A 49,890-nucleotide genomic window follows, 5' to 3' on the forward strand; every position below is an offset into this window, starting at 1 on the left:
AGCAACGCATGTGGTTCCTCTGGCAGATGGAACCGGACAGCCCGGCCTACAACGTCGGCGGCATGGCGCGCCTGCGCGGTGTGCTGGATGTGGGGCGTTTCGAGGCGGCGTTGCAAGCCCTGATCATGCGCCATGAAACCCTGCGCACCACCTTCCCGAGTGTCGATGGCGTGGCGTATCAGAAGGTCTCGCGCCAGACCGGCCTGCGCATGGACTGGCGGGATTTCTCTGCGCTTACTCCAGCCGATTGCCAGCAACGCCTGCAACACCTGGCCGAGCATGAAGCCCACACGCCCTTCAACCTGGAAACCGGGCCGTTGCTGCGTGCCTGCCTGGTCAAGGCCGGTGAGCAGGAACACTACCTGGTGCTGACCCTGCACCACATCGTCACCGAAGGCTGGGCCATGGACATCTTCGCCCGTGAACTCAGCGCGCTCTATGAAGCCTTCATCGACGAGCGCGATTCGCCGCTGGCGCCGTTGCCGGTGCAATACCTGGACTACAGCGTCTGGCAGCGCCAGTGGCTGGAGTCCGGTGAGCGCCAGCGTCAACTGGATTACTGGACGGCGCAACTGGGCCATGAGCACCCCTTGCTCGAACTGCCCGCCGACCGTCCACGGCCACCGGTGCAAAGCCACCAGGGCGAGTTGTACCGCTTCGACCTGAGCGATGCGTTGGCCGCCCGCGTGCGTGCCTTCAATGCCGAGCGCGGCCTGACCCTGTTCATGACCATGACCGCCACCCTGGCCGTGCTGCTTTACCGCTACAGCGGCCAGACCGACCTGCGCATCGGCGCGCCGGTGGCCAACCGTATCCGCCCGGAAAGCGAAGGGCTGATCGGTGCGTTCCTCAACACCCAAGTCTTGCGTTGCCAACTCGACGGGCAAATGCGTGTCGGCGAGTTGTTCGAGCAGGTGCGCCATACGGTGATCGAGGGCCAGTCCCATCAGGACCTGCCGTTCGACCATCTGGTGGAAGCCCTGCAACCTACGCGTAGCGCGGCGTACAACCCGTTGTTCCAGGTGATGTGCAACGTGCAGCGCTGGGAGTTCCAGCAAAGCCGCCAACTGGCCGGCATGACCGTCGAGTACCTGGCCAACGATGCCCGCGCCACCAAGTTTGACTTGAACCTGGAAGTCACCGACCTCGACCAGCGCCTGGGTTGCTGCCTGACCTACAGCACCGACCTGTTCGACGAGCCGCGTATCGCGCGCATGGCCGAGCATTGGCGCAACCTGCTGGAAGCCTTGATCGGCGATCCGCAACAACGCCTCAGCGAACTGCCGCTGCTCAGCGCTGCTGAGCAACGTGCATTGCAGCGCAGCCTGGGCGTTGCGGCGGGTGAACATCGTCTCGACCAGTGCCTGCACACGCTGTTCAGCCAGCAAGCGGCGAAGCGGGGCGATGCGCCCGCGTTGACCTTTGCCGGGGTGACCCTCAGCTACCGCGAACTGGACGAACGCGCCAATCGCCTGGCCTGGATGCTGCGCGAGCGCGGTGTCGGCCCACAGGTGCGCGTGGGCCTGGCGCTGCCGCGCTCGCTGGAAATGGTCATCGGCCTGCTGGCAATTCTCAAGGCCGGCGGCGCCTATGTGCCGCTGGACCCGGAATACCCGCTCGACCGTTTGCACTACATGATCGAAGACAGCGGCATTGGCCTGTTGCTCAGCGATGCGGCGATGTTCGAAGCCCTTGGCGAGTTGCCGGCCACGCTGGCGTGCTGGTGCCTGGAAGAGGATCTGTCGGTACTGGCCAACTATCCGGCGACCGAGCCGCCATTGCTCAACCTGCCACAGCATCAGGCGTACCTGATCTACACCTCCGGCTCCACCGGCAAACCCAAAGGCGTGGTGGTGTGCCATGGTGAAATCGCCATGCATTGCCGGGCGGTGATCGAGCGTTTCGGGATGCGCGCGGATGACTGTGAGCTGCACTTCTATTCGATCAACTTCGACGCCGCCACCGAGCGTCTGCTGGTGCCGCTGCTCAGCGGTGCACAGGTGGTGTTGCGCGCCCAGGGCCAGTGGGACGCCGAGGAAATCTGCGCGCTGATCCGCACCCATCGCATCAACATCCTGGGCTTCACGCCGAGTTACGGCAGCCAGTTGGCACAATGGCTGGCCACCCAACAGCAGACCTTGCCGGTGCGCATGTGCATCACCGGAGGCGAGGCGCTCACTGGCGAGCACTTGCAGCGCATTCGGGCGGCGTTCCAGCCGCAGGTGTTCTTCAACGCCTATGGCCCGACCGAAACCGTGGTGATGCCGCTGGCCAGCCTGGCGCCGCAGCAGTTGGAGGCGGGCGCCGGCAGTGTGCCGATCGGCAGCATCATCGGTGACCGCCTGGCGTACATTCTCGACGCCGACCTGGCCCTGGTGCCGCAAGGTGCGACGGGCGAGTTGTACGTCGGCGGTGCCGGCCTGGCCCTGGGGTACCACCAGCGCGCGGGCATGACGGCGGAGCGGTTTGTGGCCGATCCGTTTGCTGGTCGTGGTGGCCGCCTGTATCGCACGGGTGACCTGGTACGCCAACGCGCCGATGGCGAGGTGGAGTATCTGGGGCGTATCGACCATCAGGTCAAGGTGCGAGGCTTTCGTATCGAGCTGGGCGAGATCGAAACCCGCCTGCTGGAGCACGAGGCCGTGCGCGAAGCCGTGGTGCTGGCGCTGGATTCGCCGAGCGGCAAGCAACTGGTGGCGTATCTGGTCAGCGACGCCGAGCACGCCAGCTTGCGTGACGCGCTCAAGGCTCACCTCAAGGCGCAATTGCCGGACTACATGGTGCCCGCGCACCTGATCGTGCTCGACAGCATGCCGTTGACCGCCAATGGCAAGCTCGACCGTCGGGCCTTGCCGCAACCGGACCCCGAGGCCAACCGCCAACAGTATGTCGCGCCATGCAGCGAGTTGGAGCAAACCCTGGCGGCGATCTGGTGCGCGGTATTGAACGTGCAACAGGTCGGGCTGGACGATAACTTCTTCGAGCTGGGCGGCGATTCGATCCTGTCGATCCAGGTGGTCAGCCGTGCGCGGCAGGCGGGCATTCAGTTCAGCCCTCGCGACCTGTTCCAGCATCAGACGGTCCGCACCCTGGCCGCCATCGCCACGCGTTCGCAGCAGGTCAAGGCGGAGCAGGGCGTATTGACCGGCAGTTCCGGGCTCACGCCGATCCAGCACTGGTTCTTCGATACCGATATCCCCAATCGCCAGCACTGGAACCAGGCGTTGTTGCTTGCGCCGCAGCAATTGCTCGATCCGCACCGCCTGGAGCAAGCGCTGTTGGCAGTACTGGAACACCACGATGCCCTGCGCCTGAGCTTCACCGCGCGCGATGCCCAATGGCACGCCGAGCACTTGGCGGTGCCCGAAGGCGGCGTACTGATGCAGGCGCACGTGCGTGATATGGACCAATGCACGGCGCTGTTCACCGACACCCAGCGCAGCCTCGACCTGGCCCATGGGCCGCTGCTGCGTGCCTTGCTGGTGGATGGTCCGCAAGGTCAACAGCGCCTGCTGATCGCGATTCACCACCTGGTGGTGGATGGTGTGTCGTGGCGCGTCGTGCTTGAAGACCTGCAAACGGTCTATCGCCAACTGAGCGATGGCCAGTCCGTCGGCCTGCCGGCCAAGACCAGTGCGCTAAGGGATTGGGCGGCACGCCTGCAAGCGTATGCCGGCAGCGAATCGTTGCGTGAAGAACTGGGCACTTGGCAGGCCCGGCTGGCAGGCCCGGAGGTGGCGTTGCCGGTGGATCGAGCACACGGCTCGCTGCGTAATCGCGATGCCGATACCGTCAGTGTGCGCCTGAATGCCGAGCACACGCTTCAATTGCTGCAACAGGCCCCGAGCGCCTACCGCACCCAGGTCAACGACCTGTTGCTGACCGCCCTGGCCCGCGTGCTGTGCCGCTGGAGCGGCCACGCCTCGGCGCTGATCCAACTGGAGGGCCACGGCCGCGAAAGCCTGTTCGATGAGATCGACCTGACCCGCAGTGTCGGTTGGTTCACCAGTGCCTATCCGTTGCGCCTGACGCCACTTGAAGAGCCGGGTGCTTCGATCAAGGCCATCAAAGAGCAACTGCGCGGCGTGCCGCACAAAGGTCTGGGTTACGGCGTGCTGCGCTACCTGGCGGACGACCTGTGCAAGCAGGCCATGGCTGCGCTGCCGAGCGCCGAGATCACCTTCAACTACCTCGGCCAGTTCGACCAGAGTTTTGGTGTCGATGCACTGTTCCACCCGCTGGACGAGTCGGCAGGTGTTGCCCATGACCCGGATGCGCCGCTGCCCAACCTGTTGAGCGTCGACAGCCAGGTGTATGGCGGGGAACTGGTGCTGCGCTGGACCTTCAGCCGCGAGCGTCACGACCGCCAGACCATCCGCGAATTGGCCGAGGGCTACCTGGCCGAGTTGCAAAGTCTGATCGCGCACTGCCTCAAGGACGATGCCGGCGGCCTCACGCCGTCCGACTTCCCCCTGGCACACCTGACCCAGGCGCAACTGGATGGCTTGCCGGTGCCGGTCAACGCCATCGAGGATGTCTACCCGCTGACGCCGATGCAGGAGGGCCTGTTGCTGCACACCCTGCTGGAGCCGGGCACCGGCCTCTACTACATGCAGGACCGCTACCGTATCAACAGCGCGCTGGACCCGCAGCGTTTTGCCCAGGCCTGGCAGGCGGTGATCGCCCGTCACGAAGCCTTGCGTGCGTCGTTCTGTTGGAACGTCGGCGAAGACATGCTGCAAGTGATCCACAAGCCGGGCAGCACACCGTTTGAATACCTGGACTGGAGCCACGATGCCGAAGAGCAACAGGAGCCGCGCCTGCAAGCCTTGCTCAAGGCCGAACGCGAAGCCGGTTTCGATCTGCTCAACCAGGCGCCATTCCACCTGCGCCTGATCCGTGTGGGTGAAGCGCGCTACTGGTTCATGATGAGCAACCACCACATCCTCATCGATGCCTGGTGCCGTTCGTTGTTGATGAATGACTTCTTCGAGATCTACATGGCCTTGGGCGAGCACCGTGACGCGCAACTGGCGACGCCACCGCGCTACCGCGACTACATTGCCTGGCTGCAACGCCAGAATCTCAACCAGGCGCGCCAGTGGTGGCAACAGAACCTGCAGGGGTTCGAACGCACCACGCCGATCCCCAGCGACCGCCCCTTCCTGCGTGAACACGCGGGCCATAGCGGCGGCATGGTGGTCGGCGATTGCTACACGCGCCTGGAGGCTCGTGATGGCGCGCAATTGCGCGAACTGGCCCAGGCCCACCAACTCACCGTCAATACCTTCGCCCAGGCGGCATGGGCCTTGGTGTTGCGGCGTCTGAGCGGCGAGCGTGACGTGCTGTTCGGCGTCACCGTGGCCGGCCGCCCGGTGGCAATGCCCGAGATGCAACGCACCGTCGGCCTGTTCATCAACAGCATTGCGTTGCGCGTGAAACTGCCCGAGGACGACCAGCCTTGCAGCGTGCGTCAGTGGTTGACCGGCTTGCTCGACAGCAACATGCAACTGCGTGAGTACGAGTACTTGCCGCTGGTGACGATCCAGGAACACAGCGAGCTGCCCAAGGGCCAGCCGCTGTTCGACAGCCTGTTCGTGTTCGAAAACGCTCCGGTGGAGGTCTCGGTGCTGGACCATGCGCAAAGCCTGAACGCCACGTCGGACTCCGGTCGCACCCACACCAACTTCCCGCTGACCGCCGTGTGCTACCCCGGCGATGACCTCGGTCTGCACCTGTCCTATGACCAGCGTTATTTCGATGAAACCACCGTGCAAGGCATGCTTGGCGAGTTCAAGCGCCTGCTGCTGGCGCTGGTGCAGGGCTTCCATGGCGACATGGCCGAGCTGCCCCTGATCGGCGCGCAAGAGCGCGAGTTCCTGGTGGAAGGCTGCAACCAGAGCGAGCAGGCTTACCCGCTGGAGCGCAGCTATATCGAACTGTTTGAAGAACAGGTGGCTGCTTATCCCCAACGCATTGTCGCCAGTTGCCTGGCGCAGCGCTGGACTTATGCCGAGTTGAACCGTCGCGGCAATGGCTTGGGGCACGCGCTGATCGCGGCGGGTGTCGGCCTGGATCAACCGGTGGCGTTGCTGGCCGAACGCAGCCTCGACCTGCTGGGCATGATCATCGGCAGCTTCAAGGCCGGTGCCGGTTACCTGCCGCTGGACCCCGGGCTGCCGGGCCAGCGTCTGCGCAGCATTATCGACTTGAGCCGCACACCGCTGCTGGTGTGCACCGAGGCGTGTCGCGAACTGGCCATCGAACTGCTGGAGGGCACCGATTGCGCGTTGCTGGTATGGGAGGACGTTCCGGGCCGTGGAGAAAACCCAGGTGTCTACAGCGGCCCGGACAACCTCGCGTATGTGATCTACACCTCAGGTTCCACCGGCCTGCCCAAAGGCGTGATGGTCGAACAGCGCGGCATGCTCAATAACCAGTTGAGCAAGGTGCCGTACCTGCAACTGAGTGAGGCGGACGTGATCGCCCAGACTGCCTCGCAAAGCTTTGACATTTCCGTGTGGCAATTCCTCACCGCGCCGCTGTTTGGCGCACGGGTGGACATCGTGCCGAACACGCTGGCCCATGATCCGCAAGGTTTGCTGGAGCATGTCCAGGCGCAAGGCATCACGGTGCTGGAGAGCGTGCCGTCACTGATCCAGGGCATGCTCGCCCAGGATCGCATCAGCCTCGACGGCCTGCGCTGGATGCTGCCGACCGGCGAAGCGATGCCACCGGAGCTCGCGCACCAGTGGTTGCAGCGTTATCCCGAGATTGCGCTGGTGAACGCCTATGGCCCGGCGGAATGTTCGGATGACGTAGCGTTTTTCCGCGTCGACCTGGCGTCGACCCGTGGCACCTATCTACCGATAGGCACGCCGACCGACAACAATCGTTTGTACGTGCTGGATGGTGCGCTGGAGTTGGTGCCGCAGGGCGCGGTCGGTGAGTTGTGCGTGGCGGGTACGGGGGTCGGGCGTGGGTATGTCGGCGATCCGCTGCGCACGGCCCCGGTATTTGTGCCGAACCCGTTCGGCGCACCGGGCGAGCGGCTGTACCGCACCGGCGACCTGGCGCGCCGTCGCAGTGACGGCGTGCTGGAGTACGTCGGGCGTATCGACCATCAAGTGAAAATTCGCGGCTACCGCATCGAACTGGGTGAAATCGAAGCCCGCCTGCATGAGCAACCCGAAGTGCGCGACGCGGCCGTCGGCGTGCAGGAAGGGGTCAACGGCAAGCATCTGGTCGGCTATCTGGTGGCGGCTGACGAAAGCCTCAACCCCAGCGAGCGCTTGGACCGCATCAAGCAGCGCCTGCGCGCCGAACTGCCGGAATACATGGTGCCGCTGCACTGGCTCTGGCTCGACCGCCTGCCGCTCAACGCCAACGGCAAACTCGACCGCAAGGCCCTGCCGGCGCTGGACATCGGCCAACTGCACAGCCAGGACTACCTGGCACCGCGCAACGCACTTGAAACGACCCTGGCCGGGATTTGGGCCGAGGTCCTCAAGGTTGAGCGGGTGGGGGTGCAGGACAACTTCTTCGAACTGGGCGGGCATTCATTGCTGGCCACGCAGATTGCCTCGCGGGTGCAGAAGACCTTGCAGCGCGATGTACCGCTGCGGGCGATGTTCGAGTGCAGCACGGTGGCGGAGTTGGCTGAGTATATCGACGGGTTGGCGGCCAATGAGATCAGTGCCGAGAAGGTGGATCGGTTGAGTGATTTGATGGCGGAATTGGAGGGATTGTGAGGCGGCCGTTGGTCGGATATAGCGTGACGTTGTGTCGGAACTGTCAATTCTGACAGTAGGCAGGCGGATGTCGAAAGGGCTCACTTGAGGAAACCCCTCGGTCTCTGACTTGAGGGGATTTCCCATGGAACACGGAGTTCTTGTCATGACAAAAGAAAAAACAACGCACGAAGTCCCTTCAGATCCGGTCGTTGTGAAAACGTCAAAATCGGTCAAACCCAAGGCTCTGGAAGTGGATGCCCCACTCATTTCCAGTGAGGTGGATAGCACCGTTACGCCCCCCAATATGCCGGGTTCATATCTGACCGTTGATTCGCGAATGGACAGTTCGACTATCACCGTCAAGTTCCGCGCAAAGGAGGCGCCTGAGTTGGTGCTGGAGGGTCTTGTAGATTCAAGCGGTGAGGCGGGCGCCAGGAAGATAGACATCCCTCTAGATTACCTGACGACACTCATGGGGTTCACGGCTCTCATTTCCTATGAAGGGAAGTCGCAAGGGCAGGCGGCTACATCGTCGGTTAAAGAAGTAGGAATATCGTTTTACTCAGCCAGTGAAAGTGAGGCACTCGCTCCATATTTGCTACACGAAAAAAATGTAAATAACACGCCTACCTATGACATGCACGATCACCCAGACGATGAAACCGTCCTCGTGCCGGTGCCCCCTCTTGCCAAAGCGGGCGATAGAGTTTACTGCACCGCTGCCACCGAGCAGGACGCCCCCAAGCACGTTTTCTACACTGTGACTAATGGCCATGAATTGACTCCTGAAGAGGCAACTCCGGGCTACATACTCCAATTTCCCATAGCGCGTGGCTGGCTGGCACGACGTAAGCCATGGCGGTCGCTAACCCTCCAGTGTGGCTGGCTCACCAGTAAACTTGCGGCCAAGCCTCCTGCTCCTGTTCCTCCTCACTTGGAGACGCTCCTGCCCGAAAACGCTCTCGAAATCCAAAAGCGCCGAACTGCTGCTTTCATTGTGGATAATGTGCTTAAAAACTTGCCGCCTCCACATCTTCGGCAGTCGGTGCCCTACAACGAAGAATGGTGCCTTAACCCCGAACTCACCAAGGGGGGGGGTGATATAGACGCCGCTAACCTGGATACATATGCGCAGGATAAGGTTTGTTTCTATGCGAGTGGGGTCGGTTACGGACCGGAGCCGCTCGGCTGTGTCACGATTGATGAAGGTGGGGAGCTGGCGTCCGCCAAGTTGCCATCCTGTGTTGTCGCCTGTTTCTTCAACAAACCGATGACGCTGTCCTACACCATTCAGTTCCCCAATAGTGAGGCAGTACAATCATCACCTGAAAGGGTGGTCAACGTAATGGCCCCTCTGCTATCTGCGGCGGAGATTGAAGACGCAACCCTTGCCACGTTGGATCTGAATACCTTCGCGGGTGACGCGACAGCTTTTGTACCTGTCTGGGGCTACGCTGCATGCTCGGAATGCTGCTGGATGTGGATCACAGGTGAAGATGAAGACGGCAACGACCATCGTATCGACATACTGATGGGAGCGCCTGTCACGGATGATTGGAAGATGCATGGGGTTGATACACCCATCCTGAGGGCAGCGCTGCAAGAGCTGGCAGATTGCAGCGATTTTAAATTGCACTTTGCGGCGAGCTTTTGTGGTGTCACTGATCGCACACAGGCCATCGACGCGCCGACGACAACGTTCAATATTACTCAAGAGGACCTGCAATTAGGCAAGCCCAAAGTCGTGCAGGCGGTGGAGGATGACCTGGAACCCTACAATGGCCGCGAAGGTGTAGATGTCGTCGTCGATTTTCAGCGTATGAGCCACCGGCAGGAAATCAGCCTTTGCTGGTTGAAAAAGGATGGCAGCTGTTGGCCAGTAGTGCCCAAGCCGGGCACCAGACCGGGGCCTGTACACTTCCATTTACCGCGTGAAGCAGTTATTGAAGCTATCGGTACCACGGTCACAATCAATTACACGGTTAGCAGTGCCTGCAAGTTGGCCACTTCGGAAGATTTGCGGCTGAAAGTCGGTATTCCCCACCGGTTACCGACTCCCGTGGTACGACAGGCAGTACCCGTTGCGACTCAGGACGGCATCCTGAGCTTGGGTACGTTCGTCGGGAACGCAGATATTGAGGTAGAGAAATGGTGGTTCATTCTGCTTGGTCAAAAAGGCTGGATGCGCGGTGTCGGGACACGCCAAAATGGCAGTCCTTACGCTTTCAATGTGTATCTGGCAAAAGCAGTGACAAACGTCAGTGAGGGGATGAAAGATATAGTGCCAAGATCGCACTTGGCGGTCTTGAAGCACGGCTCTCGATTAACCTTCACGTTCAATAGCACTCCAGACGGTAGTGCGAGTGAAAGTAACACGGTAATTTTCCCGTCGTTGAGTTTGATATTCCAATCGTCGTACTACGATTTCACGCCGTTCAGCAACGGCCGCAATGGCTGGCTTGACGGGCCTGCGAGTCAAGGCGAAAACCAACTCTCCTACCAACTTGGTAAGTATTGCATAGCCAACGGCACACTCAGTTCAGGCAGTTCTGGCGTCGTTTTATATAAAAACTTCACTGGACTTGAGGTCGGGCGCAGTTACCGTTTCAGCATGCTCGGCTGTTCCTATAACGGGGCAGCGCCACTGCCAGTATTGGCACTGGTGGTTAATGGAAACTACCTTGCGTCAAGTACCTTCTCAATGTCTTGGAAAAAAATAGAGGGGACCTTTGTAGCCACTGGCTCATCAATGGTATTGCAAGTTCATACGTTGGTTGCCTCAGGGGCGGACGGTAACGACTTTGGTATGACGGAACTCAAGGTGGAGCACCTATAGGGCTGCGATCAAGTACTGAAGGAGAAAACGCTCCTGTCATTGGCAGGAGCGTTTTGCATTGGGGGGATGGGACGATTATTTGCTACCCAAAATCTTCCCCAACTTCTCCGGCGAAGGTGCCCCTTGCTGTTGCTGCAACCCGCCCTTGTCATCCAGATAAAAAATCGCCGGAGTGGCCGACAACTCCAACTCATCCATCAGCTTCATATTGGCATCCAGCTTGGCTTCGATCGCGGCCGGGATCTTGTCCAGTGCCTGCAACTTGCTACCCTTGCCGGCGGCTTCGTGTTCGGCCAGGGCTTTTTGCGGGTCCTGGGCGGCGAACAGCGCGGCGGATTTGCCGGGGCTGTCTTCGCGGATGATGCCGACCATGATGTGGCGCAGCTGCACCTTGCCGGCTTTTACCCACGGGCGGGCCTGTTCCCAGAACATGTTGCAGTAGGGGCAGTTGGGGTCGCTGAACAGGTAGACGATACGCGGCGCGTTTTTATCGCCGTCCTGAATCCAGTTGCTGTGTTCCATCTTGGCCCAGACTTCCTTGGCCATCGGCGCGTACACGAGTTTTTCCAGGGGCGCGCTGCTCAGGTCGTTGCCCTGGGCGTCGTACAGGTTGCCGGCGAGCACGCTTTTGCCGTCGGCGGTCAGGTACAGCGCCATGCCGCGGTTCTGGTATTGCGCGGCGTAGCCGGTGAGCCCGCTGGGGGCGTCGAACTTGCCGAGGATCTTGGCGCCCTTGGCTTCGATCTGTTTGATCGGCGCCGGCCAGTCTTCGGCCTGGGCCAGGGTAGCGGCCAGGGTCAATGGCAGCAGGGTCAGCAGGTGGCGGAGGCTTGGCATGTCGGTTTCCTTGTGGCGGCAGGGGCTGAGTCGAAGGGTTCCATGGCGCGGGCCAGGCTGGCCTGGGACAGCTCGCCCAGGTGGCTGTTGATCAGCCGCCCATCGGCTTGATAAAACAGGGTGGTCGGCAACGCCATGGAGCCCACGGCCTGGCCGAGGCGGCCACTGGCGTCAAACAACACGTTGTCGAGGGTCAGGCCCTGGGTGGCGAGGAAAGTGCTGACGCTTTGCATGCTTTCGGCCTGGTTGACGAACAGGAAGGTCACGTCGGGCCGTTGGTGTTGGGCGCGTTCCAGCACCGGCATTTCGCGGCGGCACGGCGGGCACCAGGTGGCCCATAGGTTGATCACCAGCGGGCCGCCTTTGTAATCAGCCAGTTGCACCACATCGCCATTGGCATTGCGCAAGGTGATGTCCGGCAACTGCGCGCCTTTGTCGTACAGGCTCAAGGACATACTGCCCATGCCCCAGAACACCAGCCCGGTGATAACCCCGGCGCTCAGTGGTTTACGCAGGGGCGGGCGACGCCAACCGTAGGCCAGCGCGCCGAGCACCAGCGCGATCACACCGGGCCAGGCGAGAAAGCCGCCATCGCGCAGGTCGACCATCTGCAACCAGTCGTTGCGGTACTCGTTCCAGTACATCAGCACAAAGCTGGCGCGTGCCACCAGCATGCCCAGCAGGAACAGGCTGAACAGCACGGATTCCGGGTTTTCCCCGCCACGCTTGGCCACGCGCCAACCCACCAAAGTGGCGAGAATCAGCGCGCTGATCAACAGGATGTGATTCAGGGCGATGGCGAAGGTGCCGATGGTCAGGGTCAGCATCAGAGCGCGTCCCGGGTGTGTGTCCAACGTTGCAGGAAGCCGGCGGCATCCACTTCGCCGGTGATGCGTTGGGCGCGGCGTTCTTCACCGTCCGGGCCGATCCACACGAAGCTGGGTGGCCCCGGCACCTGGTAGCGGCCGAGCAGGGCGCGGCTGGCCGCGTTATCGGCGGTGACGTCCAGGCGCAGCAGGCGTACGTCTTTCAGGGCATCCATGACTTCAGGTTTGCCGAACACCTGTTTTTCCATGATCTTGCACGACACGCACCAGTCGGCGTAGTAGTCCACCAGCACCCATTGGCCTTGAGCCTTGGCGGCGTCGAGCTGGCTTTGCAGCACGGCCGGGTCGTTAATGGTCATGAACGCATCATGGCCAGTCGTTGCGGCGGCGGCACGCGAGCCGCTATAGACCTTCAGCGGTTGCCACAGGTCATCGCTGCCACCGGCCGCGCCGACCACCAGCACCGCGCCCCACAGGCCCAGCACCAGCGAGCCTGCACCCAATACCTTGGCGGCCAGCCCGTATTCGCGGGCCAATATCCAGCCGCAGTAGGCCATGACCAGCGCCAGTGCGCCCCACAGGCCGAGCCACAGGCTTTCGTTGATGACCGGGCGTATCATCAGCACGGCGGTGCCCAGGAACAGGAAGCCGAAGATGCCCTTGAGTACATTCATCCAGGTGCCTGGCTTGGGCAGGAAGCGGTTGCCCACCGTCACCAGCAGCAACAGCGGCACGCCGATGCCGATGCCCATGGCGAACAGAATCAGGCCACCGTGCAGCGCATTGCCGCTCTGGGCGATATACAGCAGGGCGCCGGCCAGCGGCGCGGTCATGCACGGCCCCACCAGCAGGCCGGACAGCGCACCGAGCATGCCCGCGCCCACCAGGCTGCCACCGCTTTGCTGGCGGCTGACGTTGTCCAGGCGGTCACGCAGGAAGGCCGGCAGTTGCAGCTCGAAGAAACCGAACATCGGCAGGGCGAGGATCACAAACAGCGCGGCAAAACTGCCCAGGATCCACGGGGTTTGCAGCAACGCGGCAAGGTTGCCGCCAAGCAGCGCAGCCAACACGCCGAGCGCTGCATACACCAGGGCCATGCACACCACATAACTGCTGGCCAGGGCAAAACCCCGGCGCGGGCTGGCGCCGCTGCCGACGACCAGGCCGGCGAGGATCGGCAACATCGGCAACGAACACGGCGCGAACGCCAGCAGCAGGCCCAAGCCAAAGAACACCAGCAGGCTCCAGCCCAGACTGCGTTGTTGCAGGCCGCTGGCCAGGCTCTGGTCCTGGGCCTGGGTGGCGGCAACGGCAGGGTTACCGCCCAGATCCACGGTGATCGACTGCGGCGGATAGCACAGGCCGGCATCGGCACAGCCCTGCCAACCGAGTTTGACCTGGCCGGTGACACCCGCCGGGATCTTCACTTCCAGGCCTTGGCGATACACTTCCTGCTCGCCAAAAAACTCATCGCTATGGGCTTCACCCTGCGGCAGCGCGGGCTTGTCGGCCAGGCCGTCGAACTTCATGCGCTGCTTGTACAGGTAATAACCGTCGGCAATCTGCCAATATAGCTGGGTCTCGCCAGTTTCCAGGCGCTCGGAGGTAAACGTGAAGGCTTTGCCCACCGGGAGGAAGTCGGGTTTGGTCTCGAAAGGATTACTGCCCGGCGCAGCCTGGGCGAACCCCGCGAACAACACCAGCAAAAAGGTAAACAGATGCCGCATGGTCAAGCCTTAGTTCGATGCAAGTGAGGCACACAATGTGTGGCGTTGATTAACCGATGATTAACCGGCGCTATTCTAGAGTGTAGGGAAAGTCTGAGCGCGCCTCTTTTCACGGCATAATCTGCGCTTAATCCGCCCAGCCTTTAATCTCCCCATCTTTTATGAAGGGTTCAGCATGCACGTACTGGTCTGTGAAGACGACGAACTGATCGCCAGCGGTATCGTGGCCGGCCTGACCGCCCAGGGTTTCACCGTCGAGCGCGTCGCTTCGGCCGCGGCGGCGCGGGCGATGCTCAAGGCGGCGACGTTCGACATCATGGTGCTCGACCTCGGCCTGCCCGATGAAGACGGCCTCAAGCTGTTGCAGCAACAGCGCAGCCAGGGCCTGGAAATCCCGGTGCTGATCCTCACCGCGCGCGATTCGGTGACCAACCGCGTCGACGGCCTGCAAGCCGGCGCCGATGACTACCTGCTCAAGCCCTTCGACCTGCGCGAACTCGCCGCCCGCCTGCAAACCCTGCTGCGGCGTGTGGCGGGGCGCAGCGTCAACCTGATCGAACATGGCCGGCTGGCCTATGACCCGAGCAGTCGCGAGACTTTCCTGGGCGGCCAGCCGGTGGACCTGTCCCGTCGTGAACAGGCGCTGTTGCAAGCCTTGTTGCACAACAAGGGCCGCGTGCTCTCCAGCGAACAGCTCAAGGACAGCGTCTACGGCTTCAACGATGAACTGGAAAGCAACGCGTTGAACGTGCACATCCATCACCTGCGGCGCAAATTGGGTAACGGTATCGTCGAGACCGTGCGCGGCCTGGGCTATCGCCTGGGCACGGCGGATGACGGCCCGGCGGCGGGAGACAACGCTTCGTGATGAGCCTGCGCCTGCGCCTGACGTTCAAGCTGGGCGCCGCTTTTGTGTTGATCTGGGCCTTGGCGGCCGCCTGGATGCTCAACGATCTGCGCAACCAGATGATGTTCTCCCTCGACCAACGCCTGGTGGCATCGGCCCGCATGGTGGCGGGGCTGACCGAGCAGATGCCGGGCCTGGCCAGTGTGAGTGGCGGTGCACATTTGCGCACCGAACAACTGAATGTACCGGGCGGCATGGCCTGCCAGGTCAGCTCGTTGCGGGGCGAGATCCTCGCACGCAGCCATACCACCCCGGATGAAGGGCTGGAGTCGCGCCAGAGCGGCTTTCGCGACCAGGTCATCGACGGTGTGAGCTGGCGCAGTTTCACCCTGTCCCGTGGCGACCTGCTGATCACCACCGCCGACCGCCAGGTGGAGCGCGAGGCGTTGAACCTGTCGATCCTGCTGGCGGCGTCCGTGCCGGTCGGTGTGGCCTTGCTGGGTTGCCTGTGCCTGCTGTGGCTGGGCATCGGCCAGAGCCTGGTGCCGCTCAATCGCATGCGTGATGCCTTGATGCGCCGCAGTGTCGACTCCCTTGAACCGCTGCAGATCCACCCGTTGCCCAGCGAACTCAAGCCGCTGCTCGACACCCAGAACCAACTGCTGCAACGCATCGCCAAGACCATCGAGCGCGAACGCCGTCTGACCGGCGACGCCGCCCATGAGCTGCGCAGCCCGCTCACGGCGATCAAGACCCACCTGCAGGTGGCGCGCATGACCGAAGGCGCGGCCCGCGACCAGTCCCTGGCCCATGCCGAGGAAGGCGCTGACCGCCTGCACCGTACCCTGGAGCAACTGCTGCTGTTGGCGCGGGTGGAGGGCAACCTGTCGTTCGATGACGGCATGCACTCCAGTGCCGAGGAAGTCGCACGCCTGGCGATCCAGGACGCCAATGCGGGTGACAACCGGCGCATTGACCTGATCCTGCCCGACAACCTCTCGGCCACCCCGGTTGAAATGCCGGTGGGCCTGGCGGTCGCGGCGCTGCGCAACCTGCTGGACAACGCCCTGCGTCACACGCCTGCGGATACGCGGGTGGAGCTGAGCGTGCTGACCGCGACCGATAACGTGATCTTCCGGGTGCGTGACCATGGCAAACAGATTTCCAGCGAGGACCTGCAATACCTGACGCAACGTTTCTGGCGCAACGGCAACAGCGAGGGCTGCGGCCTGGGCCTGGCAATTGTGCAAGCCATCGTCCAGCGTTGTTCCTGCTCGTTGAAGTTCGACAGCCGGCCGGACGGCCTGCGCGTAGATTTGGGGATGCCATTGCGGCGCTGAGCCGATCTTTTTCAAGTGCCAAATAGTTACCGCCTGCCTGAGCTTGAGCGCTTCAGGATGGCGGTAATTTTTTTGTGCTCGAACGGGCTGAATGATTCGGCCTGTAGTGAAAAAGGACGGTCCTTATGTTGATCATCGATAGCAGTTTCCCTTCCAAGGATTTCAATGAACGTCACGGCGAGCCCGTGCAGCAGGTGGTGCTGCACTACACCGCGGCGCCGTTCGGCTCATCCCTGAATACGCTGACCCAGGGCGGTGTCAGCGCGCACTATTTGTTGCCCGACCCGAATGAGCCCGGCTATCGCGCCAGCGGTTATGACGAGTTGCGCGTATTTCGCCTGGTACCCGAAGACAAGCGCGCCTGGCATGCCGGTGCAAGCCACTGGGGAGGGCGGGACAATCTCAACAGCCGGGCGATTGGCATCGAGATCGTCAACCTGGCGCGCGATGACGGCGGCGTGTTTACTTTTCCGGCATACCCGGCGGCGCAGGTCGATATGTTGATTGCCTTGTTGAGCGACATTCTGGGGCGCTACCCACAGATCGGGCCGACCGACGTGCTGTGCCATTCGGATGTGGCGTATTGGCGCAAGCGTGACCCGGGGCCGCAACTGCCTTGGCGGTGCTTGTATGAAGCGGGGATCGGCGCCTGGTTCGATGAGGCGACGCGGGCGATGTACCAACGCCGGTTTTGCCTCGGGCTGCCGCCGGAGGTCGAGGTGGAGCGGGCTTTCCAGCGCTATGGCTATGCGCCGGCGAAGAATCGCCAGGCCTTTGAACAGCGCACCCGGGCATTTCAGATGCACTTTCGGTCGCGGGATTATCGCGGGGAGCTGGATGGGGAAACGTGTGCGGTGCTGTATGCGTTGAATGAGCGCTACCGGGGGATCTGATGGCCGGGACGGGCGTTACCGAAAAACGGATAAGCACTGCGTTCCCCTAAATCCCCCCGCCGCTGGTGCGTCTTCAGAACATGCCATCCGTAGACCCACGGATCACCCGTCTGCTCACCCCACCCGCGTATTGAGGGATCGAGAAATGTCCGTCGCCACCATTCGCACCGAAGACACCCAACTGCACGAAACCCTCTACCACTTCGAGGAAACGCCACTGCTGGCCCGCCAACGCCAACAGGAATCCAACGCCCGCAGTTACCCACGCCGTATCCCGCTGGCACTCAAGCGCGCCAAGGGCATCTATGTGGAGGACGTGGAGGGGCGGCGTTTCATCGATTGCCTGGCCGGTGCCGGTACCCTGGCACTGGGCCATAACCACCCGGTGGTGATCGAGGCCATTCAACAGGTACTCAGCGATGAACTGCCGCTGCACACCCTCGACCTGACCACCCCGGTCAAAGACCAATTCGTGCAGGACCTGTTCGGCCTGCTGCCGCCGGCGCTGGCGCGGGAAGCGAAAATCCAGTTCTGCGGGCCGACCGGCACGGATGCGGTGGAAGCCGCGCTGAAACTGGTACGCACCGCCACCGGCCGCAGTACGGTGTTGTCATTCCAGGGCGGTTATCACGGCATGAGCCAGGGCGCACTGAGCCTGATGGGCAGCCTGGGGCCGAAGAAACCGTTGAGCGCCTTGTTGGCCAATGGCGTGCAATTTCTGCCGTACCCCTACGATTACCGCTGCCCGTTCGGCCTGGGCGGTGCGCAAGGCGTGCGGGTCAACCTGCATTACCTGGAAAACCTGCTCAATGACCCGGAAGCCGGCGTAACGCTGCCGGCCGCGGTGATTGTCGAAGTGGTGCAGGGCGAAGGCGGGGTGATTCCCGCCGATCTCGACTGGCTGCGCGGCCTGCGGCGCATCACCGAACGGGCCGGGGTGGCCCTGATCGTCGATGAGATCCAGAGCGGCTTCGGCCGTACCGGCAAGATGTTCGCCTTCGAGCACGCCGGCATCATCCCGGACGTGGTGGTGATGTCCAAGGCCATCGGTGGCAGCCTGCCGTTGGCGGTGGTGGTGTATCGCGACTGGCTCGACACGTGGCTGCCGGGCGCCCATGCCGGGACCTTCCGTGGCAACCAGATGGCGATGGCGGCAGGTTCGGCAGTGATGCGCCATCTCAAGCAACACGACCTGGCCGGCCACGCCGCCGCCATGGGCGAACGCCTGGCTGAACACCTGCGCATCCTGCAACGGGATGTGCCGCAATTGGGTGACATTCGTGGGCGTGGGTTGATGCTCGGGGTGGAACTGGTGGACCCGAACGGCACACTCGATATCCAGGGCCATCCACCGGTACACCGTCAATTGGCACCGCTGGTACAACGCGAGTGCCTCAAGCGCGGTCTGATCCTGGAGCTGGGTGGCCGTCATGGCGGCGTGGTGCGTTTCCTGCCACCCCTGGTGATCACCGCTGCCGAGATCGACCGTGTGGCCGAGATCTTCGGGCGTGCCGTGGTGGCAGCGCTCGCCAGCCTCTAATTTTTCGTACACCTGGTACGTTTCTACAAATATCAGCGCTGCGCGTGGTGCGCAGCCAGCCTTTGAGCGATGGAGAACAGCAATGACCTCAGTATTCGACCGCGACGACATCCTCTTCCAGGTTGTGGTCAACCATGAAGAGCAGTACTCCATCTGGCCCGACTACAAGGCCGTGCCGGAAGGCTGGCGCACCGTGGGCAAGAGCGGCATGAAGAAAGAGTGCCTGGCCTACATCGAGGAGGTCTGGACCGACATGCGCCCGCTGAGCCTGCGCCAGAAGATGGACGGTGCGGCGCTGGCCGGCTGATCCACTGCATCCCACAAAAAAGTATCATTGCGGTGTGTTGGTGTAGATCAGTCGCCGCTTTGATACCTCTCCCTCTTTATTGTTGTTGATCTTTCTCCTGCACGCTGCCGGCCGTGACCACCTGCACACTCAGGCGCGGTGTCGCCAGATCGAGCCCGGCTTCATCCAGATGACGCTTGAGCGACAGGTTGAACGCCCGCGAGACTTCCCACTGCTTGATGGGCGCGGTTTTGAAGCGTGCCCGCAGGATGGCGCTGCCGGATTCGAAGCTTTCTACCCCCTGAATCTCCAGCGGTGACCAGATATTGCGGCGCTGCAGCGGGTCGTTACGCATTTTCTGGCCGACGTCGCGCATCAGCTTGATCGCGTCGTCGATTTCCATGTTGTAGGGGATCGCCACCCGGAAAATCGCATAGCCGAACTCCCGCGAGTAGTTCTTGATGCTCTTGATTTCACTGAATGGGATGGTGTGCACGATGCCGTCGATGTCGCGCAGGCGCACGGTACGAATAGTCAGGCCCTCTACGGTGCCGAGGTGGCCGCCGACGTCCACGTAGTCATCGATGGCCAGGGAGTCTTCGATGATGATGAACAGGCCGGTGATCAAGTCCGCCACCAGCGACTGTGCGCCAAAACCGATGGCCAGGCCGATCACACCGGCACCTGCCAGCAGTGGCGTGACGTTCATGCCCATGTTCGCCAGGGCGACGATAGCGGCGATGATGAAGATGGTCACGAACAGCACGTTGCGGATCAACGGCATCATGGTTTGCGCACGGGCATTGGCCAGGCCTTTGCGCGAGCGGGTCAGGGCGTGGTGAATGGCTGTGTCGCTGAGGATCCAGATCAGCCAGGCAAACAGCAGCGTACCGCCCAGGCCGAACAGCTTGACGCTGATCTCATGGCCGTCGCCTTCGGTAAAGCGGATCAGCGACAAGCCCCACACACGAAGGCCCAGTTCAATGAACACCAGCCACACCAGCAGGTGGGCCAGGGTGTAGAAGAAGCTTTTCAGGCGTTCGGAGTACAAGGCATGACGCTTGTGCCCACGTTGCGGCTTGAGGGCGTGGCGGCGTACCAGGCCGTTGATCACCATGCACAGCACCAGCAACACCGTGCACAACAATGACTGGCGCAGCGCCGTGCTGGTGTCGCCCGCCGACAGGAAGGTGGCGAACAGCGAAATGCCCACCAGCAGCAGCGCCGGCAAATACCAGAAGGTGCCGATGATGGACAGGGTATCGGTGAGGGCGCGGCGGGTGAGGCGGCGCGAGAGCGGTTGGTTGCGAATCAGGTGCGCGATGGGGCGACGGAAACGCAGGATAAACACGCCGGTGGAGAGCGCCGCCATCACATTGGCGACCGTCGCGGCGGTATGAGCCAGGTGCTGCCCCAGGGCCTGGACCAGCCGTGGGTCGCTCAAGGCTTCGCCGAACGCGGCAAAGCTGCCGATCCACCACAGCGGGCGGAAAGCCTGGTGGCGCAGGATATACAGGGCACGGTGGCGGTGCGGACCATCGAGCACGGAGAACGCAATCACACAGATCGCCGAGAAACAGGTGCCGACCACCAGCGCGTAGGCCAGCACCATCGCCAGGGATTTGCCCAGGGACGAGGGCAGGGCGTAGCTGAGGTAAACCGTGATGATCAAGGCGATCATCCAGGGGCCCAGCTTGCGCAGGGCGAAACGCACCATGTCCCAGGTGCGCGGGTGTTGCGGCAGTTCTTCCGGCAGGCCGAAACGTTCGCGTACGCGGTGGCTGAGCCAGATGAGCGCCGCCGCCAGCAGGCTCCAGACCGCCAGGATCACGGCAAAGCCGAAAATGATCGGCAGCCACTCGCTGGCCGGCAGCATCAGGGCGCCGAGTTCATCCTTGGCCTGGTCGACTTCATTGGACCAGCGCCCCAACGGGCTGTCGGCCCCGGAAAACTGCGATTCAAGACCCGCCAGGGTGCCGCCGATCAGCCCGAGTACGCCTTGTTCGGCGGCGGGTTGAGCCTTTTGGGTGGCTTCGCGCAGCTTCTTCAGGTCGCTCAGCAGCTGAGTGCGCTGCTGGTCGTTTTCCAGGGTCTTGATCACCTCATCCAGCGACTGCCCCAGGGGCACTTCGGCCTGGGGTTGCGGTTTGGTGGTGCTGCCCAGCAGGCCGGGCAAGCTCACGGCTTGGGCAGGCGCCAGCGGCAACAGCGTGAGCAGGGCGATCAGGATAGAGCAGGGCAGGGCGAACAGACGGGAGAACACGAGGCGGTCAACCTTGGAAACGACGAATTGACCGAGTGTACGAGGCCGCTATGCCCAATGCGAGTGCATTTGTCATTCCGCCAGTTTGGCGAGGATCTTGTACACCACGGTACCCAGGATCAGCAGCATGCCGATCCACATGCCGAATACGCCGAGGGGCTTGTCACGAAAGTTGAAACCCACGGCCAGCATGATCATGCCGATCAGAATCGGGATAAGCATGGCGTGGAAAGAGGACATGGAGATCATGGGGCGACGGCCTTGTCGGAGTGGGAATACTGACAAGTCTAGGTCGGATTGCAGAAAGTGCAGATGATGCAGGTCAGGTTCACCCAAATCAAAATGTGGGAGGGGGCTTGCTCCCGATGGCCTGCATAGCAGGCCCATTTTTGAGGCCGCTGCGCGGCCTATCGGGAGCAAGCCCCCTCCCACATTTCCCCAGTATCAGGCATCAGGGCAAGTCGTGGCTCGCATAGAACGCACCCAGCACTTTCACCAGATGCGCCAGGTCGTGGCTGCCGCACAGCTCGCGAATGGAATGCATGGCAAACGTCGGCAGGCCGATGTCCACGGTACGCACACCCAGGTGGCTGGCGGTGATCGGGCCGATGGTCGAGCCGCAGCCCATGTCGCTGCGCACCACAAAGCTTTGCACCGGGACTTCCTGGGCCATGCACAGATGGCGGAAGAAGCCGGCGGTTTCGCTGTTGGTGGCGTAGCGCTGGTTGCTGTTGACCTTGATTACCGGGCCGGCGTTGAGTTTCGGGCCATGGTTGGCGTCGTGTTTCTCGGCGTAGTTCGGGTGCACGCCGTGGGCGTTGTCTGCCGACACCAACAGTGATTTCTGAATAGTGCGTACGAATTCATCACCTTCGGGTAACAGGCGGCGCAAGGTCTGTTCCAGCATCGGGCCATCGGCGCCGCACGCGGAGCAGGAACCGACTTCTTCGTGGTCGTTGCACACCAGCACGCAGGTTTCTTCGCTGTCACTGGTGAGCAAGGCTTGCAGGCCGGCGTAGCACGACAGCAGGTTGTCGAGGCGTGCGCCGGCGATGAAGTCGCCATTGAGGCCGATCACCGCTGCACTTTGCGTGTCGTAGAAACTCAGCTCGTAGTCGAGCACCACATCGGCATTCAACCCATGTTCCCGTGCCAGTTGCTCGGTGAGCACGGCGCGGAAGTCCACGCGCTCGTCACCGGCGAATTGCGCGAGGATCGGCGGCAGCTCGGTCTGGGCATTGATCGCCCAACCCTGGTTGGCTTCACGGTTCAGGTGAATGGCCAGGTTGGGAATGATGGCGATGGGCAGCTTGAAGTCGATCAACTGGCTTTCGACTTTGCCGTCACGGCGGAAGGTGACGCGGCCGGCCAGGGACAGGTCGCGGTCGAACCACGGTGCGAGAAGGGCGCCGCCATAGACTTCCACGCCCAGCTGCCAGAAGCCCTGGCGCTGCAGCTCCGGCTGGGGCTTGACCCGCAGGCACGGGCTGTCGGTGTGGGCGCCGACCAGGCGGATCCCGCCCTGCAGCGGCGAATGACGGCCGAGCTTGAAGGCAATGATCGAGGAATCGTTACGGGTGACGTAATAGCGGCCGTTGGCTTCGGTAGCCCAAGTTTCGCGCTCGTCGAGACGCTGATAGCCGGCCGCTTCCAGACGCTGGGCGAGAGCGGCAGTGGCATGAAAAGGAGTAGGGGAGGCCTTGAGGAAGTCGATCAGGCCTTGATTCAACGCTTCGCGCATAAATAGCTCCAGACAGCAATGCGCGGAGTTTACCGTTGGTGGCGAAAAGTGCACAGAACAAATGTGGGAGGGGGCTTGCTCCCGATAACAGAGTGTCAGTCACTGAATCCATGGACTGGCCCACCGCCATCGGGAGCAAGCCCCCTCCCACATTTTGATCGCATTGCCGGCTTAGAACGGGGCAGGGCACTCAAAGCGCAACCGCTCGCCGCTTTGCGGGTGCGTGAAGCTGAGCATGCTCGCATGCAGACACAGCCGCGGCCAGGCAGCCAGGGCCTGTTCATGGGCGTACAGGCCGTCACCGAGCAGCGGGTGGCCGATCGACAGCATGTGCACGCGCAGCTGGTGCGAGCGTCCGGTGATTGGCGTCAGTTCCACACGGCACCAGTCGCCGCAGCGCTCCAGCACCTTCCAGAACGTCAGCGCATGCTTGCCGAACTCGTGGTCCACGACATGCCGGGGTTTGGTCGGCGGGTCGTAGCGCAAGGGCAGGTCGATGCTGCCGCTGTCCAGCTCAGGCTGGCCCCAAGCCAATGCGGTGTAGGCTTTTTCGGTTTCGCGGTCGTGAAACTGACGAGACAATTCGCGGTGGGTGTCGGCGTCCCGAGCCAGCAGGATGATCCCGGAGGTTTCCCAATCCAGGCGATGGACAATGCGGGCTTCGGGGTAGCCGTTTTCCTGCAGGCGGGTGATCAGGCAGTCCTTGTTGTCATCGGCCCGGCCGGGCACGGAGAGCAACAGGGTCGGCTTGTTCACCACCAGGACAGCGTCGTCCTGATGCAGGATGTGAATATTGGACAGCGGCATCAAACAGCCTCGTAACAAACGCCAACGGCGGCTCGCCCACCCCGTTCCCCAACAGGGATCAAGGTGACCGAGCCGCCGTGGCGACCGCCCTTTCGATCAACGATCGGGCAGGGTGATATTGAGTTCCAGAATCGAGCAGCTGCCGTCATTTTCCAGGGCGACATGCACGTCATCGTTGCCGATATTGACGTACTTGCGGATCACCTCGACCAGTTCCTTCTGCAAGGCTGGCAGGTAGTCCGGTGTACTGCGTTGGCCGCGTTCGTGCGCCACGATGATCTGTAGACGCTCTTTCGCGACCGATGCGGTCGTTGGCTTCTTGTTGGCGCGAAAGAAGTCGAGAAATTTCATTGTTTAGTTGCCTCCAAAGATACGCTCGAAGAATCCCTTCTTCTTGACATCGAGGAAGCGATGTTCCACGGATTTGCCCAGCAGGCGATCGACGGCATCGCTGTACGCCTGGCCGGCGTCGCTCTGGTCGTCGAGAATCACCGGGACACCCTGGTTGGAAGCCTTCAGCACGGCCTGGGATTCCGGGATCACGCCCAGCAGGGTCACTGCGAGGATTTCCTTCACGTCTTCAACGCCGAGCATTTCGCCATTGCTGACGCGCTCAGGGTTGTAGCGGGTGAGCAGCAAGTGCTCCCTGATCGGGTCTTCGCCTTTTTCGGCACGCTGGGACTTGCTGGCCAACAGGCCCAGCATGCGGTCCGAGTCACGTACGGAAGACACTTCGGGGTTGGTCACCACGATGGCTTCGTCGGCGAAGTACATCGCCAGGTGAGCACCGGTTTCGATACCCGCCGGGGAGTCGCATACCACGTATTCGAAGGTTTCTTTCAGCTCGGCCAGGACTTTGCCTACGCCTTCTTTGGTCAGTGCGTCTTTGTCACGGGTCTGGCTGGCGGCCAGCACGTACAGGTTTTCAAGGCGCTTGTCCTTGATCAGGGCCTGTTGCAGGTTGGCTTCGCCGTTGACGACGTTGACGAAGTCGTACACCACGCGGCGTTCGCAGCCCATGATCAGGTCAAGGTTACGCAGGCCGACGTCGAAGTCGACGATAACTGTTTTATGACCGCGCAGAGCGAGGCCGGTACCGATAGCGGCGCTGGTGGTGGTCTTACCCACACCACCCTTGCCGGATGTAACCACGAGAATCTTGGCCAAGGTGTTTCACCCCTAAGGAAAAAGGACTTTTCAGCCCCTGAAAAACATCTCTTGAAACTCGCCGCAGGCGGACAGCCTTTGTAGGAAAAAACCGTTGTTTCCGCAGGGGAAGCGCCAGTCTTAACTTATTCCTACGCAAATCTTGCCGGTTTCGCTGTGCTATCAGAGTCTAGAGATGCTTGGAAAATGCGGCAGTATCCGTTAAAGCCGGATGATGTTCAACACGTCGCCCGACAGGCTGACCTGCACCCCGGCCCCCCACAGCGGATCACGGCGCAAATCTTCTGAAACCTTGTACTGGCCTGCGATGGAAACTAGCTCAGCGGTCAACTGCTGGCAAAAAATACGGGCCTTGGTATCACCCTTGATGCCGGCGAGGGCACGTCCGCGCATTGGGCCGTATACATGGATGTTCCCATCGGCCAGAAGTTCCGCCCCCGGGCTGACCGAGGCGACCACTACCAGGTCGCCGCCCTGGGCGTAAATCTGCTGCCCACCGCGTACGGGCGAGGTGATGATCTTTGTAGGCTTGATCGTCGGCTCAGGTGGTTTTTCCGGTTTTTTCTTCACTTCGCCTTCGGTTGGGTCAAGCGGACGCTCGCGGGCACCGGACGGCGGCAGTACTGGCAGTTCAATGGCGATGGCTGCGGCAATGTCTTCGATACGGCTGGCACGAATGGCCAGGGTCCGCAAACCATGGGAGCGGCACACGCGCATCAGCCCGGGCAGGTCGATGGCACCCTGGCCGGCCGGCAGTTTGTCGAGGGCCAGTACCAATGGGGCATTATTGAAAAAGTTCGGTGCCAGGGCGACCTTGGCGGCCAGTTGGCGGTCCAGGGCGTCGAGGTCGTTGCGGGCGAGTTCCAGTACGGTGATGGCGAGCATGCTGCCTTTCAGCTGGAACACGGGATCTTGGTCTAGCGGTTCGGTTTGGCTCATGGTCGGCAAAAGCGGCTTGTCACGAAAAGTGTCGAGACTTATAACGAGAACATCCGCGGGCCGCAAGCCGGGTCGAACCGTTGTAGAATGCGCGGCCCATGTCTTTACCGGAATCTGTAATGGATCGCCCGCGTTTTCGAGCTGCATTTTTTCACCCGCGTTTTTGGCTGTTATGGCTGGGACTCGGCCTGCTATGGCTGATCACTCAGTTGCCGTATCGGGCGTTGTTGACCATTGGTCGTTTACTCGGCGCCGGCATGTATCGCGTGGCCGGCGATCGTCGCCGTATTGCCGAGCGCAATCTGGAACTGTGCTTCCCGGAAAAGTCCGCCAAGGAACGCCAGCGACTGCTCAAGGAAAACTTTGCGTCCACCGGTATCGCCTTCTTTGAAATGGCCATGAGCTGGTGGTGGCCCAAGTCGCGCCTGGCACGGCTGGCCCATGTCGAAGGGTTGCAGCATCTCAAGCAGGCGCAACTGGAAGGCAAGGGCGTGATCCTGATGGCCCTGCACTTTACTACCCTGGAAATCGGCGCCGCCCTGCTCGGGCAGAAGCACACCATTGATGGCATGTACCGCGAGCACGGGAACCCGCTGTTCGATTTTATCCAGCGACGGGGGCGCGAGCGGCACAACCTCGATTCCTTGGCCGTCGAGCGTGACGACGTGCGCGGCATGCTCAAGTTGCTGCGCGCCGGCCGCGCGATCTGGTACGCACCGGATCAGGACTATGGCGCCAAGCAAAGCATTTTCGTGCCGCTGTTCGGCATCCAGGCCGCCACCGTCACCGCCACCAGCAAATTCGCGCGCCTGGGCAAGGCACTGGTGGTGCCGTTCACCCAGGAGCGCCTGGCCGATGGCAGTGGCTACCGCCTGGTGATCCACCCACCGTTGACGGACTTCCCCGGCGAAACCGATGAAATCGACTGCCTGCGCATCAACCAGTGGGTCGAAGCCTCGGTACGCGAATGCCCCGAGCAGTACCTGTGGACGCATCGCCGCTTCAAGAGCCGGCCGCCGGGTGAACCCAAGCTCTACGAAAAACGCCGTCGGTAAACCCTGACTTCCCCCATGGAGTGACGCAATGCGCCCAGCTGAACCGGTCACAGGCTTGATTCTTTCCGGCGGCGGGGCGCGAGCGGCGTATCAGGTGGGGGTGTTGGCGGCGATTGCCGAGCTGTTGCCGCCGGGAGCGCCGAACCCTTTCCCGGTGATCGTCGGCACCTCCGCCGGGGCGATCAACGCGGTGAGCCTGGCCAGCGGCGCTACGGACTTTACCGCCGCAATCCAACGCCTTACCGCCTTCTGGCAGGGTTTTCGCAGCCATCTGGTGCTGCGCAGCGACTGGCCGGGTGTGATCCGCCAGGCCAGTCGCTTTTTCATTCACAGCCTGCTGGGCCTGGGAGCGCAGGTGCCGGTGGCGCTGCTCAACAGCACGCCACTGCGCGAGCTGCTTAACGACAAACTGCACCTGCACGGTATTGACGAGGCCATCCGCAAACAGCATTTGCATGCCGTGGCGGTGACGGCTTTCGGCTACGAGTCCGGGCAGGCGACGACGTTCTACCAGGGCGGTCGTACCATCGACGCCTGGTTGCGCCATCGGCGTATCGGTGTGCCCGCCCGGTTGACGGTGGAACACCTGTTGGCCAGCTCGGCGATCCCCTTGCTGTTCGCTCCGGTCAAGCTCGACGAAGAATATTTCGGTGATGGCGCGGTGCGCCAGTCGGCGCCGATCAGTCCGGCCTTGCACCTGGGCGCGAGCCGGGTGCTGGTGGTGGGCGTGAGCGGCAACCCACGCGGCAATGAGCCTGCCACGCAACGCACCTACACCGGCCAACAGCCGACGCTGGCGCAGATTGGGGGGCACATGCTCAACAGCACCTTCATCGACAGCCTGGAGAGTGATATCGAACTGCTGGAGCGCTTGAACCAATTCAGCCAGGTCGCACCCGGAGTGGCGCCGGTGGAAGTGTTGGTGATTGCACCTAGCCAGCCGATCGATGAAATCGCGGCGCGGCATCGCCAGGAATTGCCGGCGGCGTTGCGCCTGTTCCTGCGTGGGCCTGGGGCGACCAGGACGAGCGGGGCGGGGGTGTTGAGTTACTTGCTGTTCGAGGCCGGATATTGCAGCGAGTTGATCGAACTGGGGCGGCGCGATGCGTTGGCCAAGCGCGCGGAAATCACTCGGTTCCTGGGGTTGTCCCCAAACTGAATGTGGGAGCAGGCAAGCCCGCTCCCCACAGGTTCAGTTAAAAGTGATACTTGACCAGCAGGCTCGCCGTGTCCTGGTTGGTCTTGAATGCGCCGCTGTCTTCAACCCCGTACTTGTTCTTCCAGTAGTCGTATTCGATACCGACATACAGCTGCTTTTCACCCCAGTGCAGCGCCTTGCCCAAGTCATATTTGATCTGTGGGTTGAAGTGCAGGTTGGCGTGGTAGGTGCCACGGGAGGTCTTGTCGTTATCCACCACCCAATCCATGAAGCCATCGATCAGCACATTCGAGTCGCCAACCGGGATGGTGTAAGACCAGACCGGTGTGATCTGCCAGATGTTGTCGCCCGGGCGATTGCCTTCGGTCTGGCGCTGGTAGAAGTTCAACTGGAAATAGTCGAAACCCGGGATGTTCAGGTCAAAGCCCGGGCCGAACAGGTATGACTCGTTATCGCCCTCGCCGAACTCATAAGTGAAAGCCAGCAATACATCTTTGATCGGGCCGAAAGACAGGTCCTTGTCGAAGATCTTGCCGAATGACAGCCGTGGGCTGAACTCGCCGTAATAAGTGTCCGGACCGACGTTGCCGTCTTCCTTGCCGTTGTAAAAGATACGGTCGACGAACAGGAAGTTATCGCCGTACTTCCAGGCATCGGCATGTTCGAACGTGACGGTTTGCTGGATCTGCGGGTTGATGGTGAAGTTCTTGCCCCACAGGTAGGTCAGGCTGTTGTTCTGCCACTGCAACAAATCGCCGGCTACGGCTTGGCCGCCGGCCAGCAGGGAACCTGCCAGCATCAGGCCTTTCAACATAGGTTTCATTCGGTGCTCCCGAGTCAAAGTTTTAGGTTTTTTGTTCTACGCAGGCGCTCTGGTGTGGCGCCTTTGGTTCGCTGCAAAAAATCGTCTGTTTGGTCAGCTTTAATGCTTTTAGCAAGAGCTGCGCCAAGCTGTTAAAAAAACCAATAAAACGCCTTCGGCTGCAGTTGATGCAGTCGAGTCCAGTGGTTTTCAGTGCACGTTGGCCGCAGACATTAGGCCCGGATAAGTTGGCCTTGCAGTCAGCTTTTACATTCGCTGTTTTTTTTTGAGTCGATTCGAGCGGGCGCGGAGAATACTGGCTCTCTGGCCTTGGCTCAAGTGCGCCGTAACAGAGCGCGTGGGGCGAGAATGGGGCGCGGCTTGTGGCCGGCCCCAGGTGAATGGCGTGCATGGGAGGTTCCCTGTTCATTATTGTTTTTATTGTTAACGAAGGAATCAGTGGGTAGGGGCGACAGCGGGTCGTTCGGCCCCCCCGAGGATGTTGAACAGTATGTTCAGCGACAATGCGCTGAGAGTGGCCATGGCAATCCCACTGTGGGTAATCGGGCTCATCCACAGCGGCAGCTGGGCGAAGAACTCCGGGCGCACCACCGGGATCAGGCCCATGCCGATGCTCACCGCCACCAGCAGTTGGTTGCGACGATCGGCGATGTCGGTTTCCTGCAGGATCTTGATGCCGGTCGCCGCCACCATCCCGAACATCGCAATCGCTGCACCGCCCAACACTGCCGGTGGAATCGATGCCACCAGAAAGGCCGCTTTGGGCAGCAGGCTCAGCACCAGCAGAAAGACCCCGGCCATGATCGTCACCGAGCGGCAGCGCACGCCGGTCATCTGTACCAGGCCGATGTTCTGGGCGAAGGAGGAATGCGTGAAAGTGTTGAAGAAGCCGGCGAAGAATGATGCGCCGGCATCACACAGCAAACCACGGCGCAGCATTTTTGGCGTGACTTCCTGGCCGGTGATCTTGCCCAGGGCGAGGAACATCCCGGTGGACTCGACGAAGATGATCACCACCACCAGGCACATCGACAGGATCGGCGCCAATTCGAACTTGGGCATGCCGAAATGCAGCGGCGTCACCACTTGCACCCACGGTGCCAGCGCCAGGCCGCTGAGGTCGACCATGCCGAGCATGCCGCACAAGCCATAGCCGAGCGCCATGCCAATCAGCACTGAGATGTTCACCCAGAAACCGCGCATGAAGCGGTTGATCAGCAGGATAGTGGCCAGTACCAGCGCGGCAATCGCCAGGTAAATCGGCGAGCCGAACGTGGCGGCGGCGCTGCCGCCACCGGCCCAGTTCACGGCCACCGGAAACAACGACAGGCCGATGGCGGTAATGACCGTACCGGTCACCAGCGGCGGGAAAAAGCGCACCACCTTGGACATGAACGGTGCGATCAGCATGCCGAAGAACCCGGCGGCAATGGTTGCACCGAAGATCCCTTGCAAGCCGATCCCGGGCATGCCGGCCATGGCGACCATGCTGCCGACCGCCGCGAAACTGGCGCCCATCATCACCGGCATACGAATGCCCACCGGGCCGATGCCGAACGACTGCACCAGGGTGGCGATACCAGCCACCAGCAGGTCGGCGTTGATCAGGAAGGCGATTTCTTCACGGCTGAGGCCTGCGGCCTGGCCAATGATCAGCGGCACGGCGACGGCGCCGCCGTACATGAGCAAGACGTGTTGCAGGCCGACCAGCAGCAGTTGCAAGAGGGGCAGGCGCACCATCGCGGGCGCGGCAGGGGGCTGCGTTTCTAACTGGGACATGCAACACCTCGAATCTTTTTATTGTTGTGTTGTTTGGAGCGCAATCTGTAGGAGGGGGCTTGCCCCCGATGGCGGTGGTTCAGTCACTGATGTTTTGAATGACACACTGCTATCGGGGGCAAGCCCCTGCCACATTGGAACTGTGTGAACCAATCAGTTGGTGCGGGCCCCCTGGTTGATCCAGGTGCCAATCAGATCCCGCTCCTGCTGGGTCATCTGGGTGATGTTGCCCAGCGGCATGATCTGGCTCGCCACGGCCTGCGCTTGAATGCGCGCCGCCTGCTGCTGGATCTGCGCCGGGGTGTCGAACATCACGCCGGCCGGGGCCGTGCTGAACAGGGGGCTGGTGGGCTTGGCCGAATGGCACACGGCGCAGCGTTCCTGGATCACCCCGTGCACCTTGTCGAAATCAATCGTGGCCTGGGCGGGCGCAGCCGCCGGTTCAGCTGCGGGTGCCGTCGGCGCAGCAGGTTTCAGGCCGCCACCCAACGCCGTTTCCGGCAAGGGCTGGTACTCGATAGCGGCGGGGGCCTTGGCTACGTCCGGTGCGGTTGCCAGCGGTTTCGGGCCGGTCACGTACGCCAGGCAAATCATCGCCAGCGCACCGACCGGTAAGGTCCACGCGTACTTCTGGCTGTTGTGCCGGGTGTTGAAGTAGTGCCGTACCAACACCGCCGCCACTGCGATACCGGCAAGGATCAGCCAGTTGTATTGGCTGCCGTAGGTGCTCGGGAAGTGGTTGCTGATCATGATGAACAGCACCGGCAAGGTGAAGTAGTTGTTGTGTCGCGAACGCAGCAGCCCCTTGGCCGGCAAGGCCGGGTCAGGCGTGCGGTTTTGCGCGATGGCCGCTACCAGTGCGCGCTGGGCGGGCATGATGATACGGAACACGTTACCGACCATGATGGTGCCGATCACGGCACCCACGTGCAGGTAGGCGCCGCGGCCGCTGAACACCTTGCTGAAACCGTACGCGGCGGCAATCAACAGCACGAACAGGATCAAGCCGAGCAGGGCTGGGCGCTTGCCCAGGGCCGAGTCGCAGAGGAAGGAGTAGACGAACCAGCCGACGAACAGCGAACCGATGCCCAGCAGTACGCCTTCCGGGCCGCTGAGGCTGCTGCCGGGGGCGAGCAGGTACAAGGTCGGGTTGGAATAGAACACCACGCACAGCAGCGCAATGCCCGACATCCAGGTGAAATAGGCTTCCCATTTGAACCAGTGCAGGTTGTCCGGCATGGTCGGTGGGGCCAGTTTGTATTTTTCCAGGTGGTAGATACCGCCACCGTGGATCGCCCACAAGTCACCGGCCAGGCCGTCCTTGGGGTTGACGCGGTTGAGGTTGTTTTCCAGCCAGACGAAATAGAAGGATGCGCCGATCCAGGCGACGCCGGTGATCATGTGAACCCAGCGCACGCTCAGGTTCAGCCATTCCAACAGATGTGCTTCCACAGTCTTTACCTCTCGCCTGTCACCCTTGTTGTCGGGTGATCAGACCTTCTCTTATTGGTGGGGGGCGAGGATCAAACGCTCATCCTCTTTGAAAAAATGCTCATCGCAGTTATTGCCTGTGCCACTGCGATCAACCACCAGGAAGTCATCCCGCTTTTCGATCGTCAGCACCGGGTGGTGCCAGACGCCGCGATGGTAATTGATGCCCTGCCTGCCGTTGGTGACGAAGGCGCGGACCAAGCCTGATACAGGTGCATCGCCAAGTGGCGCGACCACGATCAGAAAGGGGTTGCCGAGCAGCGGAATGAAAGCCTGGCTGCCCAGCGGGTGTCTCTCCAGCATGCACACGGTCAGCGGCATCGGCAGCGCGTCGGCGCGGAAGATGCTGATGATCGCGTTGTCTTCTGGCGTGGCGGTTTCTACCGTCGCCAGCTTGTGAAAGCGCATGGTCGACCCGTTGTTGATCATGAAGTGATCGCTGCCATCGGTTTCGATAACGTCTCCGAAAGGGGCAAAGGCTTCTTTGGTCAGGGGTTCGATCATCAGTGTGCGCATGGCTGTCTTCTTAATCTTGTCTATTGATCGCTCCCACGCTCTGCGTGGGAACGTTGCCCTGGACGCTCCGCGTCCGCTCAGGCGTTACTTGGCGACTTTGCCGAGGACACGCAGGCGACTCACACCGCCATCCGGGAACACGTTCAGGCGGATGTGGGTAATCGGCCCGAGTGCCTTGATCTGTTCGGCGAAGGTGTGTTCGGCATGCATTTCCAGCTTCTGCGCCGGCAGCAGTTCGCGCCAGAACAGCGACTGGGTTTCGATCTGGCTGTCGGTGCCGCCTTTCACGAATGCGCCCTGGATCGAGCAGGTGTCCGGGTAGTTGCCCTTGAAGTGCAGGGTGTCGACGATGATCTTCTCGATCTCGCCCGGATGGCCCAGGGCGACGATCACCCAGTCATTGCCCGGTGTACGACGACGCGCGGTTTCCCAGCCGTCGCCCATGTTGATGCCACGGCCCGGGTTCAGAATGTTGCTCATGCGGCCGAAGTGTTCATCGGAGCAGGCCAGGGCGCGACCGCCGTTCAGTGCGGCAGCCAGGTCGACCTGTTCGTTGTCACCCACCGACGACCAGTCGCGGAACGGCACACCGTACACACGCAGACGGGCCACGCCGCCGTCCGGGTAGATGTTGAAGCGCAGGTGGCTGAACGCCTGGTCGTTGTTGATTTCATGGTAGTGGTGGCTGTTGCCTTGCAGCTCGACGGCCGACAGCACTTCCACCCACTGGGTGTTTTCGTCAGGGTCGCCCGAGGCCAGGAAGCAGGCTTCCAGGGACGCCGACGGCGGGTAGTTGCCGGTGAAGAATGAAGTGTCGATGTCCACGCCCTTGATCGAGCCCGGTACGCCCAGGCGGATCACGGCACTGTCGTAGCCTTCGAAGCGCTTGCGGCGTGACTCCCAGCCGTCCATCCACTTGCCGTTGTCATCGAAAACGCCCTCCTTCCACACGGCCGGGGTCGGCTGGAACAGGCGGTTGGCGTCGGCGAACCAGTCATCGGTCACCGAGAGGATCTTGGTGCCCAGGCGGGCATCGGCCAGGTTGACGAACTTTTCGAAAGGTACGGGTTGCGCTTTCATTCTTCTTGTCTGCCTTGGATTGAGTGGCTGGGGATGGTCGTTTAGAGGGTCAGTAATCGGAACAACGCGATCTTGTTGATCTCGGCCAGGGCGCATTTGAACTCGGTGTCCACCGGGTTGTGAATGCGCGTTTCGAACGCGGCCAGGATCTGGTGCCGGTTGCTGCCTTTTACCGCCATGATGAAGGGAAACTTGAACTTGGCCTTATAGGCTTCGTTCAGCTCGGTGAAGCGAGAGAACTCTTCGGCCGTGCACTGGTGAATCCCCGCGCCGGCCTGTTCATCAGTGCTGGCTGCGGTCAGTTGGCCCTGGACGGCGGCTTTGCCGGCCAGGTCCGGGTGAGCGTTGATCAGGGCCAGCTGGCTGGCGTGATCGGCGCTCAACAGGATATCGCTCATGCGTTGGTGCAGGGTCTCGATCTGGTCGATCGACGCATCCTGGCCCAGGTCGAAGGCTTTTTCGGCCACCCATGGCGAATGTTCGTAGATGTCGGCGAAGGCGTTGACGAATTCGTCGCGGCTCAGGGTCGAGGGTTTCAGGCTCTGGAATGCAGTCATTTCGCCGCTCCCGCATAGGGATGGGTCGCTTGCCAGTGACGCGCAATGTCCACCCGGCGAGTGAACCAGACGTGCTCGTGACCCTTGACGTATTCAATGAACCGCTTCAACGAAGCCAGGCGCGCAGGACGGCCGATCAGGCGGCAATGCAGGCCGATCGAAAGCATCTTCGGGGCCTCGGCGCCTTCGGCGTAAAGCACGTCGAACGCATCTTTGAGGTACTCGAAAAAGTCATCGCCCTTGTTGAACCCCTGCACCTGGGTGAAGCGCATGTCGTTGGTGTCCAGGGTGTAGGGGATCACCAGGTGCGGCTTGCCGGTGGGGTTGTTGGGTTCCCAGTAGGGCAGGTCATCGTCGTAGGTGTCGCTGTCGTAGAGGAAACCGCCTTCCTCCATCACCAGCCGCCGTGTGTTGGGGCCGGTGCGCCCGGTGTACCAGCCCAGTGGGCGCTCGCCGGTCAATTCGGTAAGGATGCGGATAGCTTCGAGCATGTGCTCGCGTTCCTGGGCCTCATCCATGTACTGGTAGTCGATCCAGCGATAGCCATGGCTGCAGATCTCATGGCCGGCGTCGACCATGGCGCGGATCACATCCGGATGGCGTTGGGCGGCCATGGCTACGGCGAAGATGGTCAGCGGAATATCGAATGCCTTGAACAGCTTGAGAATGCGCCACACACCGGCCCGGCTGCCGTATTCGTACAGCGACTCCATGCTCATGTTGCGTGCGCCCTGCAGCGGCTGGGCCGAGACCATTTCCGAGAGGAAGGCTTCGGACTCTTTGTCACCATGCAAGATATTGCGCTCACCACCTTCTTCGTAGTTGAGTACGAAAGACAGCGCAATGCGCGCCTTGCCCGGCCAATGGGGGTGAGGAGGGTTACTGCCGTAACCGATCAGGTCGCGTGGGTAGTCAGCGCTCACTGCAGTCTTCCTTCTTGTTCGTCGTGTTGGCGATGAGTGATTGTATACAACTTATCAGCCACTTTGTAAGCCCGCATTTCTGCATTTTTTCTGCGGGACGCTGTGTGAATGGTGTAGCAAGAAACTTGCCTGGTTGGTCAGCTAATGGACAAAAGGTCGTTTAAAAGCAAGGATTACGTATGAATCGCCTGTTTGAGTACCAGCCGCGGACTGATGCAAAGGTTTGTGATTTTTATTGTGTACAATTTTTTTAAAAAGTGTCTTAATCAGCCATCGCCGGCTTTTTCGCTGCCCTGAAAAAGTGCGGCTCACTCTTCAACTGACCACGGGAGGCGCGCCGACGCCATGGGACGTTTGACTACACACGTTTTGGATGCCGCACACGGCTGCCCCGGCAGCGCGATCAAGATAGAGCTGTATCGCGTCGAAGGCGCGCAGCTTGAACGGGTCGCCACCGCACACACCAACAGCGATGGCCGCTGCGATGCGCCCCTGCTGCAAGGCGATGCCTACCGCAGCGGCGTGTACCAACTGCAATTCAGCGCCGGTGACTACTACCGCGCCCGTGGCGTGCAACTGCCGGAGCCGGCGTTCCTGGATGTGGTGGTATTGCGCTTCGGGATCAGCGCCGAACAGGAGCATTACCACGTGCCGCTACTGATTTCGCCTTACAGCTACTCCACCTATCGCGGTAGCTAGCGTCACCTCGCTTCACACCCCCAAAGCTCTTCGTTGGTTTTCGCCCGCCCACACTGCGGGCTTTTTTATGGGTCATGGGATCAATTATCTAGCGCCCTTGGGCCGACGGCGTTGCCTAGGCTGGGTGCTTTCCTCATTGAGAAGAAAGCACCATGGGTCCGCTCCTCGACACCGATGATTCAGCAGTGGCCGCCGAAGCCGCACTCCAGGGCATCCGCGATCAATTGCGCTGGCGAATCAACACCCATCCACACCCCAGCCGCCTGATCAATCAGATCGCCCTTGCCGACCTGCGGTGCAGCGAATCGACCCAAGCGCTGGTTCATCTGCTCGGTCGTTCACCCAAAGTGCTGAATGTGCTGCGAACCGAGCTGCGCAAAGCGTTCGAGATGGACCCGGACAGCCTGATTTTTACCGAACCGAAGCCACCCCGGGCAGCGCAAAAGGTCGATACCTTGACTGATCGGGCCTTGTTCTCGCTGGTGCAGCCGTCGGTGGCGGTCAACGTCAACGCGTTTACCGCGTTGAGCATCAAGGGCCGCCCGCGCCGGCGCTTGCCCTACACCCCATTGCAAGCCTTGCAACGACTGTGTGCGATGGGGCTGCTCGAGGTCTTGGCCGGCGCGCAAAAAGCCTACTGGGACACGCTGGTGCAGGGTTCCTGGCTGACGCGGCGGGAACGTTGGGCTGCGTTGCACACACAGCTCTTCGCCGATCGCGCCTTCATCGCGCGCCAACTCGACGAGTTATCGAGCGCGGGAATGCTGATGGTCCAGGCGGTCATCGACGCCCCGAGCGCCGAAGCCCGGCAGCGTGCCGGCGGTAGCTGGGCCAGTGTGCAAGTGGGTCGGTTGCTGTGGCCCGGCTCACCTGCGCTGGCGATTCCCGGTGCCTTGCATCTATACCGTGAAGGCGAGCCCGTTGATGCGCCCCATGTCCTCTACCTGCCGGGTGGAGGGCGCAATTTTCATGAATACCCCAGCTTCGACGTCCTTCAATGCGGCTTGCTGGAGTTGGGCCGCGAGCGCTTTCACGAACTGTGGCAGTGTTTACCCCTGGATCAGCGCAATGGCGCCTGCCCGCCGGCGGACTTGTCCCCGACAACCCGCTTCGTGCGTGGCCACGCAGTGACCGGCGACGCTCTGGCGCAAGGGGCCGAGGCCTTATTGAGTGGGCAATGGGCCAATGAGTTGGCCTGTGCGATGCAGGTCAATCTCGCGCAGGTGTTTTCAACCGCTCGGCCTCGGCCCCAACCGCTGCAGGCCGGGGCTTTTCTTGCCTATGTGGAAGGCGCGCGCAAACAACAGGTCGGCGGCGCTCGGCTGGGTCTGCTGCGTGATCAATTACTGCGCTGGGACCGCCAACGCCGGCAGGCAGAAATTGTGTTTGCCAGCACGGCGCCCACGTTGGCGATGCTGACGGTGGAGCGGCAGGTCAAACGCTACGAAAAAGGCCTGGTTACGCTGTTGGCTGCGGATGATCCCAGTGCACAGACACCAGCCTATCAGGCGTTGCTGTCGCTGATGAGCCAGCGCGAAGTCCATGCACAAGTGTTGAAAGCGTTGATGCAGGATGCACAGCAACGTGCACTTGAGCTGGTTTTTTGGGCCGAGCGGCCCGGCGGGGCAGGCACGCCCAGGCGTGTTTCGTTGTTCCTGAATGCTCAAGCCGAGGCGCTGCGCTCTGAGGTTGAGCTGCAGCACCGGCTCAGGTTGCTGGGTAGCGCGCATCGGGCGCTGATGATTGAAGTCATAGACCAGCCTCTGGCCTCCCGACGTCCGGGCAGTCAGACCCGGGTGATGTCCATCGCCATCGGCAACGAGCCTGATGCCTATTACCCCCTGCACAACGTCTGGGTCATCACGACCGCCGCCGCCGTGAGGGTCCCGACCCGCCAGCGACCTGTGGTGGTGTACGCGTTCGGTGCAGCCGGTGGCCTGCTTGCATTTTCCGGGCTGGATGCCTTGACTCAGAGCCTCAAGGTGAGTTTGAGCAGCCGTGACGATTCGGTGCTATGGGGTTGCGTGGAGCACGATAAGCGCCGCGACCTGCGCGCCCACGCTGCGCGTGAAACCCTGAACGTGCGTTACCTCGACATCCCCGGCAAGCCTGCCCTCACCGGCCTCAAGAAACTGCTTGGGACCTACGACCGTTTGCACAGCAGCACTGAGGACATCACGCGTATTTTCAGTGAAGTGACGGATGCCGGGTTGAGCCGCTCGCTGTTGATGTTCGAGCTGCAAGGCCAATTGATGGTCCCGGCGAACAGCGCGCTGAACCAGGCGCATACCCATGTTGAACTGATGCGCAAGGTCGCGTCTGAGTCGAAGAAAATACCGGCCTGGTTGGCCGCTGCATCCCGTGCCCAGCGCAAGCATTTCAGGCGCTTGTGGCGTTTGCAGTTGAGCAGCGCCTTCGCCTTCGCCCGTCACCTGCAAGACTGCCTGCCTGACCTCGGCTCGTTTGCCCGCCGTGCGCTGACGGACCGCCTGCGCCAGGATGGCATGCCGGCGCAGCTGGATATCGAGCAACCGTTGATTGATCTGCCCGATGATGTGCAGGACAGCTTTTGCGGGTGGGAAAGCCGCTGCTCAGTCGGGGACCGCAAACCCATATTGACCGCTACCCTTGAGCGCACGACGTTCAGCCTGCTGCAATTGGCGCTGCATAACCTGGACCCGTTGGCGCCCTGGACACACTGGCGATTCAACCGCGCCCGCTATCTGCAACCCCAGTGGCAAGAACGCCTGAACGCCGCCTACCTGATCCCCATGGTGGCTTCACTGGATATCGGTGGCGAGTACGACAGGTTGATCCAATCAGTGTTTTATCCGCCTGCCGGTGCTGCCCCCACAGCGACTGAGGGGCGTATTCCCGCGTTATTGAATCGCACGTTGCAAGCGGGTGCTGCACAGCATCTCTACTCGGCGGCTCAGCAGGGGCTGACGGCGAGTGCGCAGGCGTTGTTGCGCAGCGCCATGGCGACGCGAACGCTCCAGCCTGCGCTGCAATTGCATGTGGTCCACCTGGTGGGGCACACCATGCAGCATGATCGCTACATCGCAGGGCTGGTGGTGGTGCAAGACCTGCTCACTGATCAGTGTGTGGTCTATTGGCCCGAAGCTCCGCAAGGGTGGGTACTCACTGAGTACGGCAGCCTGGAACAGGCCCGAGCGCAGTTGAATCGAGTCGGCGCACTGCCTGGCAACGTCAGGCTGCTGGCGCGGCAGGTCGCACCCGGCTGGGCGTTTGAGGCGCTCACTCATCATCCGGCTCGGGCCGCTACGCCTGCTGGGGTGCTCGATATTCCCTATCCCTTGCCGGGCGTTTCCATGGTCAAGGGGATCCTGCGGGGGATCGAGTTCATACGCTCATTCAACATCAAGCACCTGGAGCCCACGGCGCAACTGAGTGAGATAGAAAGCATCATCCATGAACAGATCGCCAGTGATCCGCAGGACTGGCTGGCGATTGTCGCCACCTCCCACAGCGATGCCCAGGCCTTGCTGTATCAAGCCAACGTGCTCGAACTGCAGCGCCAGGCTCAGGCATCCAGCCGTTCCGGCAAAGAGTTGGAACAGTACCGAGCGCAGCGGCTGGGTGAGCAGGGCCAGACTCGCATTCGCCGGATCGTCGCGTTTCTCTCGCAGTTTTTCTTTCCCTTGTTCGGCGTGCTCAATGATGTTTATGAGCTGCTGCTTGCGGCGCGCCACTACCATCGCTTTGGCGATGCGCACGATGCTGTCGATGTGGGCTTCATGAGCAGTTTTTTGATCGTCGACCTGCTAGTGAATGTCATGCCCGGCCCGAAGCCGGCAGGGCAGGGCACATCGCGTGTCGCTCGCCCCATCGCAAGGGCTGCGTTGGGGCGTATTCATCGCCTGCGCATGTCCGCGCAGGGTGGCTCAACCCGGCTTGCGCCGCCCCCCGTGATGCAGCTCAAAGCCTTGGAGCATTTCAAAATCAAGGGCGTGCCCAAAGGGGCCGTGGCGTTGAAGGGGCCGGATCGGTTCGGCATCCATGTGAAGGACGGCGCGTCATTTGTGGCTGACGACACGCACCATTATCCGGTCTACCGACGCGGCAACGAGCCGGCGTTTCGCTTGAAGAACCCCCGGGTCGCCGGCCAGAATGAATTGATCTTGAACAGTCCTCGACAGAGCGAGCGGTTACTCGGCGCAGACGCCCCCCAACCGGTGGCCGGGACGAGTTCAGGCGTGCTCAACCCCTGGCGTGCGCCCGCGTCAGCACCGCCTGACTGGTGGCCACCGGTTTTACGCACCGCGACGGAGGACGCCATCCTGCAGTCATCCAACCCGGCGACCCATTGGCTGGATTGGCGCATGCAGATTCCGGTTACCGAGCAATTGAGTTCCCCGGCGCCCGGGGTGTTTCATGTACCTCTGGCCAGCCCAGGCATTTCCTACAACGCCCTGCGAGTGGCACCCGCGAATACCAGCCTGGTGGATCCTTTGAGCGGTTATTACCGGCTGCTTCCCCAAGGCGATCAGGCACCGTTGAACCGCATCGTGTTTATTACAAGGGATGAACCGCTGGTGTCCTTGGCCAGTGCCGACATCGAGCGTTGGACCCGCACGGCGCCGAGTGAGCAGCCTCTTCCGGCCTCACGCACTTCAGCCCAGGGGTGGCAGCTTCATCTGCCGCTGTTCGATAAGCCGCTGACGCAGTACGTGGGGGAGGCGTTTCCCACCCTGACCCGTAAAAGCCAAGACTTCACGGTTGCAAGAATGATCGAGTTGTCAGGCCCACGGCGCCCTGCAACGGCCACTCACCTGCTCAATATCCGTGCGACCTTGGACAAGTGGTTGCCTGCTGCCCCTGCAAGGCCCGGTCAGACGGATGATTTGCTGAGAATGTTGCGGCCCACCGAAAGGCGCGGGGTGTCTCTGTTTGTCGGTTACAACGACAAGACCCTGGGCTTTACTCGTATCGATTTTCGCGTGACTGGGTTAGACCCCGCATTACGGCCCGCCCGCAGTAAGCTGGCACTCGAACGAAACAATGCGCAGCTTCCGGCAGTCCGGCGCGTGCTGCAACAGCAGGGTTTCGATGTGGAGGAGATGAGCGTCAGGCATGGCAGAAAGCCCACGAGTGAATTGGTCGCCACCCATCCTCTTTCAAACAAGCTGTACTACATCGCCATTCATTGGGTTGAGCGTGCGTCCATCATATTGCGTGGCGGGCTGACGGATGATTGGTTCAATAAAGCCATCAACCGTCATCCGAGCTCGATGATATTCGCGCGAGTCAAGCGTGCTCTGGAAGAGGGGCGCCTGGTGCGGATCGTGGCGGGCATTCAATGGCCTGTTTCAGGCAAGATTCCACCCAGCGTTTATTTCGTCAAAGTGGCCCCGTCGCCTTGACCAACGACACCATCCCGGCGCCGCCGAACAGCCCGGCGCTGACGCGGTTGAACCAGCTCTGGCCTTTGCCGCTGCGCAAGTAACGCGCAGCGCCATGGGCACTGAGCCCGTAGGCCAGTTTGCACAGCAGGTCGAGCAGGGTCCAGGTGGCGATCATGATCAGCAGTTGCGGCAGGAACGGCTGCTGGCTGCTGAGAAATTGCGGCAGGAAGGCGGCGAAGAACAGGATGTCCTTGGGGTTGCTGGCGCCGAGCACAAACGCTCGGCCAAACAGCGCACGAAAGCGCGGCGTCGTTACCGCCTGCGGCACCACGGCCGCCTGGCTTGGCTGGCGAGATTGCTGCCAGCTCTGCCAGGCGAGGTAGAACAGGTAGGCCGCGCCGAGGATCTTCAAAGCGCTGAACAACTGCTCCGATGCCAGCAACAGGGCGCCCAGGCCCAGGGCCGAGGCACTTAACAGGCAGATCGAGGCAAACACCCCACCGAGAAACGCTGGATACGAACGGCGCAGGCCGTAGTTGAGACTGTTGCTGATCATCAACAATGACAGTGGCCCCGGGATCAGGATCACCACCAACGCTGCGCCGCTGAACAGTAGCCAGGTTTCAATCGTCATTTCATTCCTCCAGTTGTCAGCGACAAGCTGCAAGCTGCAAGTTGAAAGCTTGTCGCTTGCCGCTGAAAACTTGCCGCTATTTCATAGAAATACAAATTTGGCGATAAAGATCGCGCACAGCACCCACAGGCTCACGGAAATTTCGCGGTACTTGCCGGTGCCTGCCTTGAGCGCCACATAGGTGATGAAGCCCAGGGCGATACCGTCGGCGACCGAGAACGTCAGGGGCATCATGATCGCGGTGACAATCGCTGGGATGCTGTCGGTGGCTTCATCCCAATGGATATGCGCCATGCTCGCCATCATCAACATCGCCACGTAGATCAGCGCCCCGGCCGTGGCGTAGGCCGGAATCATCCCGGCCAGCGGCGCAAAAAACATCGCCGCCACAAACAGCACGCCCACGGTCACGGCCGTCAACCCTGTGCGGCCGCCGGCGGCGACACCGGCAGCGCTTTCCACGTAGCTCGTCACTGGCGGCACACCGACCATGGCACCGAACACGCTGGAAGCACTGTCGGCCTTCAGCGCGCGGGACAGGTTATCGATCTTGCCATCGGCATTGACCAGCCCGGCGCGCTGCGCGACGCCCATCAGTGTACCTGCGGTGTCGAACATGTGTACAAAAAGAAAAGCGAATACCACGCTGATCATGCTGACATTGAATACACCCTTCACATCCATGGCCATCCAGGTCGGTGCCAGGCTCGGCGGCGTGGAGAGAATGCCGTTGTAGTGCACCAGGCCCAGGCCCCAACCGGCCAGGGTCACGGCGATGATGCTGATCAGGATCGCACCGAACACGCGGTGGTAGCTGAGGATGGCAATCAGCAGGAAACACATGGCCGCCAGCAGCGGTGCCGGTTCGTGCAGCGAGCCGAGCTTGATCAGCGTGGCCGGGCTGTCGACGATGATGCCGGCGGTTTTCAAGCCAATCACCCCGAGGAACAGGCCCACGCCCGCGCCCATGGCATGGCGCAGGCTGACCGGGATGCTGTTGAGCAGCCATTCGCGCACGCGGGACAATGTCAGGCCCATGAACAGCACGCCGGAAATAAACACGGCACCCAACGCGGTTTCCCAGTGGTAGCCCATGGTGCCGACCACGGTGTAGGTGAAAAACGCATTCAAGCCCATGCCCGGCGCCAGACCCACGGGCCAGTTGGCGTAAAGGCCCATCAACAGGCAACCCAGCGCGGCGGCGATGCAGGTGGCGACGAATGCCGCGCCGTGATCGATGCCGGCGTCGGCCATGATGTTCGGGTTGACGAAGATGATGTACGCCATGGTGATGAAGGTGGTGAGGCCGGCGATCAGTTCGGTCTTCACTGTGGTGCCATGCAAGCTGAGTTTGAACAGGCGTTCCAGCCAACTGTTGCCAGGCGGGGCGATTTCCAGCGTAGGGGCTTCGGATTTGCGGCTATCCACAGCGAGTACTCCTCAAGAGTTTTATTGTTATTTCCCGCGCCGGTCACGAATGTGGGCAACAGCGCTTTGAGGTACTGGCGGGTTTTGTTGACCAATAGGTCAGGAACTCGCACGCAGAGGATTATGCTTTTGTATACAAATAAAGCAAATAATGTTTTCGATCAGCTGCGCAAAAGATGATGAAAGGCTAATTCGCCGCACTCAGTGCCTGATTCACCGCCAGCCAGCCCGTCACGGCGTCTTCCCCGGCTTCGTTGAAGGCGCGTTGCAACAACTTCACTTGCTCACGGCGCAATGACTGCTCGAAACGCTGGCCTTCTTCGGTCAGTTCCAGCAGGCGTTTGCGCTTGTCGGTCTCGGACGCAACGCTATTGACCAGGTGCATTTCCTGCAATTGGCGCAGGGGCATGTTCAGCGCCTGTTTGCTCACACCGAGCAATTCCAGCAGTTGCTTCACGCTGATTGCCGGGTAGCGCGCGATAAAAAACACGATGCGCTGATGCACACGGCTCAGGCCACGGCGTCCGAGCATCTCGTCGGCCTTGGCGGTAAAGGCCTGGTAGCCGAAGAAGAACGCTTCCATGGCCGCTTGCTGGGCGGTGGGGTTTTTAAGGTCAAGCATATTGACGTATCCGTGCAAGCCGTCGTAATTTCGGTCAACCAGTTTGACGTATTTCCCACAGGCTTCGCTAGCGGTGACCTTATGGCCTTCTCTGAACGTGTTACGCGCCTCAAAAGCTCCTTGATCCGTGAAATCCTCGCGGCGGCCCAGCGCCCGGAGGTGATGTCCTTCGCCGGTGGCCTGCCTGCCGAAGCGATGTTGCCCGCGTTGAATTGGGACGATATGCCGCTGAACATGGGCCAATACGGCATGAGCGAAGGCGAGCCTGCGCTGCGCGAATTGCTGGCGGCCGAGGCCCGTGCGTTGGGCGTGGCGTGCCAGGCCAGCCAGGTGCTGGTGGTCAGCGGGTCCCAGCAAACCCTGGACCTGGCGGCCAAGCTGTATATCGACAAGGGCACGCCGATTATGCTGGAAGGCCCGACCTACCTGGCCGCGCTGCAGATCTTCCAACTGTTCGACGCCGACTGCCTCACCGTGCCACTGGAAGCCGACGGCCCCAACCTGGCGCAATTGCGCGCCAGCCTTGCACGCCATCAACCGGCGTTCATCTACCTGATCCCGACCTTTCAAAACCCGTCGGCTGTGCGTTACAGCGAGGCCAAGCGCGAAGCCGTAGCCGCCTTGCTCGATGAGTTCGGCGTGACCCTGATCGAAGACGAGCCCTACCGCGAACTGACCTTTGATGGCGGCAGCGCACAGCCCATCGTCGGGCGCCTGAAAAAAGCCAGCTGGATCTACACCGGCACGGTTTCCAAGACACTGTTGCCCGGCCTGCGCGTGGGTTATCTGATCGCCAGCCCGGATTTGTTCCCACACCTGCTCAAGCTCAAGCAGTCAGCGGACCTGCATACCAATCGCGTCGGCCAGTGGCAGGCGATGCAATGGATCGGCACTGAAAAATACCAGCAGCACCTGATGCAATTGCGCAGTTTTTACCGTGAGCGCCGCGACGCATTCCAGGCCGCGTTGGTGCGTCATTTCAACGAACTGGCCGACTGGCAAGTGCCCCAGGGCGGATTATTCTTCTGGCTGACCTTGAAACAACCCCTCGATACCCGCACTTTGTTGGCGCAGGCATTGGCGCAGGGCGTCGCGTTCATGCCCGGTGAACCGTTCTTTTCCGAGCCGGACCAGCATCTGGGCTCGTTGCGACTCAATTTCAGCCATATTGACCCGGCCCGCCTGGACGAAGGTCTCAAGCGCCTGGCCGCGGTGGTCCGTCAAGCACAGCACGCGCAAGCGGCATAAGGGGAGCCCCATGTACAAGGTTTATGGCGATTACAAGTCGGGCAACTGCTACAAGATCAAGTTGATGCTCAACCTACTGGGCATTGCGTACCAATGGGTCGATGTCGATATCCTCAACGGCGACACCCAGACCGCCGAATTCCTGGCCAAGAACCCGAATGGCAAGATTCCGGTATTGGAACTGGAAGACGGCACCTGCCTGTGGGAGTCCAATGCGATCCTCAACTTCCTGGCCGATGGCAGCGAGTTTTTGCCCTCCGAACCGCGCCTGCGCACCCAGGTCTTGCAATGGCAGTTCTTCGAGCAGTACAGCCATGAGCCGTACATTGCCGTGGCGCGGTTTATCCAGTTTTACCTGGGCCTGCCGCAAGAGCGCCTGGAGGAATACCAGAAGCTGCACAAAGGCGGCTACAAGGCGCTCAAGGTCATGGAGCGCCAACTGCAACTCACGCCGTATCTGGTGGGAGAGCAGTTCTCGATTGCCGACGTAGCCTTGTATGCCTACACCCATGTGGCCCATGAAGGTGGTTTTGACCTGGGCGCTTATCCGGGTGTGCAGGCCTGGTTGGCTCGCGTTGCCAGCCATCCCAGGCATGTGCCGATGCTGGGCTGAGGTGCGCGATTGCGGCGTGCGGGCGGTGACTCACCAGCATCGCGCTGCCGGGCGTGGCGCTAGGTAGCGAGTTGTTCGCCCAGCAGGTCAAAACAGCGTTGCGCAGCCGGGCTCAAGCCCAGGCCGCTACGTCTGATCAAGCCGATCTCCCGGCTCACCCCGGGATGATCGATACGGATACGGCTCAGGCCTTCCAGGCTGTCCGCCGCCGACTCCGGCAGTACGCTGATCCCCAGCCCTTGGCGTACCAGTGCCAGCACTGTCGACATGTAGTTGGCTTCCATGCCGGCATTCATCGTCAAACGTGTTTGATCGAATAGCTCATCCACTTGCTCGCGCACGCTGCTGTCTCGGCCGGTCAGGATGATCGGCTGGTCCGCCAGTTGCTCCAGGGTCAGTTGGCGATCGCGGGTGAGGGGATGATCCACCGGCACGAAGGCACACAGGCGGTCATTGAGCACCGGTACGAAGTCCAGGCCATGGCTGAGCCTTGCGCGTACGCCAATCCCGAAGTCCACTTCACCTGCACGCACCTGCGCGTGAATGCGATGGGCCACCAAGTCCTGCAGGCGTACTTCAATCCCGGCAAAACGCTCGCGAAACAGCCGCAACGCCGGCGGCAGGGCACCGGCACACACCGAAGGCAGGGCGGCGATGGTGACCACGCCTCGGCGCAGGGCCGCCAGATCGCGCGAGCCGGTGACGATGTTGTCCAGGTCCAGCAGCAGTTTTTCCATGGGGCCGCGCGCGTCCCGGCCGGCGGCGGTGATGCTGACGTGGCGCGGGCTGCGGTCGAGCAGGGTGACGCCGAGCCAGTCCTCCAGTTGTTGCACCTGCACGGTCAGGGCCGAAGGTGACAGGTGCAACTCGTTGGCCGCCTTGGTGAAACTGCCGGTGCGGGCCACGGCAAGGAAAGCCTGGATGTGTTGGATTGAATTCTTCATTGGGATTGCTTCATTTTGTTTTTCCGAACGCTGGTCGGTGAATATTCCAATTTACAAAGACTAACCCGCTTCCAATACTCCAGGGAAAACAATAACCGGCCAACCAGGCCGCTCTGGAGTCCCCCATGCTCGCAACCCTGGGTGTCATAACCATCCTGTGCCTGCTCGCTGCCGTCATGAGCAAACGCCTCTCACCGCTGGTGGCCCTGATCGCCTTGCCGATCATCGCCGCGCTGCTCGGCGGGTTCGGCCTGCAAACCAGCGCTTTCATCATCACCGGTATCAAGAACGTCGCCCCGGTGGTGGGCATGTTTGTCTTTGCCATCCTGTTTTTCGGGATCATGACCGATGCCGGCATGCTCGACCCCATCATTGATCGCATCCTGCGTACGGTAGGGACGCGTCCTACGCGAATTGTTGTAGGCACCGCGACCCTGGCGCTGCTCGTGCATCTGGATGGCTCCGGCGCGGTGACCTTTCTGGTCACGGTGCCGGCGATGCTGCCGCTGTATACGCGGCTGGGCATCGACAAGCGCATCCTGGCCTGTGTATGTGCCATGGCGGCCGGGGTCAACTTCCTGCCGTGGACCGGGCCGGTACTGCGCTCGTCAGCCGCGCTGCATGTGCCGGTGGCGGACTTATTCCAGCCGCTGATTCCGGTGCAGGTCGTCGGCCTGGTATTTGTCTTCGCGTGTGCCTGGTGGCTGGGCCGGCGTGAGGAAAAACGCCTGGGCCTGGGCGCCGGCTCGACGGTGGATGCGGTGCCGCAGCGGGTGCTCAGTGACGCGGATATCCAACTGCGCCGCCCGCGGCTGTTCTGGGCCAACCTGATTCTCACCGTGCTGGTGATGGTGGTGATGATTGCCGGCTGGGTCGATCCGGTGGTGATGTTCATGCTCGGCACCGTGGTGGCGCTGTGCATCAACTACCCGAACGTGGACGCCCAGCGTGCGCGCATCGACGCCCACGCCAAGACCGCGCTGACCATGGCCAGTATCCTGCTCGCCGCCGGCGTGTTCACCGGCATCATGCAGGGCACCGGCATGCTCAAGGCGATGGCCGAGGTGGCGGTGGCGCAGATTCCTGCGGGCCACGGCAAGCTGATCCCGGCGGTAGTGGGTTTTATCTCCATGCCGTTGAGCCTGCTGTTTGACCCCGATTCCTACTATTTCGGCGTAATGCCGGTGATCGCCGAAGTCGGCAAGGCACTGGGTGTCGACCCACTGCAAGTGGCCCAGGCTTCGTTGCTGGGGGTACACACCACCGGCTTCCCGGTCAGCCCGCTGACCCCGGCGACCTTCCTGCTGGTGGGCTTGTGCAAGATCGAACTGGCCGATCACCAGCGCTTTACCATCCCTTTTCTGTTTGCCGCGTCGGTGTTGATGACCCTGACCGCGTTGCTCCTGGGAGTGATTTGAGATGAAAACCTTGCGCATCGGTTCCGGCGCCGGCTATTCCGGTGACCGTATCGAACCTGCCGTGGAACTGGCCGAACAGGGTGACCTGGACTACCTGGTGTTCGAATGCCTGGCTGAACGCACCATTGCGCTGGCGCAGCAGGCACGCATCAGCGACCCGCAGGGCGGTTATGACCCGTTGTTGAGTGAGCGCATGCGCCGTGTGTTGCCATTTGTGGGGCGGTACGCGGGGCGTCGTCGCCTGCGGGTGATCACCAACATGGGCGCAGCCAACCCGGTCGCGGCGGCGATTGAAGTGCGGCGAATGGTCGATGAACTGGGGTTGAACCTCAGGGTAGTGGCTGCAATCGGCGACGATGTCTTGGCGACCCTGCGGCCCGAACAACGGCTGGATAACGGGCAGACCCTGGGCTCCTTGGGCAAGCGGCTGATTTCGGCAAATGCCTACTTGGGGGTCGACGCTATTTTGCAGGCGCTGCACGCGGATGCCGACGTGGTGATTACCGGGCGCGTGGCTGACCCTTCGTTGTTTCTGGCGCCGCAGATGTTTGAGTTCGGCTGGGCGGCGGATGATTGGCAGCGCTTGGGGCGCGGCACGCTGGTGGGGCATTTGCTGGAGTGCGCGGGGCAGGTCAGTGGTGGGTATTTTGCCGACCCCGGTGTGAAGGATGTGGCAGACCTCGCCCGTCTGGGGTTTCCCTTGGCCGAGGTGGATGCCGAGGGGGAGGCGGTGATTACCAAAGTCTCAGGTTCCGGCGGGCGGGTCAGCCGCGCCACCTGTACCGAACAATTGATCTACGAAGTGCATGACCCGGCGGCGTACTTGACCCCGGACGTGACGGCGGACTTCTCTCGGGTGGCGTTCGTGGAGGAGGGGATTGATCGCGTTCGCGCCCAGGGTGCCGCTGGACATGCACGGCCCGAGCAGTTGAAGGTCAGCGTCGGTTATCTGGACGGTTGGATTGGCGAGGGGCAGATGTCCTACGGCGGGCCGGGTGCGGTCGCACGGGCGCAGTTGGCCCGGGATATCGTGCTCAAACGCCTTGAGTGGGCGGGCGTGAAGATGCAGGACGTGCGCGCCGAACTGATCGGCATGGATTCACTGCACGGCCCGCGCAGCAGCGTCGAACCCTGGGAAGTCCGCCTGCGCGTCGCTGCCCGTTGCGAAGATCGCGACGAGGCGGTGCGGGTCGGCAATGAAGTGGAAACCCTCTACACCAACGGCCCGTCAGGCGGCGGCGGTGCGAGCAAGAGCGTACGCCAGGTAGTGGCGGTGGCATCGTTGATGGTGCCGCGTAGTGTGGTCAACCCGAGGATCCAGGCATGAAGTTGCATACCTTGGCCCATTCCCGCACCGGGGATAAAGGCGATACGTCGAATATCTCGATCATTGCCTACCGCGCCGAAGACTACCCATGGCTATGTGAACAGCTGACAGCCGAACGCGTGGCCGAGTATTTTGCCGGTCTGCGCGAGCCGGGTGCAGCGCCGGTACGCCGTTATGAATTGCCGAACGTGCAGGCGCTGAACTTCGTGTTGCCCGGGATTCTGCGCGGTGGCGTCACCCGTTCGCTGGCGCTGGATGCGCATGGCAAGTGCCTGGGTTCGGCGTTATTGGATCTGGATTTGGCGACACGCTGACTGTGGGAGGGGGCAAGTAAGCGATAGAGCGGGCGATGGATAAATTGTGGGAGGGGGCTTGCTCCCGATAGCGGTGTGTCAGGTTCAGAAACCGTGACTGACACACCGCCA

The 49,890-nt window shown here is 61.6% G+C and carries 38 protein-coding genes (1 of these 38 running past the window's edge); 16 read left to right on the plus strand and 22 right to left on the minus strand.

Features of this window, described 5'->3' with window-relative positions; genetic code table 11:
• On the plus strand, positions 1–7,751 hold the 3' portion of the coding sequence (locus tag ACQRBV_RS16385) for a non-ribosomal peptide synthetase (protein WP_411985142.1). It extends 5,137 nt beyond the left edge of the window; 7,751 of the gene's 12,888 nt are visible here — the last part of the coding sequence; its start codon lies off the left edge, out of view; its stop codon occupies positions 7,749–7,751.
• 145 nt (positions 7,752–7,896) lie between these two features.
• Complete coding sequence (locus tag ACQRBV_RS16390; RefSeq protein WP_411985141.1) at positions 7,897–10,569, plus strand: hypothetical protein; 2,673 nt, start codon at positions 7,897–7,899, stop codon at positions 10,567–10,569.
• 75 nt (positions 10,570–10,644) lie between these two features.
• Here ACQRBV_RS16390 and dsbG read toward each other — a convergent pair whose 3' ends face one another.
• The 3 genes from dsbG to dsbD are packed head-to-tail and all read right to left on the minus strand — an operon-like array spanning position 10,645 to position 13,960.
• Entirely contained in the window at positions 10,645–11,406 is a 762-nt protein-coding gene (dsbG, locus tag ACQRBV_RS16395; protein WP_411985140.1) for a thiol:disulfide interchange protein DsbG, read from the minus strand.
• Complete coding sequence (locus tag ACQRBV_RS16400; RefSeq protein ID WP_060755989.1) at positions 11,382–12,233, minus strand: TlpA disulfide reductase family protein; 852 nt, start codon at positions 12,231–12,233, stop codon at positions 11,382–11,384. Before ACQRBV_RS16400 ends, dsbG begins: the two co-directional genes overlap by 25 nt.
• Entirely contained in the window at positions 12,233–13,960 is a 1,728-nt protein-coding gene (dsbD, locus tag ACQRBV_RS16405) for a protein-disulfide reductase DsbD (RefSeq protein WP_411985139.1), read from the minus strand. The genes ACQRBV_RS16400 and dsbD overlap by 1 nt, the downstream gene beginning before the upstream one ends.
• Positions 13,961–14,135: 175 nt before the next feature.
• Here dsbD and ACQRBV_RS16410 point away from each other — a divergent pair, with 175 nt between their 5' ends.
• The 5 genes from ACQRBV_RS16410 to ACQRBV_RS16430 all read left to right on the plus strand — a co-directional run bounded on the left by ACQRBV_RS16410 (position 14,136) and on the right by ACQRBV_RS16430 (position 18,887).
• Positions 14,136–14,828 carry a response regulator gene (locus tag ACQRBV_RS16410; protein ID WP_060755987.1) on the plus strand — a complete coding sequence of 231 codons (693 nt, stop codon included), beginning with the start codon at positions 14,136–14,138 and terminating at the stop codon, positions 14,826–14,828.
• Complete coding sequence (locus ACQRBV_RS16415; protein ID WP_060755986.1) at positions 14,828–16,147, plus strand: ATP-binding protein; 1,320 nt, start codon at positions 14,828–14,830, stop codon at positions 16,145–16,147. Before ACQRBV_RS16410 ends, ACQRBV_RS16415 begins: the two co-directional genes overlap by 1 nt.
• Positions 16,148–16,272: 125 nt before the next feature.
• Complete coding sequence (locus ACQRBV_RS16420; protein WP_411985138.1) at positions 16,273–17,040, plus strand: N-acetylmuramoyl-L-alanine amidase; 768 nt, start codon at positions 16,273–16,275, stop codon at positions 17,038–17,040.
• A 145-nt stretch (positions 17,041–17,185) separates the two neighbouring features.
• Positions 17,186–18,580, plus strand: a complete 1,395-nt coding sequence (locus tag ACQRBV_RS16425) for an aspartate aminotransferase family protein (protein ID WP_411985137.1) — start codon at positions 17,186–17,188, stop codon at positions 18,578–18,580.
• An 82-nt stretch (positions 18,581–18,662) separates the two neighbouring features.
• The gene (locus ACQRBV_RS16430) at positions 18,663–18,887 is read left to right on the plus strand and encodes an MbtH family protein (RefSeq protein WP_028617283.1); all 225 of its coding nucleotides are present in this window, start codon (positions 18,663–18,665) and stop codon (positions 18,885–18,887) included.
• Positions 18,888–18,963: 76 nt separating this feature from the next.
• Here ACQRBV_RS16430 and ACQRBV_RS16435 read toward each other — a convergent pair whose 3' ends face one another.
• The 7 genes from ACQRBV_RS16435 to minC all read right to left on the minus strand — a co-directional run bounded on the left by ACQRBV_RS16435 (position 18,964) and on the right by minC (position 25,783).
• Complete coding sequence (locus ACQRBV_RS16435; RefSeq protein WP_411985136.1) at positions 18,964–21,129, minus strand: mechanosensitive ion channel family protein; 2,166 nt, start codon at positions 21,127–21,129, stop codon at positions 18,964–18,966.
• A 72-nt stretch (positions 21,130–21,201) separates the two neighbouring features.
• The gene (locus ACQRBV_RS16440) at positions 21,202–21,369 is read right to left on the minus strand and encodes a hypothetical protein (RefSeq protein WP_162492707.1); all 168 of its coding nucleotides are present in this window, start codon (positions 21,367–21,369) and stop codon (positions 21,202–21,204) included.
• A 211-nt stretch (positions 21,370–21,580) separates the two neighbouring features.
• The gene (locus tag ACQRBV_RS16445; protein WP_161549153.1) at positions 21,581–22,870 is read right to left on the minus strand and encodes a M18 family aminopeptidase; all 1,290 of its coding nucleotides are present in this window, start codon (positions 22,868–22,870) and stop codon (positions 21,581–21,583) included.
• 171 nt (positions 22,871–23,041) lie between these two features.
• The gene (locus ACQRBV_RS16450; protein WP_005789965.1) at positions 23,042–23,677 is read right to left on the minus strand and encodes an RluA family pseudouridine synthase; all 636 of its coding nucleotides are present in this window, start codon (positions 23,675–23,677) and stop codon (positions 23,042–23,044) included.
• Positions 23,678–23,773: 96 nt separating this feature from the next.
• A complete protein-coding gene (minE, locus tag ACQRBV_RS16455; RefSeq protein WP_010208824.1) occupies positions 23,774–24,028 on the minus strand; it encodes a cell division topological specificity factor MinE in 255 nt (84 codons plus the stop codon).
• A gap of 3 nt (positions 24,029–24,031) precedes the next feature.
• Positions 24,032–24,844: a septum site-determining protein MinD gene (gene minD, locus ACQRBV_RS16460; protein WP_060755981.1), complete on the minus strand. Its 813-nt coding sequence runs from the start codon at positions 24,842–24,844 to the stop codon at positions 24,032–24,034.
• Positions 24,845–25,045: 201 nt separating this feature from the next.
• Entirely contained in the window at positions 25,046–25,783 is a 738-nt protein-coding gene (minC, locus tag ACQRBV_RS16465) for a septum site-determining protein MinC (RefSeq protein ID WP_060755980.1), read from the minus strand.
• Positions 25,784–25,902: 119 nt separating this feature from the next.
• Between minC and ACQRBV_RS16470 the strand changes: the two genes are divergently transcribed.
• Together ACQRBV_RS16470 and ACQRBV_RS16475 are read left to right on the plus strand one after the other, a co-directional pair.
• Positions 25,903–26,838, plus strand: coding sequence for a lipid A biosynthesis lauroyl acyltransferase (locus ACQRBV_RS16470; RefSeq protein ID WP_060755979.1), 936 nt, complete (start codon positions 25,903–25,905; stop codon positions 26,836–26,838).
• Positions 26,839–26,866: 28 nt separating this feature from the next.
• The gene (locus ACQRBV_RS16475) at positions 26,867–27,997 is read left to right on the plus strand and encodes a patatin-like phospholipase family protein (RefSeq protein WP_060755978.1); all 1,131 of its coding nucleotides are present in this window, start codon (positions 26,867–26,869) and stop codon (positions 27,995–27,997) included.
• Between the two features lie 37 nt (positions 27,998–28,034).
• Here ACQRBV_RS16475 and ACQRBV_RS16480 read toward each other — a convergent pair whose 3' ends face one another.
• The 8 genes from ACQRBV_RS16480 to puuE form a co-directional block, all read right to left on the minus strand.
• Positions 28,035–28,820: an outer membrane protein OmpK gene (locus tag ACQRBV_RS16480; RefSeq protein WP_090369585.1), complete on the minus strand. Its 786-nt coding sequence runs from the start codon at positions 28,818–28,820 to the stop codon at positions 28,035–28,037.
• Between the two features lie 22 nt (positions 28,821–28,842).
• Positions 28,843–29,211, minus strand: a complete 369-nt coding sequence (locus ACQRBV_RS16485; RefSeq protein WP_143038197.1) for a hypothetical protein — start codon at positions 29,209–29,211, stop codon at positions 28,843–28,845.
• Between the two features lie 44 nt (positions 29,212–29,255).
• Positions 29,256–30,599, minus strand: a complete 1,344-nt coding sequence (locus tag ACQRBV_RS16490) for a nucleobase:cation symporter-2 family protein (RefSeq protein ID WP_060755976.1) — start codon at positions 30,597–30,599, stop codon at positions 29,256–29,258.
• 153 nt (positions 30,600–30,752) lie between these two features.
• Positions 30,753–32,051 (minus strand): urate hydroxylase PuuD, encoded by a 1,299-nt coding sequence (locus ACQRBV_RS16495; protein ID WP_411985135.1) that lies wholly within the window; start codon positions 32,049–32,051, stop codon positions 30,753–30,755.
• Between the two features lie 51 nt (positions 32,052–32,102).
• Complete coding sequence (locus ACQRBV_RS16500; RefSeq protein ID WP_090369593.1) at positions 32,103–32,606, minus strand: ureidoglycolate lyase; 504 nt, start codon at positions 32,604–32,606, stop codon at positions 32,103–32,105.
• A gap of 84 nt (positions 32,607–32,690) precedes the next feature.
• The gene (alc, locus tag ACQRBV_RS16505) at positions 32,691–33,686 is read right to left on the minus strand and encodes an allantoicase (RefSeq protein ID WP_090369595.1); all 996 of its coding nucleotides are present in this window, start codon (positions 33,684–33,686) and stop codon (positions 32,691–32,693) included.
• 41 nt (positions 33,687–33,727) lie between these two features.
• On the minus strand, positions 33,728–34,243 hold the full coding sequence (gene uraD, locus ACQRBV_RS16510; RefSeq protein ID WP_411985134.1) for a 2-oxo-4-hydroxy-4-carboxy-5-ureidoimidazoline decarboxylase: 516 nt from the start codon (positions 34,241–34,243) through the stop codon (positions 33,728–33,730).
• Entirely contained in the window at positions 34,240–35,166 is a 927-nt protein-coding gene (gene puuE / locus ACQRBV_RS16515; RefSeq protein WP_060755971.1) for an allantoinase PuuE, read from the minus strand. The genes uraD and puuE overlap by 4 nt, the downstream gene beginning before the upstream one ends.
• Positions 35,167–35,511: 345 nt before the next feature.
• Here puuE and uraH point away from each other — a divergent pair, with 345 nt between their 5' ends.
• Together uraH and ACQRBV_RS16525 are read left to right on the plus strand one after the other, a co-directional pair.
• Complete coding sequence (uraH, locus tag ACQRBV_RS16520; RefSeq protein ID WP_411985133.1) at positions 35,512–35,865, plus strand: hydroxyisourate hydrolase; 354 nt, start codon at positions 35,512–35,514, stop codon at positions 35,863–35,865.
• Between the two features lie 152 nt (positions 35,866–36,017).
• Positions 36,018–41,249, plus strand: coding sequence for a dermonecrotic toxin domain-containing protein (locus ACQRBV_RS16525; protein ID WP_411985132.1), 5,232 nt, complete (start codon positions 36,018–36,020; stop codon positions 41,247–41,249).
• Here ACQRBV_RS16525 and ACQRBV_RS16530 read toward each other — a convergent pair.
• The 3 genes from ACQRBV_RS16530 to ACQRBV_RS16540 form a co-directional block, all read right to left on the minus strand.
• On the minus strand, positions 41,227–41,865 hold the full coding sequence (locus ACQRBV_RS16530; RefSeq protein ID WP_104994391.1) for a LysE family translocator: 639 nt from the start codon (positions 41,863–41,865) through the stop codon (positions 41,227–41,229). The two genes, ACQRBV_RS16525 and ACQRBV_RS16530, sit on opposite strands and share 23 nt — an antisense overlap.
• A gap of 81 nt (positions 41,866–41,946) precedes the next feature.
• Entirely contained in the window at positions 41,947–43,293 is a 1,347-nt protein-coding gene (locus ACQRBV_RS16535; RefSeq protein WP_411985131.1) for an NCS2 family permease, read from the minus strand.
• A 187-nt stretch (positions 43,294–43,480) separates the two neighbouring features.
• Entirely contained in the window at positions 43,481–43,915 is a 435-nt protein-coding gene (locus ACQRBV_RS16540; protein WP_104994389.1) for a MarR family winged helix-turn-helix transcriptional regulator, read from the minus strand.
• 81 nt (positions 43,916–43,996) lie between these two features.
• Here ACQRBV_RS16540 and ACQRBV_RS16545 point away from each other — a divergent pair, with 81 nt between their 5' ends.
• Together ACQRBV_RS16545 and ACQRBV_RS16550 are read left to right on the plus strand one after the other, a co-directional pair.
• Positions 43,997–45,163, plus strand: a complete 1,167-nt coding sequence (locus ACQRBV_RS16545) for a PLP-dependent aminotransferase family protein (protein ID WP_411985130.1) — start codon at positions 43,997–43,999, stop codon at positions 45,161–45,163.
• 10 nt (positions 45,164–45,173) lie between these two features.
• Positions 45,174–45,776, plus strand: coding sequence for a glutathione S-transferase family protein (locus ACQRBV_RS16550; protein ID WP_060755964.1), 603 nt, complete (start codon positions 45,174–45,176; stop codon positions 45,774–45,776).
• A 59-nt stretch (positions 45,777–45,835) separates the two neighbouring features.
• On the opposite strand, the gene ACQRBV_RS16555 is transcribed toward ACQRBV_RS16550, so the two are convergent.
• Positions 45,836–46,720 carry a LysR family transcriptional regulator gene (locus ACQRBV_RS16555; protein ID WP_411985129.1) on the minus strand — a complete coding sequence of 295 codons (885 nt, stop codon included), beginning with the start codon at positions 46,718–46,720 and terminating at the stop codon, positions 45,836–45,838.
• 125 nt (positions 46,721–46,845) lie between these two features.
• On the opposite strand from ACQRBV_RS16555, the gene ACQRBV_RS16560 reads away from it, so the two are divergent.
• The 3 genes from ACQRBV_RS16560 to ACQRBV_RS16570 are packed head-to-tail and all read left to right on the plus strand — an operon-like array spanning position 46,846 to position 49,779.
• The gene (locus tag ACQRBV_RS16560) at positions 46,846–48,138 is read left to right on the plus strand and encodes a CitMHS family transporter (RefSeq protein ID WP_060755962.1); all 1,293 of its coding nucleotides are present in this window, start codon (positions 46,846–46,848) and stop codon (positions 48,136–48,138) included.
• Position 48,139: 1 nt separating this feature from the next.
• Entirely contained in the window at positions 48,140–49,465 is a 1,326-nt protein-coding gene (locus ACQRBV_RS16565; RefSeq protein WP_060755961.1) for an acyclic terpene utilization AtuA family protein, read from the plus strand.
• Positions 49,462–49,779 carry an AtuA-related protein gene (locus tag ACQRBV_RS16570; RefSeq protein ID WP_060755960.1) on the plus strand — a complete coding sequence of 106 codons (318 nt, stop codon included), beginning with the start codon at positions 49,462–49,464 and terminating at the stop codon, positions 49,777–49,779. Before ACQRBV_RS16565 ends, ACQRBV_RS16570 begins: the two co-directional genes overlap by 4 nt.
• Positions 49,780–49,890: the final 111 nt, after the last annotated feature.

The organism is Pseudomonas sp. R11F, from assembly GCF_050312575.1.
GTDB classification, from domain to species: Bacteria; Pseudomonadota; Gammaproteobacteria; order Pseudomonadales; family Pseudomonadaceae; genus Aquipseudomonas; species Aquipseudomonas palleroniana.

Bases quoted from the DNA above. Each gene is read 5' to 3' on its own strand.
- ACQRBV_RS16445 (WP_161549153.1), bottom strand. From the start codon at position 22,870: ATGCGCGAAGCGTTGAATCAAGGCCTGATCGACTTCCTCAAGGCCTCC.
- ACQRBV_RS16485 (WP_143038197.1), bottom strand. From the start codon at position 29,211: ATGCACGCCATTCACCTGGGGCCGGCCACAAGCCGCGCCCCATTCTCG.
- ACQRBV_RS16525 (WP_411985132.1), top strand. From the start codon at position 36,018: ATGGGTCCGCTCCTCGACACCGATGATTCAGCAGTGGCCGCCGAAGCC.
- ACQRBV_RS16500 (WP_090369593.1), bottom strand. From the start codon at position 32,606: ATGCGCACACTGATGATCGAACCCCTGACCAAAGAAGCCTTTGCCCCT.
- ACQRBV_RS16390 (WP_411985141.1), top strand. From the start codon at position 7,897: ATGACAAAAGAAAAAACAACGCACGAAGTCCCTTCAGATCCGGTCGTT.
- dsbG (WP_411985140.1), bottom strand. From the start codon at position 11,406: ATGCCAAGCCTCCGCCACCTGCTGACCCTGCTGCCATTGACCCTGGCC.
- ACQRBV_RS16540 (WP_104994389.1), bottom strand. From the start codon at position 43,915: ATGCTTGACCTTAAAAACCCCACCGCCCAGCAAGCGGCCATGGAAGCG.
- uraH (WP_411985133.1), top strand. From the start codon at position 35,512: ATGGGACGTTTGACTACACACGTTTTGGATGCCGCACACGGCTGCCCC.
- ACQRBV_RS16425 (WP_411985137.1), top strand. From the start codon at position 17,186: ATGTCCGTCGCCACCATTCGCACCGAAGACACCCAACTGCACGAAACC.
- ACQRBV_RS16570 (WP_060755960.1), top strand. From the start codon at position 49,462: ATGAAGTTGCATACCTTGGCCCATTCCCGCACCGGGGATAAAGGCGAT.
- ACQRBV_RS16430 (WP_028617283.1), top strand. From the start codon at position 18,663: ATGACCTCAGTATTCGACCGCGACGACATCCTCTTCCAGGTTGTGGTC.
- ACQRBV_RS16415 (WP_060755986.1), top strand. From the start codon at position 14,828: ATGAGCCTGCGCCTGCGCCTGACGTTCAAGCTGGGCGCCGCTTTTGTG.
- ACQRBV_RS16400 (WP_060755989.1), bottom strand. From the start codon at position 12,233: ATGCTGACCCTGACCATCGGCACCTTCGCCATCGCCCTGAATCACATC.
- ACQRBV_RS16490 (WP_060755976.1), bottom strand. From the start codon at position 30,599: ATGTCCCAGTTAGAAACGCAGCCCCCTGCCGCGCCCGCGATGGTGCGC.
- minC (WP_060755980.1), bottom strand. From the start codon at position 25,783: ATGAGCCAAACCGAACCGCTAGACCAAGATCCCGTGTTCCAGCTGAAA.
- ACQRBV_RS16530 (WP_104994391.1), bottom strand. From the start codon at position 41,865: ATGACGATTGAAACCTGGCTACTGTTCAGCGGCGCAGCGTTGGTGGTG.
- ACQRBV_RS16475 (WP_060755978.1), top strand. From the start codon at position 26,867: ATGCGCCCAGCTGAACCGGTCACAGGCTTGATTCTTTCCGGCGGCGGG.
- alc (WP_090369595.1), bottom strand. From the start codon at position 33,686: ATGAAAGCGCAACCCGTACCTTTCGAAAAGTTCGTCAACCTGGCCGAT.
- uraD (WP_411985134.1), bottom strand. From the start codon at position 34,243: ATGACTGCATTCCAGAGCCTGAAACCCTCGACCCTGAGCCGCGACGAA.
- ACQRBV_RS16440 (WP_162492707.1), bottom strand. From the start codon at position 21,369: ATGTCCTCTTTCCACGCCATGCTTATCCCGATTCTGATCGGCATGATC.
- ACQRBV_RS16565 (WP_060755961.1), top strand. From the start codon at position 48,140: ATGAAAACCTTGCGCATCGGTTCCGGCGCCGGCTATTCCGGTGACCGT.
- ACQRBV_RS16560 (WP_060755962.1), top strand. From the start codon at position 46,846: ATGCTCGCAACCCTGGGTGTCATAACCATCCTGTGCCTGCTCGCTGCC.
- ACQRBV_RS16450 (WP_005789965.1), bottom strand. From the start codon at position 23,677: ATGCCGCTGTCCAATATTCACATCCTGCATCAGGACGACGCTGTCCTG.
- ACQRBV_RS16410 (WP_060755987.1), top strand. From the start codon at position 14,136: ATGCACGTACTGGTCTGTGAAGACGACGAACTGATCGCCAGCGGTATC.
- minE (WP_010208824.1), bottom strand. From the start codon at position 24,028: ATGAAATTTCTCGACTTCTTTCGCGCCAACAAGAAGCCAACGACCGCA.
- ACQRBV_RS16550 (WP_060755964.1), top strand. From the start codon at position 45,174: ATGTACAAGGTTTATGGCGATTACAAGTCGGGCAACTGCTACAAGATC.
- ACQRBV_RS16555 (WP_411985129.1), bottom strand. From the start codon at position 46,720: ATGAAGAATTCAATCCAACACATCCAGGCTTTCCTTGCCGTGGCCCGC.
- ACQRBV_RS16480 (WP_090369585.1), bottom strand. From the start codon at position 28,820: ATGAAACCTATGTTGAAAGGCCTGATGCTGGCAGGTTCCCTGCTGGCC.
- ACQRBV_RS16545 (WP_411985130.1), top strand. From the start codon at position 43,997: ATGGCCTTCTCTGAACGTGTTACGCGCCTCAAAAGCTCCTTGATCCGT.
- dsbD (WP_411985139.1), bottom strand. From the start codon at position 13,960: ATGCGGCATCTGTTTACCTTTTTGCTGGTGTTGTTCGCGGGGTTCGCC.
- ACQRBV_RS16470 (WP_060755979.1), top strand. From the start codon at position 25,903: ATGGATCGCCCGCGTTTTCGAGCTGCATTTTTTCACCCGCGTTTTTGG.
- ACQRBV_RS16420 (WP_411985138.1), top strand. From the start codon at position 16,273: ATGTTGATCATCGATAGCAGTTTCCCTTCCAAGGATTTCAATGAACGT.